This is a genomic window from Erythrobacter sp. YT30, assembly GCF_001542875.1.
Lineage (GTDB): Bacteria > Pseudomonadota > Alphaproteobacteria > Sphingomonadales > Sphingomonadaceae > Erythrobacter.
This window is the reverse complement of sequence record NZ_LMAF01000002.1, coordinates 915,344-969,734: the sequence shown is the minus strand read 5'-3', so window position 1 is coordinate 969,734 and position 54,391 is coordinate 915,344. Positions and strand designations below refer to the sequence as shown.

Sequence of the window (54,391 nt, the reverse complement as noted above, 5' to 3'; positions counted from 1 at the left end):
GGCTGCGGCCTGATGGCTGATCGGCAAGCTGCGCTGGTTTGGTGTCCATTCCCTGACCGCGACACTGCCAAGAAGATCGCAAGCGAATTGCTCGATCGAAAACTGATCGCATGTGCCAATCTGTTCGGCAACGTGGAGTCCTTGTTTTCGTGGGAAGGGGAAATTCAGTCAGACGTAGAGTGCGGTGCCCTCTTCAAGACTGACACCAGTAAAATGCCCTCAGTAATTACACAAATTGGTGAGCTACATCCTTATAAAACGCCAGCAATACTTGGCTGGAACTGCGATTCTGCTTATCCTGCGACGCTCGATTGGATCGAAGAGATTCTGAAAGACGACTGATACAGGCCGCGGAGGTGGGGGTGAAAGTCACAACACGGCGAGAAGCGATAAGTAGGATGGTCCTCGGCGGTATCACTATGGCCGGTTCGGCCATCGCCTTGTCCTCAGCCAAACCGCTTGCAGCATTGTCGCAGCTATCCGGCGGGCCTTTGGCGATACCAAGGCAGCCCATGCGGCTTTCAAGAGTGCTAACCCGGGATCTGCGCGGCACGGCTAAATTGCGCGTTTTGCGGGATTGGCAGGTCGAGTTTGCCGAACAAGAATTCGGGATATCTATTACCGGCGCCCAGATATCTGCAAGGGTAGAGGCACCATCAACGCTCGCTCAATTGGCTGAACTCGAGCAAAAACGGGACACGAGTGGCATGTTCCCCCTCGTGCTTTCCGAGACTGGTTTGATCGTCGCGTCGGGCTCGTCAATCCGCGACGTCGATCTTAATGAAGCCGTGCTTCGCGCTCAGTCAATGATTGCAAACCAGCCCATTCCGGAGGACGAAAAAGCCCAGCATCGCCTTTTCCTCGCGCAATTGCAGCGCAGCGGCGCGTCACTGCTCGATCAGATGCCGCCCGATCTGTTCTTTCCTGGGGGCGATCCTGTTCGATCAACACGGTCGATTGATCTCCCCGGTGGTCTCGGAGGTGAATTCGAGATGATATACGAGGCTTTCGCACATCCTGGGGCCCCGTGGCTTCATCGCGCAATCCGTGAAGTTGTGACCCGGATCGGAGCGGATGAGAGACGCTCGATAGAAGAGTGGAGCTTGGAAGCTTTGGGCGAGAAAAGCCGGTAGGAAATGAGTGTGCGGTATTATTTTACCTCCTCGGAACATCCCGGTTTTGCTTGACTAGACGGCGCAAAACGAACATTTGGCGCGTTCTTTCGGGTCTGAACCACTGTTCGGATGCGATTCGATTGCAGGAACACGCTCCCGGTCATGGTCGGACCTTGTTTCCAGCTAATCGCAACCAATCACTCGCTGTTTAAGGACATTTTGCCATGAAGGCGATCAGCAAGCAGACTAGGTCGATCAAACCGGCCGAGGTCGAAAAGAAATGGCACATTATTGATGCCGAAGGACTGGTCGTTGGCCGTCTCGCATCAATCATCGCCAACATTCTGCGCGGCAAGCACAAGCCGAGCTACACACCACATGTCGATTGCGGCGACCACGTTATCGTGATCAACGCTGACAAGGTGCGCTTCACCGGCAACAAGGCCGACAAGAAGGTTTATTACAAGCACACCGGTCACCCCGGCGGCATCAAGGAAACGACGCCTACCAAGGTACTTGAAGGTCGTTTTCCTGAGCGCGTGCTTGAGAAAGCGGTGTTTCGTATGATCCCGCGCGGTCCTCTTGGCCGAGACCAGATGCGCGCGCTGCATCTTTATTCAGGCACAGAACACCCCCATGACGGCCAATCGCCACAGGTGCTCGACGTTGCCTCCATGAACCGTAAGAACAAGGTGACCGTCTGATGGCTGACGAAAACAGCACCGTATCCGATCTGTCTGATCTCAAGGACATCGCAGGCGACGCTCCAGAAGCGAGTGCTGCAGACATCGCTGCAACGACAGCTGCCAATCCTCCTGCGCCGCTGCGCGAGCAGGAACTGGACGAACATGGCCGCGCTTATGCGACTGGTCGCCGCAAAGATGCCGTTGCGCGGGTCTGGATCAAGCCGGGCTCGGGCAAAGTGACGGTCAATGGCCGCGATCAGGAAGTGTATTTTGCACGTCCGACGCTTCGCCTGATCATCAATCAGCCTTTCGCCATCACCGATCGCGCTGGCCAGTATGATGTTGTCGCAACTGTCAGCGGCGGTGGACTTTCGGGCCAGGCAGGCGCTGTGAAGCACGGCATAAGCCAAGCTTTGACCAAGTACGAGCCTGAGCTTCGCGCAACCGTTAAATCAGCTGGCTTCCTCACCCGTGACAGCCGCGTTGTTGAGCGTAAGAAGTACGGCCGCGCGAAAGCACGTCGCAGCTTCCAGTTCTCGAAGCGCTAAAGCCCAACCTTACAATTACGCGAAAAGGGCGGCGTTCTCGATCAGAACGCCGCCCTTTTTGTATTTGGTAAGGCCGTACAGCGGCCAATCTAAATCAGCGCTGCAGTAGCATTAGCGCCCAAGCAATCCCCGTTCCGCCGAAAAAGACCGGCCAGGACCAGAATACCTTCAAGTCGCCCATCGCCATCTGATGGATCATCAGTTGCCCACCGCTTGACCCCTGCGATCCGATGACCACTGCGATTGTCCAGGCGAGCACAGCACCCAGGAATGCTGATTTGATTATCTCCATGGTACGACACTCCAAACACTTCAGGGCATTGAGAAGACACAGTTTTCAGATGGCCCAGCAAGACCAAACGCCGCGCCAATGCCAAATTGTCATCAAAATTTCCTTAATCCAAAGCTGAAGCGCAAGGTTAAGGAAGCGCTTAGGAGACTTACGTGCGGTGAGTTGAAAGCGTTCTTAACTCTGTCACGAGCGTGGGGCCTTCGCAGGTGATAACCTGATAGGACGGCGGTGCTCCGTACCTCAGCCGGGTCGACAGAGTGCCAGCACCGATCATTCGCATGGATCGCCTGCCAACCTGACGCAGACGGTCAAAAGGTACGTGGACATGTCCTGAGAGCACTGCATGCGCTCCTGCAGCGGCGAGCGCTGAAAAGGCGCGCTTTCCCGATATAGTCGGGTTGTCGGGCTTTGTTTCTGGTCCCAACAGGGGATGATGCCCTGCGACCAGTTTTTTGCGCGGGTCGTTTTTCAAGGCCTCCAACTGCTGCACCGTTTTTGAAATGGCAGATTTTGTGACCAGGCCGTCCACCCAGGGAAAGCGCGGCTGAAAGGGGACTGTGGTTCTAAGGGAAACGATGATGCAATCCTCCGATTCAAAGCCCTCTGTCGCGACAGATTTGTGGAGACGATTGTACCTACGGAACGGATCAAACACCCGCTCTGCCAGGTTGTAATAGGGCATGTCGTGATTGCCGGGATTGAGCAGGAGCGGAACGTCAATCTGCGAAAGCCACGCATCGGCAGCTTCATACTCGCTGTGTTTGGCGCGCTGAGTCAGATCACCGGTGCAAATGACAGCATCGGGTTTTTCCTCGGCAATGGCCGCCGAAACCGCGTCAAGCGCGCCGCGGTCTTCCACTCCAAAATGGAGATCGCTGATATGAAACAGGCGTGTTGGCATGATCGAGTGTGTGTGAAGCGGGATTAGGAACGAAGCGCAATGGCAAAAAAGCTGTAAAACCAGATTGCTGCGAGGAATTGGCTAGATGCGACCACTCAGAATAAGCCAGGCAGCGATAGCATTGAGCGCGCTGTAAGCAAGATAGGCGAACGCAAGACTGGTCCAGCCATTCGCTGCAAGCGCCATCGCCGCCAGCAAAACAAGAAACTCGGCAACCAATGTCAGCCGCTTACCAATCAACGAGGCAAATCCCGGCATCTGCCCAATCAGGGGGTGACCACTTTCAAGAACAGCTCGGTGCAAGGCGAAGTTACCAATGCCGAGAATAAAAATGAATCCAACCGCAATCCACATGGATCAGACTATGGCGCAAACGCCCGTCGGGCGAAATGGGCGATTTGTCGGCGTGATTGCGCACTCGGTCTCTGCGACGCCTCACCCATCGAAGGTTGGCGCAGGGTTTGTCGATGCTCGCGTGATTGGCCGAGTGATGCTCGGTAATTCTCTTTCCATCGAAGCGTTCGGCAACCCCGATTGAGATCCACGCTCAAACCGGCGCTTCGAACTGAGGAGAGTTTTTATGAAGATGTTCGTACTTGCCGCCACATCACTTGGCCTTGCCGTTTCAGCTGCTCCTGCAATGGCAGGACCTGATAAGGGCGAATCGCTGAAGATATCGACCAGCGGTCTCGATCTAGCCACGCCAGAGGGACAGAAAATGCTCGATCAGCGCATTGAACGTGCCGCCAAATCTGTTTGCAAGGTTGATCAAGTCCGCACCGGTACACGGACCAGATCGCACGCCTCCAAAGAATGCATGAAGCAGGCGCGCGCGAGCGCCAAAAGCCAGGTCGCTGCCATGGTCGAAGAACAGCGCCGCGGCGGATAAGCACCCTTGTACCCTCTTGCGCGCAAAGTATCTGCGATCCGATGCGCGCAGGATCTTTGGTCCGGACCCTTCTAGTCCCTGGGTCCGGGCCATTTTTTATCTTCAAGAATGCTGTTTTAACGCCCAGCCATTTTTTTGACTTTGGCGAGATAAGTCCGCCCGATCCGCAGGGCATCGCCATTCATCAATTCGGCTGACCAGACCCCAAGTCCATCGTGCCGAAGTCCGCGAATATTATCGCGACGAAGAATGGTCGACCGGTGGATACGGATGAATTTGTCCGGATCAAGCCGCGCTTCGAGGCCCGCAATCGTTTGCAACAGCAAGTAGGATCGGGATTCCTCTTCAGGATTTTCAGCATTTCCCACATGAAGGCGAACGTAGTCGCGCTCAGCATCGATGCGGTGCACCTCGCTTACGGCGATGCGCAACAATTCTGAACGATGCGGCACCCACAATTCATCAAGCCATTCGCTGCCCGCTTCCTTGCGCTCACCGCGCCTTGCGACCGCTCTTTCGATTGCACGAGCAAGCCGATCGGACGACACCGGCTTCAAAACGTAATCAATCGCTTCAAGATCAAATGCTTCGACAGCAAAATGATCGTGCGCCGTGACGAAGATCACCGCCGGCGGGTTTTCGCTATCGCCAAGTTTGGCAGCAACGCCAAGGCCATCTATCTCTGGCATGGTCATGTCGAGCAGGACGAGATCGGGCTGAAGCTTCTCAGCAAGACGCAGCGCTGCCGCTCCATCACTCGCCGTACCCACAACGTTGATCGCTGGGATCTCAGCGCAAATCACCTGCGTGCGCTCAACCGCCAATGGCTCGTCATCGACGATCAGCGTGCGAAGGACACTGTCAGAGGTTTCCTTATCAGCCATCGGCTCTCATTCTCCGTGACAAGGGAATCCGCATTTCGGTGACATAACCTCCGTCGACTGGCGCTGAGGTTAACACAATGTCCGAACCAAAGCGCGCCTCCAGCCGGTCACGCACATTGGCAAGGCCAATGCCAAATCCATGCGCCGTGCCATCAGGAACGCCCGGCCCATCATCGCTTACTGTGACAACCAGTCGATCGAACTCTTCCCGCGCGGCCAAAGTGATCGTGACAGGGCGATTGACCGTTGAAACCGCATATTTGACCGAATTTTCGACCAAAGGCTGCAAAATCATCCCAGGGATGCGAGCATTCTCCAGATCTTGAGGAAGATCGAATACGGCGATCAGCCGATCTGGGAAACGCACCGCTTCAATGTCGAGATATTCGCGCTGCAGTTCAAATTCATCGCCCAAGCAAACATCGGACGTAGGATCATCTGCTAGGCTGTGGCGATAGAAGCGGCTGATCGATTGGATCATTTCTTCTGCCCGATTTGCCTTTCCGGTCATCACCAAAGCGGACAATGAATTGAGCGTATTAAACAGGAAATGCGGGTTCACCTGATATCGCAAACTGCGCAATTCCGCCGCCTTGGCTGCCGATCGGAATTGCTGTTCCCGACGTTCAGCTGCGCGCGTCTGCGCAATGGCCAGCATCGCAATGTAGAGCGCTGCCCAGGTCAGGATGATGTAATAGCGGCTGAGCGCGGCATCGATGAGCTTTTGCCACTTCTCGGCTTTATCAGTTGCATCTTGCAGTGTGAAAGTGACCACTGGCGGATTGTCGGGATCCCAATTCTCGCTGTTCTCGGGCACCCATCCGCTTGGCTGTTCGATTTCTGCCAGCAAATTGCCTGAGGCATCGCGTCGTAGAGTGAAGCCGCGTTTTTCGGCAAACTCCTGAGCCATCTTCTCTTCAAGTGGCTTGAACAGCGATTGGTTCACCTGGGCCACAAGAACAGCGGCAGGAATAGCGGCCACGAGCGCGACTGCCATGATAATCCAACGCTTTCTCGCTTCAAACAGCCGAAGGATCGTCCACATGACCAATGTCGCCATCACACCGACGGCGCAGACGAGGCCGCGCCGCCAAAGGATGTCGACATCGAAACCCATGCCCACGACAAACCCTCGCGCTGTGAGCAAAGCGAAGTAGGCCGCCCACAGAACGCCGACTGACAAGACGATTGTCCTCACGGCAACGCTGGGTTGCGGCTCTTGGTATTTGGTCAAAGCCATAACTGCAGATGCGATCTAGGCCTTGATATGCAAACAGCAAAGGGGGGCGGCGTGCCGTGGTCGACCTGCGTGTCACCTTGGTCGAATGGTTTCATCTTAATGACAGTTGTTGGCGCTAGCGCGTCAATCTCGCGGCTTGATCATCTCTGATGGCACAATCCACTTGCCGAATTGCTCTTCTGTCAAAAGGCCTAGCTCCATTCCAGCTTCCTTCAAAGTGGTGCCGTCTGCATGAGCTTTTTTGGCAATCTTGGCCGCATTGTCATAGCCGATGTGCGGATTGAGCGCAGTCACCAACATCAGACTTTCATTCATGAGCTTGTCGATCCGCGCCGTGTTTGCCTCGATCCCGACAACGCAATTATCGGTAAAGCTCACGACACTATCGCTAAGCAGACGGATCGATTGGAGGACCGAATAGATCATCACGGGCTTAAAAACGTTGAGCTCTAGATGACCGTGCGATCCTGCAACGCTCACTGTTGTGTGATTGCCCATCACTTGTGCGCACACCATGGTCAGCGCTTCGCACTGCGTCGGATTGACTTTGCCCGGCATGATCGATGAGCCCGGCTCGTTTGCCGGAAGCGCTATCTCGCCAAGACCTGAGCGCGGACCTGAGCCGAGCAGCCGAATATCGTTGGCGACTTTCATCAGACTGACGGCGGTCGAATTGAGCGCGCCCGACAATTCAACGAGAGCATCATGAGCTGCTAGGGCCTCGAATTTGTTGGGAGCAGTCACAAATGCGTGGCCGGTTACATCGGCGACGTGGGCAGCAAACTTCTCGGCAAAGCCGGCCTTTGAATTGATGCCAGTCCCAACGGCAGTGCCGCCCTGCGCCAACTCAAGCACACGCGGCAGGGCATTTTCTAGGCGCGCGATCGAATACTCGACCTGTTTGGCGTAACCGGAAAATTCCTGCCCTAGTGTGAGCGGCGTCGCATCTTGCAAATGCGTGCGGCCAATTTTGACGATGTCGGCGAACGACTTAGCCTTTGCATCGAGTGCTTTATGAAGATGCTGCAAGGCGGGGATCAGCTGTTCAATCGTCTCGCTTGCGGCGGCGATGTGCATTGCTGTTGGGAAGGTATCGTTCGAGCTTTGCCCCATATTGCAATGGTCGTTGGGGTGAACAGGTTCTTTGCCGCCGTGCTTCCCGGTGAGGATTTCATTGGCACGGCTTGCGATCACTTCGTTGGCATTCATGTTTGACTGGGTGCCCGATCCAGTCTGCCAAACAGATAGCGGAAACTGAGCCGCCAGCGTGCCGTCGATCACTTCGCCAGCCGCCTGAACAATTGCATTACCAAGTTCACCAGCCATAACGCCCAATTCCATATTGGCCTTAGCTGCCGACATCTTTTGGATACCAAGCGCCCTCACCAGCGGGGCAGGCATGGTCTCGGTACCGATCGCGAAGTTGGCTAGGCTGCGCTGCGTTTGCGCCCCCCAATGCGCATCAACCGGTACAGCAACATCGCCGAGCGAATCGCTTTCGATCCGCACTTTTCCCGTTGCGCCAAAAATTGCCCCGTCGTTCACAACGTCGCTCATCGATATGTTCCTTATCCCGGTCGAAAGTCGGCTCCCATAAGCACCGCCAATGCCTCACGTCAAAGGCCTTGGCTGCAAACCTTTCCAAGTCTAGGGCGCACAATTAAATACGTTCTTGGATCAGATGACGGGCGGTGGCTTGAATGAGCCGCTCATATGGGAAGGGTTGACGAGCTGTATTGTGCGAGCAATACAGCATCCGTGGAGTAAAAATGACCGAAACATCCATCACACTTGATACGGCGACCGCGCGAAAGGCAATGATCGACAGCCAGCTGCGCACTAGCGGGGTGAACGAAGAATTTGTGCTTTCGCGCATGCAGGCGGTTGGCCGTGAGGATTATCTGCCTGCCGACAAGACTCCGCTCGCTTACATTGATCGCTCGATCGCGCTCGGCGATGGAAGCCATCTTGCATCGCCTTTATTCTACGGAAAACTGCTGATGGAAGCGGTGCCTGAAAAAGATGACCGCGTGCTTATCGTCGAGGGCGGCACGGGTTATCTGGCAGATCTGGTTCGCCCGCTCGTCTCCCAGGTTGAAACAGTCGACGCCAAGAGCGCTGCGACGGGTTCGGGTATTTCGGCTGGCGCATACTCACTTGTTCTTGTTGATGGTGCGATTGAAGATGTGCCCGAGGCCCTGACTGATGGCCTTTCGGACGACGGCAGGATCGTTAGCGGAATCCTGCTTCGCGGCGTTACACGGCTCGCATCAGGACGCAGGATCGCAGGACAAACCTCACTCAACACGATTGAGGATCTTGGCATTCCGGTCCTTCCCGCCTTCAACAAAGCCAAAAGCTGGTCATTCTCTTGATTGCCCGACGCAATTCAAAGCGCATTGCGCTGGTCGGCGCTGCGTCGATACTCGCCCTTGGGAGCGCACCTGCGCATGCGGACACGCTGCGCGAAGCCTTGGTCGCTGCCTATAACACGAACCCCACCTTGCTAAGTGAGCGAGCAACACTGCGCGCGACCGATGAAGAAGTACCGATCAATCGCGCACCTGGTCTTCCCAGCTTGAACGTTACTGCGACTCATATCGAGTTTTTGCGGCAATCGGCCAACCAGTTTACCGCGCCCGTGCGAAACCTAGGAGTCAACGCGCAGGCTCAGGTGCCGATCTACTCAGGCGGCGCCGTGAAAAACGGGATTCGCGCCGCGAAAGAGCGTGTGGCTGCGGGGCAGGCCAATTTGCGCGCCACAGAAAGCTCCGTCTTTAGCCAGACAGTTGCAGCCTATATGGACGTGCTTCGAACAGAAGCGCTCGCCGGATTGGCAGCCAACCAAGTCGAAGTCCTGCGAGTCAATCTTGAGGCGACACGGGATCGATTTGAAATTGGTGATCTAACGCTTACCGATGTCGCGCAATCGGAATCGCGGCTGGCGGTTGCCGAAGGTGACTTGCGAAACGCGACAAGTAATCTGATCGGTGCTCAGCAAACCTACATCCAACTGGTCGGCCAGGCACCCATAGCGCTTGAAGCTCCCCCGCCACTTCCCGGTCTGCCTGACAATGTAGGTCTTGCTGTGGACAGCGCGCTTAAAAACAATCCTGATCTTCTCGCCGCGAAAGAGCGCGCAGATGCCGCAGCGTTCGACACAAAGGTGGCTGGAGCGGGCCGGTTGCCGACAATTGGCCTGTTTGCCAATGGCGACTATTCTAACTTTTTTGGAACGCTTGGCGGGCCAATTGCAGCGGATTTGATCCAGGCCGAAACCACGGCGAATGCCGGTATCAGGGTAACAATCCCACTTTATCAAGGCGGCCTTCCAGCCGCCCGCCAACGCCAGGCAGGTGCGCGTGAAAGCGCCGCTCTGGAGAACGTAATCGCAACCGAACGCAACATTATCGCGCAGACCCGTTCAGCCTATGCAAGCTGGCAGGCATCCAATGCGGTGATTACAAGTTCGCAAGCCGCCGTCGAGGCCGCCGAGCTCAGCCTGGAAGGCGTTCGCGCGGAAAACTCGATCGGAAACCGCACCATTCTTGATGTGCTCAACGCAGAACAGGAATTGCTTTCCGCACGGGCGCAATTGGTCACCGCACGGCGCAATGCCTACGTTGCGGGCTTCACCCTCTTGGCGGCAATGGGCCGCGCTGAAGCGCGTGATCTCAACCTCGACACCGGCGGGCCATTGTACGATCCCGTGGTTAATTATGAGCGGGTCAGAGGCAAGTCGTGGGACTGGGATCGCGACCCCAAACCTGCACCACAATCAACGAGAACCGTTGACATTGAGCCGCCTGAGGCATCATTTGGTCCGCAACTCGCGCCGGGCGAGTGAGATTAACCATATGATTCGGAATTAACGGGGCACAACATGGCGCAGCAGCACGAATCGTCAGTCGAAGACATTCTCGATTCGATCAAAAAAGTCATCGCGCGCGATAATCGCGATATCGCCCTCAAAGCTCGGCAACGGCGCGAGGTATCGGAGGAGGGCGATATGGACAAACGGGATGACAGCGAGCTGGAGGCATTGGATCTTACCGAGCAGGCCGAAGCCGTGGAAGAAACAGGCGCGATAGACGAAAGCTCGGACGAAGTGCTCGACTTGGGCGCGATGGATTGCGTTGTTGACGATGAAGCTGGCGATGATTTCGCTTCGGAGCCGGAGACAGAAGAGACTGTGGCAACTGAGAATCATGAAGCGCCGCTGATCAACGATCAGGTTCGTGGCGCTATGCAGGAAAATCTTGCGGCGCTCGCCATGCTGGCAGAACCCGGTGCGAAACCACAAATCGTGCGGACGGGTGAAACGTCTCTCGAAGGTATGACGCGCGAATTGCTTCGGCCAATGCTGGCTGAATGGCTCGACAAAAACCTTCCGGGCATGGTTGAAAAGATGGTCCAAGCAGAAATTCAGCGGATCGCGGGCAAGCGCCGCTAGATCGGCAGAATTACGCAGACTTAATCGTCGTCTTTCCGCCCGAACAGCTCATCACTGCTCGGCAGGCGATTATCGACTGATTCGTCGTGCCCTGTTCCATTGGACAGGAATACAAGGCCCATCAAGCCTCCGCCAAGCAGCATGGTAAAGCTGATGCCCAGCGCCACAGCTATGTAAAAGTGTACGGAAATCATACCGTTAAAGGCATACAGCATCGTGAGCGCGATGATGACGATCAGCACGGTAACAGCCATCAGCACTTTCATGATCTGACGAAAACGCGCCCACGCATAGGCGGCGTTTTCAGGATCATCGAGCGGTGATTTGTTTGGCATGCGTCCTACATGGTGGGACGTGGTCTGCTTGGCAACAATGCGGATTCGCTTTTCTTGCAAAGGAGTGGCAGAATTGCGTCCAAGAGCAGGAGAGGTGCCTATGACAATCGCAAAAATCATCGCTAATCGCAGTGCCGAGGGCATCATTTCATGCGATGTCAAAACTTCTGTTTCAGAAGCTGTCGCGATGCTTGCTGGCAAACGCATTGGCGCTCTGCCGGTGATGAGCGATGGCAAGGTTGTCGGGATCATCTCTGAGCGCGACGTGATCTATCGTCTTGCGGATAAAGGACGCAATTGCCTCGATCTGCCCGTCGAAGAGATCATGACATCGCCTCCTGTCACAGTCTCGCCTGAAACCAAGATCGATGATGCACTGGCGCTCATGACAAAGCGGCGCTTCCGCCACTTCCCCGTGCTTGAAGGTGAAACACTGGTGGCTTTCATTTCCATTGGCGATCTTGTGAAACACAAGTTCGACGAAGTGGAACACGAAGCAGAAGCGATGCGCAGCTATATTCAGACAGTCTGACATCTATCACTTGTCGCCGCTTGAGCATTGGCTTTTCGTTTCCTAAATACTGCGTATGAGCACGACCCTAACTCTCACCTCTTCTGCGGCGAAACGCGTTGCTTGGATCGCGCAGAAACAGACAAAGCCTGCAATTCTGCGTCTTTCTGTCGAGGGTGGCGGGTGTTCAGGCTTTCAGTACAAATTTGAAATGGCCGATGCCCCTGAGGGCGACGACATTATCAGCGAAACCGATGGTGTTCGCCTAGTCGTCGATCCTGTCAGTTTGGATTTGGTCGGTGGAAGCGTAGTGGATTACGTCGAATCTCTTGGCGGCGCAGCGTTTCGCGTCGAGAACCCCAACGCCGCGGCCGGATGTGGCTGCGGTTCGAGCTTCGGAATCTAGCAACGCCCTCTATTCTGCCGTAGGCTCTGGGTATTCGAGTGTTCACCGATGGACGTGGTCGTCGCACTTCGTCATGGTCTCCTCATGAAAATCGCGACATTCAACATCAATGGGGTCAAAGCCCGTTTGCCTCGCCTCAAGGAATGGCTTGAAGAAACACGGCCTTCAGTGGCCTGCTTGCAGGAGATCAAAAGTCAGGACGAAGGCTTCCCGGCCTCAGAATTCGAGGAGCTTGGCTATGACGCAATCTGGAATGGTCAGAAGAGCTTTAACGGGGTCGCCATTCTTGCGGACAAAAAGGCAGGATATTCAGCCACCGAAGTTCAGCGGGGACTTGGCATAGATGGCCCGAAGGATGGCGAGGGTGAACAATCCCGCTATCTCGAAGTGGATATCGCCCACGAGGATCGCAAAACCGCACGGATCGTGTGCATTTACCTACCGAACGGAAACCCGCAGCCAGGGCCGAAGTTTGATTACAAGCTGGCTTGGATGGAGAAGCTGCGCGGGCGAATGGCAGAAATCTGGGCCGAAGAAGTTCCAGCCGCCGTTTTGGGAGATTACAACGTCATCCCGTTTGAAGATGACACATATTCAGTCAAAGCCATGGCCGATGATGCGTTGACCCAACCCGAAAGCCGCGCCGCTTATTCGCGAATGCTCGCTGACGGTTGGACGGATGCTGTGCGCACTCTCAATCCGCGCGGGGGTGTCTGGACGTATTGGGATTATCAGGCAGGCGCCTGGCAGCGCGACCATGGATTCCGGATTGACCACATTCTGCTCTCGCCAGAACTTGCCGATGCATTGCAGTCAGTCGGCGTCGATAAGGACCATCGAGGTCGCGAAAAAGCCAGCGATCACGCGCCCGTTTGGGCCACCATTGCGTAAAGGTGCGGGCTCCTGCATCAACAGGAACCCGCATCTAATCAACGATAGAAGATGTGCGTGTCGATCTGCGCGGTGCGGACTTTACGCCGGCTCCACGATGGGCTCACATATTTGGCGTGGAAGTAGACGGCATCACCCGCTTCGCAGTCCCACATGTCCTTATGGGCAATCTGCGCGATGGCTTTTGCGCGGCTCCAGGCCTTTGACCCGGTGCGAATGCGCGGCATGCGTCCATTCTTTACGAAAGAGAACTGCGCACGCTGATAGACGACGCCGCAATAACTTGCAGGAAACCGGCGGTCTTCAGAGCGGTTGATAACGACATTTGCCACAGCAAGCTGGCCCGCGAGCGGTTCTCCGCGCGCTTCAAAATAGACGGCGCCTGCAAGGCAGCGCATCTGTTCACTTAGCTCGGCATCGCCGCCAACTTGAGAAACCAGTTCACGCAGCGAGGAGGCACTGCTTTCGGTCAATTCAAGGCTAGCGTCTTTTTCAGGAAGGGGCTGAACCACTTCGCGAGACACGAACTCAATTTCTTGAGGAACGATTTCAACCGTTGCGTCGGTCGATTGCTCCTCTTCAGAAGGCATTACGGCTTCTGGATTTTGCGCTTCGACGGCAAAATCCTGTGCCCACGCCTGAACGCCATCTGCGCTCGAGAAGCTGAATGCGGCTATCGCTGCAATTGCGGCAGCACTCATAGAATAAGTCTTACGACTCATCAAATTTCACTTTTTGTGCGGTGAGCGAGCTCCGACGCAGGAGAGAACCTGTTGCGATTTTTCGCTATATTGTAGGTGGTTCAAATAGCCTGCCGGCTGCCCCCCGTCTGCGTGCCAACTCATCAACCGAATTGCTGAAGCGCTGGCCTGCGCACCTGGAAGCTGGGCAGTCAAATAGGGCGCTTGACGCAAGCGTCAAGTTATACGGGCAATTCTGCGACGAAGCGTTCCGGGTCGTCGATATCCACCTCCAAAACCCAGATATCGATATCCTGTCGGCGCCTGCGATCAAGATATTCTGAAAAATCATAAGGTTTTTCAATGTCTTGTGATTTCGTAGGAACAAAAGCACGCGAACCATCGAGCTGCGGCATTCTTTCGAATAGCTGGCCACCACTGCCGCGACTTATTGTTACAAGAAGGATGGTTCCAGCATCGCGCTCTCCCTTTGAAAGCACTGTAGCGATTCCCCCTTGGGCTTCTGCGAGCTTGATCATCGCACCAATCTCAAGGTGCGCCGGCAGTCTTGTGTCGCCCGTCATGGGGTATGAATGGCGCCTTTCACCGCTTCTGTTCCGTCGGCGCAGCAGCGTACCCGTCGAGGCTTGATAGGGGTATGCGGGAACGCATGAATGTGCCCGTCCCGCGGCCAATTTCATCGCCCTCTTCATCGATAAGGCGCGATTCGGCGACAAAAACTCGGCGTTTCCCGCTTACCCAGCGCCCTTCTGCCACCACTTTTCCGGCCTTCACCGGCTTGGTAAAATGAAGGTTGAAGCTGGTTGTGAGCAAAAACCGATCTGTCGCAAGGGTGTTCGCTGCATAAAAAGCCGCGTCATCGAGCATTTTGAAATAGATCGTCCCGTGCGCAGCGCCCGCCGCGTGATAAACGTCCTCTGTTATCTCGAAAACAAGACGCGACAATCCTTCGCCGGTGATTTCCAGTTTCGAGGCAAACTTCTCATTCACCGGCGCAGAGGCATACAGACGCTCGAGCGCTCTATAGTGTGTTTCAGCGCCTTTTGTCACAGCACCGTTATCCGGCAAATCAGGCGGCATCACGCAGGAACTGGTTGGTCAAAATCGCAAAAAGTGCGTCGCCATCGGGTGCGTCATGCATTTTTTGCAGCCGCGAATCGTCCCTGGTGATCCGCGATATGGCGGCAAGCGCGTGCAAATGGGTCGCCCCGGCATTCTCTGGCGAAACCAGCGCAAAGAACAGCGAGACAGGCATGGCATCAGCAGCGCCGAAATCGATCGGCTCCTCGAGCTTGAGCACAGCGAGCGTCGGGCGCCGGACATCGGCACTGCGGCAATGAGGAATCGCAATCCCTTTGCCAAAACCAGTGCTTCCCAGGGCCTCGCGCTGCTCAAGCCCTTCGCTGATTTCCTCAGCCTTGAGGTCATAAACCTCGGCCAGCAATTCAGCGAGCTTGTCGATCACTTGATGCTTATTGGCGAGGCGAGCGCTCGAAACGGCTTCCGCAACCAATGTGATATTGACGTCCATTTCTATCCCAAATTCGTTCAAAATCAGCCCCTTGGCAGGAGCCTTTAACTCACACAACGGCCAATTTCGTCAGAGTGCGGATGCGCTCTGCCTGAAGCTTATCTGTGTGAGCTGGATCTTTTTTGGCGCTATGCGGACCTACCGCAATGACGTTCCCAAGATCCTAACGTGGCTCAACCCAACCGATCGAACCGTCTGCGCGGCGATAAACCATATTATGCCTTTCAGTGCCAGCGTTTTTGAAAAACAAGGCGGGAGTATCGCGCAAATCGAGCATCATTACGGCATCGGCGACAGTTGCTGTGGGAACATCGACGCTGGTTTCAGCGATGACAGGTGGTGCATCGCTCACAACTTCCTCTTCGGGCTCATCAGCTGCCAGAATTGTATAAGCAGCTTCTTCTTCGGCACGGGCAAAAGCGGCGCGTTCGTGTCGGTCCGTTAAGCGCCGTTTGTAGCGCCGCAATTGTTTTTCGATTTTAGCAGCCGTTTGATCGAGTGCCTGATGCGCGTCATGCGCATGTCCTTGTGCTTTCAGGATCATACCCTGGTTCACATGGGTCACGATATCGCAGGAAAAACCGCCTGCTGGCCCTTTTCCGAACGTGACATGCGATGAAATTGCACGGTCAAAGTGCTTCTCGACAATCCCGCCTAGCCTTTCAGAAGCGTGTTCCTGCAATGCCGTTCCGGTTTCGACTTGATGTCCTGAAACTCTGATATCCATCTCTACCGGTCCTCCAAAAAACGGCCGTGCCTGTGGCCTTCGATCAAAATCCGATAATTAACGCACCCAGATCGCATCCTTCATTGTCTCGACAAAGGCTGCATGCCGGGAAAGCTCTTCGGCCGAAGCGGCGTGTGGGCGCGGTTCGCGCCTTGTTGCCGGGTCTGATTTGGGCAATCCGGTCGCATCAGAATGCCCTGCGGATGCATTGTCTGCGGAATCCATTTCGCCAGCCAATTCGAGGCCGATCTGACGCCCGCCGGTGAGCTCAACATAAACCTGCGCAAGAAGTTCAGCATCCAACAGTGCGCCGTGCTTCACCCGGTGACTGCGATCGATCCCGTAACGGGTGCACAGCGCATCAAGGGATGCCTTTGCTCCCGGGTGTTTCTTGCGCGCGATCGCGACCGTATCGACCATCCGATCCAGCGAAATCGGTTCGCGGCCAATTCGTTCCAGCTCAGCGTTCAAAAAGCCAAAATCAAAGCCGGCATTGTGCGCAACCAGCGGCGCATCGCCCAGAAATTCAAGCAAATCATCAGCGCCCTCTGAGAAAAGGGGCTTTGCCGACAGAAAATTTGACGACAAACCATGCACCGCTTCAGCAGCGGAAGGCATATCGCGTTCGGGATTGTAATAAGCGTGGAACGTTTTTCCGGTTTCCACTCTGCCGATCATCTCGACACAGCCAATTTCAACCATCCGATCACCCGTTTTAGGATCAAGGCCGGTTGTCTCAGTGTCAAATACCACTTCACGCATTAGCAGTGTTATTCACCCAAGCGATGCGCAGCGCAAGGGGGCCATCACCGATACGCTCGCTAAAAAACGCATCATATCCGATCCTTTGCGAGCAGTTGTTCGACCAAAGCCCCAACTTGAGCCTTTGTTTCGGCCAAGGTGGTTGAGGTATCGATGATGTGATCGCCTCGCTCCCGTTTTTCTGAATCGGGCACTTGAAGCGAGAGAATGTGCTCGAATTTCTCTGGCGTCATACCTGGTCGGGCCAAAACCCGCTCACGTTGAGTTTCAGGAGGGGCTGAAACGACAATCACTGCATCGAAGCCTTCTTCTCCGCCCCGTTCAAAGAGAAGCGGGATATCAAAGAGAAGCATTGCGGCATCAGCATTGCTATTCAAAAATTTGAGACGTTTAGCCGCAACGGCCGGATGAACGATCGCTTCAAGCGCGGCGAGCTTTTCCTTGTCACCAAAAACCAGAGCGCCCAGCTTTTCTCGATCGACGCCCATACTGTCTGTTGATCCGGGGAAAGCAGCTTCGATTGCAGGGATCAGTTCTCCATCAGGCCCCTGCATCGCGCGAACTTCTGCATCAGCGTCAAACACGGGCACGCCAGCTTTTTCAAACATGGCAGCGACGGTTGATTTACCCATGCCGATCGACCCGGTGAGGCCCAGCATCAGTGGCTTATGTGATTTGTGGTCAGAGCTCATGTTCGCAGCAAATCCAGTAATTGCTCATCACAGTCCCGCGGCGGCTGAACACCGAAGAACTTTTCAAACGCAATAGCTGCCTGCCCAACCAGCATGGCAAGACCTGATATTGTTTGGCAGCCTGCTTTGCTGGCAGCTTCCAAGAACTGCGTCTCGGCAGGGCTTGTTACAATATCGTAGACTATGCTGCCGGGTGGTGCGTGGCTCCAATCAAAAAGCAGGGGCGGATTGCCCTTCATCCCCAGCGGCGATGCGTTGACGATGAGATCGAGACATCCCTTTCGATCATCAAAGGGGAAGTCGGTTGCCTCGGCAAAATGAGCGAGCGGTGCTGTGTAGTGTTCACCATCAGGCGCCAGCTCTGCAAGCAGATTGCGGGCTTTCCCGACATTGCGTGCAGCAAGGACCAACGTGAAGCCGTTTTCTACGAGAGCTGCCACAATTGCGCGCGCTGCACCGCCATTGCCGATAATGCGGGCCATCCGAAAAAGGTGTTGCTTATCGAGAATGCCCAGAAGTGGTTCAAGAAATCCACCGGCATCGGTGTTGGTCCCGACAAGTTTGCCGTCAGCTTCTCGATACACAGTGTTCACCGCGCCAATAGCCTTCGCCACGGGATCCAAATCGTCAAGCAGAGGGATGACGGCTTCTTTCAATGGCATGGTGATATTGCAGCCCTGCCAATTGGCGTTTCCCCGCGAAGTCGCGATGTATTCCGGAAGGGTCTCGTTTGTTACCCGGCGTGCCCCATAACTGGCTTTCAATCCAAGGCGTTCGATCCAGAAGCCATGAATGACCGGCGATTTCGACTGGCTGATCGGATCACCAATCACCTCTGCATAAGGCACTTCATCGACGTCGCTCATCGCAGCAACACGCCATGTTCGCGCAACGCCTCGAGCAATGGCAAAAGAGGCATTCCAAGCACGGTGAACTGGTCGCCTTCGATTGTCTCGAACAGCTGGACGCCTCTCGCTTCGATCCGAAATACCCCGACGGTGTGGCCAACTTCGGGCCATTCCTTCTCAAGATAGTCTTCAATAAAGTCGTCAGATAACTCGCGAACATGCAGCAAAGCGCGCGATGCGTGGCTCCACTCGCACGTATTGCCGCGCACAAGCGCGGCAGCGCTGTGAAGCTCAATCGGCTTGCCCGAAAAGAAGCGCAAATGCTCCGCAGCATTTTCGCGTGAGTTGGGCTTGTCGAACCTCTTTCCATCAACAACGACCAGACTGTCGCTGCCCAAAACCAGCGCCTCTGGATGATCGGGCGCGCGAGCTGCAGCCTTGGCAACGCTCAAAGCCTCGGCGACGTCAGGCGGCGATGCTCCTTCAAGGCCGGCTTCCACCGCTCTTTCATCAATATCGGCTGGGATTGCTTCGTATGTGACGCCTGCTGCATCCAACATCGCTCGGCGTGATGCGGATTTTGAGGCGAGGATGAGATGGGGCGCGCTCATATCGGTTTTGCCACCCCGTCGACTGGCTTGTCGCGGCGTTTGCGCTCTTGCACCAAGCGAATGATGGCCGCGGCGCTCTCCTCAATCGATCGGCGCGTGACGTCGATCACCGGCCAGCCATTGTCGGCAAACATGCGCCGAGCAAATTGCAGCTCGCTCTTCACCCGCTCATTATCGACATAGGCGGTTTCGGTGCCCTCATTGAGTGACAAAAGACGATTGCGGCGGATCTGTACCAACCGCTCTGGCGCTGTTGTGAGCCCCACGACAAGCGGATTGCGCAATCCGAACAGTGCTTTGGGCGGAGGGCTTTCCACGACAAGCGGGATATTCGCCGTCTTGTACCCGCGATTGGCGAGATAGATCGACGTTGGCGTTTTGGAGCTTCTCGAAACGCCCGCGAGCACGATATCAGCCTCTTCCCAATCATCATGCCCTACGCCGTCATCGTGCGCGATCGTATATTGGATAGCATCCACCCGCTTGAAATATGCATCATCCATTGAGTGTTGGCGACCTGGGCGCCCATGCGCCTCTTGGCCCAATTGCGATTCCAGAACAGCGGTTACTTGATCGAGAACGGGAACAGCTGGCAGACCCAAGTGGCGGCAATGCTCTTCCAACCGTTTGCGGCTTTCGGGATTGACCAGCGTGTAAAGCACGAGCCCCGGATTATCGGCCAAGTCGGGCACGATCCGATCCAGATGCTGTTTTGAACGCACCATTGGCCAGAAATGGCGGCTGACATCAGGATCATCGAATTGCGCCAATGCCGCCTTCGCGATCATTTCCAGCGTTTCGCCGGTTGAATCCGAGACGAGATGAAGGTTGATACGGTTCATGAGAGGCGATCTGGCATATGAAGAGAAGACGAAGGCGAGGGGCTGTGGAAACCCCTAGGCATAAACCACGGGAGGAAACCGTCGACAAGCAGGGGAGGGGATTTCATACCCATTGTCAGGGCTTCTCTATTGGCGATTGTCGACATGACGGGAGCTTTTTCGACAGGCTGGGAACACTGGGGATAGGTCTCGCTTGACTCAGTTCGGTTGCGGATTCGCCAAGAGTCAATTTCCTTTGCACTTTCCCCGAAATCGGGCAGGGGGCTGGTAATTCCCGGTTTCCACAGGGCCAACAATCACCATCAAACTTATTAATATAATATTTATTGTTTATAGGAGGGACTATGCCGGGCCCATTGCTCGACACTTTAAAGGGAAAACGCCAAGCCGTACCGCCAGTTTGGCTTATGCGGCAGGCTGGTCGGTACCTTCCTGAATATCGTGAGCTTAGGGCAGAGAAAGGCGGGTTTCTTGAACTAGTTTACGATAGCGAAGCCGCGGCTGAGATTACTGTTCAGCCCATTCGCCGGTTCGGCTTTGATGGTGCAATCCTGTTCTCCGATATTCTGATTGTGCCCCATGCGATGGGTCAGGGTCTTGAGTTTTTGGCTGGCGAAGGACCGAAGTTAAGCCCTACATTGATGGAAGCAGAGCTTGCAGATTTTACCGCAGCTCCTGATCGTTTCGAACCGATTTATGAGACTTTGCGTCTTACTCGCGGCCTTATCAGCGATGACGTGACGCTGCTGGGTTTTGCGGGATCACCTTGGACAGTTGCGACCTATATGATCGCTGGAGAAGGCTCAAAAGATCAGGGGCCTGCCCGTTTGCTGGCCTACAAGGATCCTGAGCGTATGCAGGCAATCCTTGATGCGATTATCGATGTCACGATTGGCTATCTGCGCGGGCAAATCGATGCAGGCGCGGAAGCAGTTCAGTTGTTTGACAGTTGGGCAGGAAGCCTTGCTCCAGATGAATTTGAACGCTGGGTAGTGGCACCGAATGCCAAAATCACCGCAGCGTTAAAGCAATCTCATCCTGATACGCCGGTAATCGGTTTTCCAAAAGGCGCAGGCTCCAAATTGGCCGCCTATGCGCGTGAGACGGGTGTGGATGCAGTTGGGCTCGACGAAACACTTGATCCGGCCTCTGTGCATGCTTCCCTGCCTTCTGGGATGCCGGTTCAGGGCAATCTTGATCCATTGTTGGTTGAAGCTGGCGGTCCGATGCTGCCAAAGCGCGTGAAAACCATCATCGAGGCGTTTGAGGATCGTCCGCATGTCTTTAATCTTGGCCACGGTATCGGCCAATTCACGCCGATTGCCCATGTCGAGCAATTGCTTGCGACATTGAGAGGATAATCCTGCACCATGGATGCGATTTTTCCTTACGTTTATCCGTGGCTGAAAGTCGGCCACGTCGTTTTCATGGTCTTCTGGCTTGCGGGCCTGTTCATGCTGCCGCGCCAGTGCATCTACATGCTCGATCATGAGCCAGGCTCGGCGGGAGAGGCCAAATGGGCAGATCGCATGGGGAAACTGCGCAAGATCATTCTTACACCAAGCCTCATCATCGTGTGGGTCTTGGGCCTGATATTGGCTTTTGGCCTCAACGCTTTCACTGGAGCAGGGTGGCTTCATGCAAAGATCACCTTGGTGGTTATCTTAAGCGGCTATCACGGCTGGCTGGTAGCACAGACCAAGAAAATGGCGCGCGGTGAAAGGCCCTTGTCGGAAAAGACGCTTCGGATGATTGGCGAAGTGCCTGGGCTCTTATTGGTGCTGATTGTCTTGCTGGTTTACGTGCGTCCATTCTGATCTGCGGTTTTTTGCAAATTCTGGCATCCGCGCGCATTGACCTTGATCCTTGCGCACCGTACTTAGCGACCATCACTCCGGATTAGCTGTACAAGTCGTGCGGCTTCGTCTGCTTTCTCCAAGCCCAGCCCCAATTCTTTGATTAGATAAGGGCACCACTAATTCTCAACGGTGGCACTGACGGCCCGGCCAATTCTCGATTATCGGACTACAAATACAATGCACCTCAAAGACTTAAAGATTAAAGCACCGGCCGAACTGGTTGCCATGGCCGAAGAGCTGGGCGTCGAAGGCGCATCGACAATGCGCCGGCAGGACCTGCTGTTCAGCATCCTGCGCGAGCTGGCTGAAGATGAAGAATACGAAGAAAAGATCATGGGCATCGGCACGATTGAAGTGCTGCAAGATGGCTTTGGTTTTCTCCGCTCACCAGAGGCGAACTATCTGGCCGGGCCGGATGACATTTACGTCTCCCCCAATCAGATCCGCAAGTGGGGCCTGCGCACAGGCGACACTGTCGAAGGTGAGATCCGTGCACCCAAAGAAGGCGAGCGGTACTTTGCTCTCACGAGCCTCGCGACCGTCAACTTTGAAGATCCTTCCGCGGTTCGGATGCGTACAAATTTCGACAACCTTACGCCGCTTTATCCAGAGGAGAAACTCAATCTCGATACGCTTGACCCCACCGTAAAGGACAAGTCGGCGCGCGTGATTGATATCGTCTCACCGCAGGGCAAAGGCCAGCGCGCACTGATCGTGGCACCGCCGCGCACTGGTAAAACCGTGCTGCTGCAGAATATTGCCAAGGCAATCACCGACAACCATCCCGAAGTATTTCTGTTGGTTCTTCTCGTTGACGAACGTCCGGAAGAAGTGACCGATATGCAGCGCAGCGTTAAAGGTGAGGTGATCTCGTCAACCTTTGACGAGCCAGCCAATCGTCACGTTCAAGTGGCTGAAATGGTTATTGAAAAGGCTAAGCGCCTGGTCGAGCACAAGAATGATGTTGTAATCCTGCTCGATTCGATCACCCGTCTTGGCCGCGCCTACAACACCGTCGTGCCAAGCTCTGGTAAGGTTCTTACCGGCGGTGTCGATGCAAACGCTCTGCAGCGGCCAAAGCGCTTCTTTGGTGCAGCCCGTAATATCGAAGAGGGTGGATCGCTGTCCATCATCGCCACCGCGCTGATTGATACCGGTAGCCGCATGGATGAAGTGATCTTTGAAGAGTTCAAAGGCACCGGTAACTCAGAAATCGTGCTTGATCGCAAGGTCTCAGACAAGCGTATCTTCCCCGCTCTCGATGTTGGGAAATCAGGCACACGTAAAGAAGAGCTGCTGGTTGAGAAGGACAAGCTTTCTAAGATGTGGGTGTTGCGCCGCATCCTTATGCAGATGGGAACCGTAGATGCTATGGAATTCCTCCTCGACAAGATGAAGGACTCCAAGACCAACGAAGATTTCTTCGACACGATGAACCAGTGATGTAAGGAACCGAAAAACTCAGCTATAAGAGTTTCCGGGGGACGGACGACATCATGCTAAGTCAGTATCTATATATCAGCACCGCGCCGAGCCTTTCGCGTGAAGAGGTGGAGTCGATCCTCCAGACAAGCGCGCGCAACAATCCTGAGAAGGGTATTACCGGGCTGTTGCTCTACAATGGGCGCAATTTTCTCCAATTGCTGGAGGGGGAAGAGGCTGAGCTCATATCGCTGATGGTACGGATTACACACGATCCAAGGCATACCGGCATTTCGGTGCTAGATCGCCGTACCATAGATGATCGGGCGTGCCCCAATTGGGCAATGAAACGGGTCTTGATAGCGCAAAGCATTGAGGACCGGAAAAAAATGCTCGATCGTGATCTGCCAAAAGGGCTGGATAACGAAACGCGGCGCATCATTATGAATTTCGCCGTCCTCAATTGAATGCAAGGCGCATTCGATTGAAAGGAGATTAGTGTACCTGTCGATTAAGCATTCTTTATAAGCATAGCTCTATGCGGGTAAGGTATGAGACGATTGGTATACACCAGTGTTGCTACGGCGGATTTTGCCGAAGGCGATCTCTTTCGGATTGTCTCTCAGTCTGCTCGCAAGAATGGCGACATTGGTCTCAGTGGCTTCCTGCTATACTCGAACCGCCGCTTTCTGCAGCTCCTTGAAGGTCCAGCAGACCAAATCTCGGCTCTTTATGGCGTAATCCAGAGCGACAATCGGCACTGCGATTGCACGGTTGTACTCGATGAGCAGATCGCCCATTCGGCCTTCTCCAAATGGTCAATGCGCAGACTTCGATCGACTTCTAACGATGCCATCTTGGCTGAAATTGCTGAACAGGCAGGTCGCGATGTGCCTAGCGGCTTGGACAGTATTATTAGAGACTTCCTCAGTCAGCCTGCTGCATCGTAAACAGACTGAGATTCTCGCTTTCTCGCCACATGCGTGATTGTGACTTGTTGCACAAAGCGCCCCACAGCCCCAAATAGGCCTCGTATGCAACGAGAGGGGCCAGTCCCATGAAGATCAACGTAGAAATCGAATGCACTCCGGAAGAGGCGCGCACCTTTATGGGACTACCGGATGTGAGCCAGGCGAATTCGGTCTACGTCGATAATATTGCGAAGGCCATGAAGGGCGTGAGTAGCCCTGATCAATTGCAGGAATACGCTGAGCGTTTGGCACCTATGGGCCAAATGGGAATGAAGCTGTTTCAAAGTTTCGTCGAAGGGGGAATGCGGACCGCATCTGGATCGGGCTCTCCATCAAGTTCATCGCGAAAGTCAAAGACGGATAGCGAACCGGACGAATAAGCAACCTCGGGCATTCTCGCTGGGTCCAAGATCATATGAGCGCAGGCAATGCGACTATATTTGCGGTGTCCAGCGGATCACCCCCGGCTGCGATCGGCGTTATTCGCGTAAGTGGTCCGGCGGCGGCGCTTGCATTGCAAAAACTGACCAAAAAACAGTTTGAGCCACGCCGCTCTTCACTCGCCAAATTACGTGATGCAGGAGGTCAAATCTTGGATGAGGCGCTCGTTTTGTGGCTGCCGGGGCCTAGCAATGCAACCGGCGAGGATTGCGTTGAGCTCCATTGCCACGGGGGTAGGGCAGTGCTCGCATCCGTCGAAGCTGCCTTGTCGAAAATCGAAGGACTGCGCCCCGCAGAGCCCGGCGAGTTCACCCGAAGAGCTTTTGCCAATGGTCGGATTGATTTGGCCGAAGCGGAGGGGCTTGCCGATCTACTCGCTGCGGAAACCGAGCTGCAGCGTGCGGCTGCCATAGCCAATGCGAGCGGCAGCCTATCACGCCAAGTTGAAGAATGGCGCGACAGGGTCCTTAATGCTTCGGCCCAAATCGAAGCGGCGTTGGATTTTTCGGATGAGGATGATGTGGATGCTTTGCCCGATGGTTTCACGGGAAACATCGGCGAATTGGCTGCCGAGTTAGACCGATGGCTTGCGCGCCCGCGGTCAAGTCGCCTTGGTGCCGGGGTTCGTGTTGTTCTTGCAGGTCCACCCAATGCAGGCAAATCGACCCTATTTAATGCGCTTGTTGAGAGCGAAGCGGCGATTACGTCTCCCATTGCGGGCACAACCCGTGATGTGATTGAACGCGGCGTAGCAATATCCGGCGTCCCGTTTGTGTTTATCGACACGGCAGGCTTGCGTTCGGACAGTGCAGATGCCGTCGAAGTGATTGGGATAGAGCGTGCCAACGCGGAACTCATTAAAGCAGATATCGTGTTGTGGCTAGGCGACGAGGGTGAGGGGCCAGAATATGCTTGGGAGGTTGCACCGAGGCTTGATGCGCCAGAATATGAGCCAAAGTCAGGTTCTGTATACTCGCTATCAGCGAAGACCGGTGAGGGTATCACTGAGCTAAAGATAGCCTTGGTCAAGCAAGCACGAACCATCCTCCCCAAACCGGGAGAAGCTGCATTAAATGAGCGCCAGCATAACATCCTAGGTCGCGTGGCAGAGGTGCTCGGGGCCATACAGAATCAGAACGACCCACTACTGATTGCAGAGGAGCTGCGCAGAGCTCGTCTTGGTTTTGATCAAATAGTCGGACGGGCCACAACCGAAGACATGCTCGACGCGCTATTCGGACGCTTTTGCATCGGAAAGTAGCTTCCTCTCACTCTCTTTGATGTTTCACGTGAAACAGCTTTGACGTTCTCAAGCGAAGCTCCTATTTCGCCTCATATGCACGAATTCGATGTTTTGGTGATTGGCGGCGGTCATGCCGGAGTTGAAGCAGCTATGGCTGCTGCGCGCATGGGTGTGCGCACCGGATTGGTGAGTTTTGACCTTACTGCGATTGGCGCGATGAGCTGTAATCCAGCCATCGGAGGCCTTGGTAAGGGCCACTTGGTGCGAGAAGTTGACGCGCTTGACGGCGTCTTGGGTCGCGCGGCTGATGCAGGCGCCATCCACTACCGTATGCTCAACAGGTCGAAGGGAAGCGCTGTTTGGGGCCCCCGCATTCAAGCTGATCGGACCCGTTTCAAGGCGTATGTGCAGCGGGCAGTCCGCTCCCAGACCAATCTGACTTTGATAGAGGGCGAGGCTGCTGCGCTCACGCTTAAGTGTGGCTCGGTCGCTGGTCTTGAACTGGCAGATGGCACGTTACTTTCAGCACCTAAGATAGTCCTGTGTACGGGCACCTTTCTAGGAGGTGTGCTCTACCGCGGAGAGGAGCGCTTCGGAGGGGGGCGCATAGGCGAGAATGCTGCAACTCGTCTCGCTGAGCAATTGCGCGGTGCAGACTTGCCAATGGCGCGCCTTAAGACGGGAACACCGCCGCGTCTTGATGGTCGAACGATTGATTGGTCACAGCTCGATGAGCAGCAGTCAGATGACGAGTGTTGGACCATGTCGCCACTCACTGGAGGGCGCAAAAATCCGCAAGTCTTCTGCGCCATTACCCGCACAACGCAGGCAGCGCATGATATCATTCGCGCCAATCTGGATCGATCACCTCTCTTCTCGGGCGCAATTGGTGCTGCTGGGCCGCGCTATTGTCCGTCGATTGAGGACAAGATTCACCGTTTTGGTGATCGGGACGGCCATCAGGTTTTCCTTGAGCCTGAAGGTCTCACCACGCATATTGTCTATCCTAACGGGATCAGCACCAGCCTTCCGGTTGATGTTCAGGACGCAATGCTGCGGCTGATGCCAGGCCTTGCGACGGTCAAGATCGTCGAACCAGGATATGCGGTCGAGTACGACCATATTGATCCGCGCGCGCTCACTTCTGATTTACAGTTGCGCGCGATCCCGGGTTTGTATTGTGCGGGGCAAATTAACGGAACAACAGGGTATGAAGAGGCAGCTGCTCAGGGTCTCATTGCTGGTCTGGAGGCAGCGGCGGCAGTCACTGGTCGTCCCGCGCCCGCTCTCGATCGCGCAAATTCATATATCGCTGTGATGATTGACGATCTGACACTGCAAGGCGTAAGCGAGCCCTACAGAATGCTCACCGCGCGCGCTGAATACAGACTGCGCTTGCGTGCCAATAACGCGTCCACTCGCCTCACACCCATGGGGCTCGAAGCGGGTTGTGTTGGGCGAGAACGTGCTGATTGGTACGAAAAGCGTGAGGAAAACCGGGTTCATTTAAATGAAGTCCTGTCAAAGCAGGTCCAAGCAACCGAACTGGCCGATCACGGTTTGAATGTTCGCCGAGATGGGGGGAGCAAAGAGCTTTGCGATTGGCTGAGGCATGATGGCATTGGGCTTTCAGATCTTGACCCTTGGCTGGGAGATGTTGTCGCTCTTGACCCAATTCTCGCCGAAGAAATGGCGGAGGATGCAGCATATGCTCCCTATCTCGCACGTCAGGAAGCGGAGTTGCGCGATTTGCGAGCAAGCGAAGCGCTCCCTCTCGCGGCCAATTTTGGTTATGATCAAGTCCCGGGCTTGTCGCATGAGATGGTTGAGCGGCTTACCGCTGCAGCTCCGGCGAACTTGGCTGCTGCTGGTCGCGTAGCTGGGATAACCCCTGCGGCGCTCTCTGCCTTGCTAGTGCATGCGCGCCGGGTCCAAGCTGGATCAAAGGGCAAAGGCCAGCGCGCCGCGTGACCAGAGACAAATTGATCACGAACGAGAATGAGGCACGTGCGTACTGTGCTCAATGGACTGATGCGAAAGGTATGGAGCGGCTTGATCGTTTCGCCTCGCTCCTGCTGAGCGAGAACAGGCGTCAAAATCTGATAAGCAAGCCTTCAGAGTCGCAATTATGGCAGCGTCACTTTGCGGACAGCGCGCAATTGCTCGAATATGTTCCACGTGAAACACGCTGTTCTATTGAGAAGCCGTGGCTTGATTTAGGGACGGGCGCCGGCTTCCCCGGCCTCGTCATTGCGATCCTTAAACCTGAATCGCGGTTTCTTTTCGTCGAATCTCGTGCGAGGCGGGTTGAGTTTCTTGAACATTGCATCGGAGATCTTGGGTTAACCGTTTGCAGGGTGAGGGGAGAGCGTCTGGAGCGCATCGATCCATTTTCCGCCAGCGTCATATCTGCCCGTGCATTTGCTCCTCTGGAAAAGCTCCTCCGGTTATCCGCACCCTTCTCCACAAAGGCGACGCGCTACCTCTTGCCGAAGGGACGCTCCGCAGCGCACGAATTGGAGGAGCAGAAGAGATCGATTCGGACCATGTTTCACGTGAAACAATCATTGACCGATCCGGAAGCTGGAATCATTGTGAGCAAGTAGGGCGCGAAAAGCGAAAGAACCCGTCAAACCACTCCGATTGGAAGAGAGATTCATGCTAACCATCGCGATTGCGAACCAAAAGGGTGGTGTTGGAAAAACCACCACGGCGATAAATATCGCCACTGCGATGGCAGCAACGGGCTGGCGGACGTTGCTGATTGACCTTGATCCGCAAGGAAATGCTTCGACCGGTATGGGTGTAACTGCAGCCGATCGCGATATGTCGAGCTACGATTTGCTCGTTGACAGTGTGCCTTTGAAAGAGGCGATTGTTGGAACAAGCATCCCTGGGCTCGATATCGTCCCCGCAACTGTTGATTTGAGCGGTGCTGAAGTGGAGCTGGTTTCCGTTGAGGAACGCACAGCACGGCTGCGCAGTGCTTTGGCCAACCACACCGAACATGACATTTGTTTTGTCGATTGTCCCCCATCCCTGGGGCTTCTGACGCTCAATGCCCTGTGTGCCGCAGACACGCTCCTGGTGCCGCTCCAATGCGAATTCTTTGCGCTGGAGGGGCTAAGTCAACTTCTTCAGACGGTTGAGAAGGTGCGCCAGCTCTTCAATCCTTCGCTCGATATCATTGGTGTCGCATTGACCATGTATGATCGCCGCAATCGATTGACGGACCAAGTGTCTGACGATGTGCGTGATTGCCTGGGGCAGCTCGTTTTCGAGACGGTAATACCGCGCAATGTCCGCCTGTCAGAGGCGCCAAGTCACGGTCTTCCGGCTCTGGTCTATGATCATTCGTGTGTCGGCAGCAGGGCTTATATCGCATTGGCACGTGAATTAATCGGGCGTTTCCCGGATGAAAGGCAGGCAGCGTGAGCAAGAAGTCCACTCAAGACATTGAATTCTCTGTACCGCAACGAAGCGCTGCGGCCCGGAAGAAGAAGCTGGGCAAGGGGTTGGGCGCACTTCTGGGTGAAACCCAGCGCGAAGAGCCACTGGCGCGCGCAAACGTAGAGGCGACCACTACAGTATCTTCTGAAGCTTTGAGTGCGGCTGATGCTTCGAGCGATCAATCATCGCCGCTGAAAATGTTGAGCATCGCCTCAATCACGCCTCTGCCCGGCAACCCTCGCAAGCATTTTGACGAAACCGCTTTGGAAGAGTTGGCATCCTCGATTGCGACGCGCGGAGTTATTCAACCAATCATCGTCAGGCCTACAAAAAAAGGGTCTTTTCAACTGGTTGCCGGTGAAAGACGCTGGCGAGCAGCGCAAAAAGCGCGTCTTCATGAAATTCCTGCGCTTGTTCGCGAGCTAGACGATCGCGAAGTAATGGCGCTTGCTCTCATTGAGAACTTGCAGCGCGAAGACTTGAACCCCGTAGAAGAAGCGCGCGCGTATCAAAAGCTTGCTGACGATGAAGATATGACGCAGGCCGACATCGCTCGGATGGTGGAAAAATCGCGCAGCCACGTCGCGAATATTCAGCGCCTTCTAAACCTACCCGACGCGGTTTTGGACCTTGTCGAAGCAGGCCAGCTATCGATGGGCCATGCTCGAGCCTTGATTGGACATGATGCTGCAGCCGATCTCGCCAAGCGAGCGGTGAATGACAATCTCTCGGTCCGTGAGGTTGAGAAGCTCGTGCGCAAGCCGGCAAAACCGACCTCGAAGTCAGGCGGTGGTGAGCAGTTCGCCGCTGAATCAGGGCAAAATGCCGATATTGAAGCGGTCCAGAACCATCTCGAAGAGTTCCTGGGGCTGCCAGTGCTGATCAAGTCTGATGCTGATCCTCGAAGCGGATCGATCACAATCCGTTACACCACGCTAGATCAATTAGATCTGGTTTGTCAGCGACTTACGGGCGGCGATATCTGAGAAGGCGGCGCACTTTAGTGCCGTAATTCTCTCATTCTCGGACAGGTTTGGAGTTCGCAGGCACTTGCACCCGTTGTGGCGCTGGAATGATGCGCCTCCCCGCAAGACCCTCTTCGCGCACTGTTTCCCGCACGACGACGCGCTGTTGCTGTTCCACTTCGATTGGAACCCAAACAACTTGTGAGGGCTGCGGGTAGCCATATCCTTGATAAACCGGCGCTTGGTAGGGGTTATAGCTCTGAGGCGCATAGCTGATATAGGGTGAGCTAGCAGGAATGGTCCGCGCTGCAATCCGGCCGGCATGGGCTGAATATTGGGACAGGTAGTTTTCCAGCGCCGCTTCGCAATCGTAAGCGCGGTCCTCATCATCGCCATCAATAGTATTTCCAATCGCTGCGCCTGCAACACCTCCTGCGCCCGCACCGATCAGCGTTCCTGCAAGACGCTCTCCATTCGCGATCCTGTTGCCAGCAAGGCCGCCAACGGTAGCGCCAAGTAGGCCTCCGATAACTTGGTTGCGATCTTTATCTGATCGACCGGCAGTGCGGCGACGACATTCATTAATCCATTGTTCGCGCCCAACAACGACTGCTGCAGGTGATGGCGCGGGTGCGTAGCCTTGTGGAGGATACGCCTGGTAGCCTGCCCCGGGATATTGCGTATTCCTATACACTTGGGTCTGCTCTGTCCCGGCCCGTGCCGGGATGCGCCGAGTGCGAGTGATTGTTTCCACGCCATCTGGACCGGTGGTCGTTTCAACCGTTTCAGCTGGCAATTGTGCAGGCGGCTGCGTTGTTGCAGCTGGTCTTGGCGTGTTTACCGGTAGAGACTGTGCCACCGCTCCAGATGACAGGCTGGCCGCAAGAACTGCGCCCGAAACGCCCAAAATTCCCCGAAAAGACGCCAAATTCAGCATGGTTATACCCCTCTCCAATCCTGGCCGGAGCTGCGTGTATGTATGCGACTCGCACCTCATCGCTGCCGTGTTTAGTTAACTTGATGTTTACCATCACATAGTTGTGGCGCCTAATCCCTGATCGGGCTCTGTACCTTTTCGGGCCGTTGACACATTGTTACAAAACGGAAGCGCCGTTTCTAAGGATTGACTAGATCCGATTGATTAGAACCAAAGCCAATTGTTCAATACCTTCAGCATCGTGCGGGCCAAATCGGCCTTTTCTCGGGCTGTCGAGATCAATGACCGCTATTACTTCGCCATCGCGTAATACCGGTACGACGAGTTCGGACTGGCTTGCCGTGTCGCAGGCGATATGGCCGGGAAAGGTATGAACGTCTTCAACCCTTTGGCTTTCGCCGGTTTTTGCAGCAGCGCCGCACACGCCCTGGCCCAAAGGAATGCGAATGCATGCCGGGCGGCCGACAAACGGCCCAAGGATGAGCTCTTGGCCGCCTTTCAACGCAGTTCCAACACGGTAAAATCCCGCCCAGTTCAAATCGGGTACGAATTCCCAGATTAACGCTGCAACATTGGCCATGTTCGCAACGGGATCAGGTTCATCACGCGTCAGCGCATCCGCTGCTTCGGCTAGCTGCCGATACAGCTCTTCAGGCTTAAGAGCGGTGTCGGGTTGGAAATCATACATGGATCGAATGTGGCCCTTTCACGCGGATAGCCTGTCTTTCGTCGCTCATGCAGTCCTTCGCATATTGCCGCAAGTGGCAACGCTCTCTATCGCTCATGTCATGACAACACTTCGCAAAGTTTCAATCTCTCTCCTCGTCCTCGTCGCTTTGGCTGGGGTCGGACTGTATTTTCTAACCCGCGGCGACACAGCGGATTTATCGGTCGATGAAGTCGCAGGCACTGATCCGACATTGCAAGAGCCGGATGCAGAAGCCTTCCCGACCGTGCAGATTGCAAAGCCTGTTGGCTGGGAAGCTGGCGATGCGCCGAAGGCGGCAGAGGGTCTTGCCGTCAATCGCTTTGCAGAAGGATTGGACCACCCCCGCGTGCTCTACGCCCTTCCCAATGGCGATGTTCTGGTGACGCTCACCCGGGCGCCTGCTGCCGAAGACGATGGCGAAGGCGGGTTCATGGATACAATTCGTGGATGGGTCGCGAGTTACCTCTTTTCCGAAGCCGGCGCTGCAGGCGAATCCCCCAATGAACTTGTGCTCTTGCGCGATGCAGATGGGGATGGAACCGCAGAAATTCAGCAAGTTATCCTCACTGAAGGGCTGGATTCACCGTCCGGGATTAGTTGGGGTGACAACACCCTCTACATCGCCAACCACGATGCGGTGCTGGCTTTCGATTATGAGCTCGGCGCCGATGCGGTGACATCGAAGGCGCGCAAACTCATGGACCTGCCACCAGGCGGCGGCCACTGGATGCGCAACATGGAGATCCATCCAGACGGAGGCAGGCTCTACATTGCGGTCGGATCTGTCAGCAATATCGGCGAATCCGGCATGGCGATCGAAGACGGCCGCGCGATGATTTGGGAATACAACATCGAGACGGGAGAGCCGCGTCAATATGCAGCGGGTCTGCGCAATCCAAACGGTCTCGATTTCAGTCCTTGGAGTGGTGAGCTATGGACTACGGTGAATGAGCGCGACATGCTCGGCTCAGATCTCGTTCCCGATTACCTTACAAATGTTCCGGTCGGCGCTCAGTACGGCTGGCCTTGGCTCTATTACAAGGACAACATTGATCGCCGAGTTGAGGCACCAATGCCTCAATTCCTGATGGAGTACACACGCAACCCAGAGTTTGCGCTTGGTCCACATGTTGCCGCCCTAGGATTGGTCTTTTCGGCGGAAGGTCACACTATGGGTGAAAATCTGTCGAGCGGTGCATTCATTGCGCGGCACGGTTCGTGGAATCGCAAGCCTCCTTCTGGATATGATGTGGTTTATGTCGCCTTTGATGGACGTGGGAACCCCGAGGGAAAGCCGGTCCCGGTCCTCACAGGTTTTCTGAACGACGATGGCACGACCAAGGGGCGTCCGACATGGGTCGAATGGGCGGGAGATGGCTCACTGCTGGTGTCTGACGATACTGCTGGCATCATTTGGCGGACATATGCGCCGGAGGCTCAGCCTGCCGCCGCAATCGAACCCAACCAAGGCGAAAGTTTACCGCCGCAGCGGGAATTGAGCGATCCGCGGCGCGCATTTGAAGAGGATTATCTGCGCGAACAGGCGGCACAGGGCAATTTGCCCGGACTCTAAGCTTTTAACAGTCAGAGATCGAGAGCCACTCCCGCCCGGCTCGCGATCTCAACCGCGAATTGGTAGGCGGTTCGCCCGGATCGATTGCCGCGGGCAATGGCCCAGGCGAGCGCTTTCGCGCGATCGTATTCCAGATTTAGAGGTTTCAGGTAGCTTTCGACGATCTCCAAATAGGTTTCTTGATCGCATGGATGAAAACCAAGATTGAGGCCGAACCGATCGACTAGGGCGAGGAAGTTGTCGCGCTCGTCCCGTGCGTGCAGAGATATTGGCTCATCACTTTCTGACTGCTTCATCAATGCGCGACGGTTGGATGTCACCGCAAAGCGGATATGCGCGGGACGGGGAATGACACCGCCGTCCAGCAAGCTTCGTAATGCAAGATTTGCCCGGGTATCGCGCTCATCGAAGGTCAGATCATCGCAAAACAGGATAAACGCCCGAGGTTGATCGGCCAGATCGAGGATAAGGTCTGGAAGAGCCTCAATCGCGCCATTTGTTACCTGAATGAGCGAGATCGCTTCGGGATATTCGCACTGGACATCGGATACAACCGAGCGAACTAGCGCTGATTTTCCCATGCCCCGCGCGCCCCACAGCATCATGTCATGCGCCGCAGCGCCCTTAGCCATCGCCAGGCAATTGTCGCGCAGCGCAACTTTTTGAGCGCCAATCCCATGCAGCCGATTGAGGGGAAGGGCATTCAATTCATGAACTGAACGCCCCTTTTCGCCATCCCACAGATACGCTGGCGCGCTCAGCCAGTCGTTCTCCGGATCTCCAGTGCCAGCAATTTGGTAAAGCGCACCTGCTATCCGTTCCCAAACAGGTTCGTCCGGATTGCTCATCGGAACGCCGGTGTAGACCTAACCAGCGAGCTTTTCGGCAGGGAGGGCATACAGCAGATCAGATCCACCGACTGCACCCGCCTTAAGGCCCAGCGCTTCAGGCACAATCCGATCAAGGAAGAAGCGGACCGTGACTGGCTTGCTTTCGGAAAGCGATGGCGCAGCGCCATTCGCTACTGCCTCAGCCTGCTTCATCAGCTGCCAACCCGCAACAGCAATCGCTGCCATGGTGCAGAAGGGAACGCTGCCTGAAAGACGATCATCAAGACTCGCCTCATCGCGCATCCAACGCGCGATCCCGGCGCATTCACCCGCGAGAGTGAACAACGCAGGTTCTGCATCGCCTGCGTCACGCGCGATGTCTTCAAAGAGCGAGACCATCGCTTCACCACCGTCGAGACCCAGCTTGCGCGTCACAAGATCGGCAGCCTGAATACCATTGGTGCCCTCGTAAATTGGCGCAATCCGCGAATCGCGCCAGTGCTGCGCAGCACCGGTTTCTTCGACAAAGCCCATTCCGCCATGGATCTGAATTCCGATCCCAGCCACCTCGACGCCCGCGTCGGTGCCCCACGCTTTGACCAGTGGGACGAGAATATCCGCGCGCATCTGCGCTGCTTGATCGCCAATGGTGCCACGATCCACTTGGCCGGCGCAATAATAAAGAAGAGCGCGTACGCCTTCGGTGAGAGCTTTCATCCGCAGGATCATGCGGCGCACATCAGGATGATCGATGATCGCAATCGGCGAATTGTCAGGCGATCCCGCACGCGCGGACTGCACGCGGTCCATTGCGTAAGCAATTGCCTGCTGCGTTGCACGTTCGGCGATCTGATTGCCCTGGTTGCCGACATTAATCCGCGCATTGTTCATCATCGTGAACATAGCTGCGAGGCCTTTGTTTTCATGACCTACTAGCTCACCAATGCATTCACCGTTGTCGCCATAGCTCATAACGCAGGTGGGTGAAGCGTTGATACCGAGCTTGTGTTCGAGGCTCACGCAGCGCAGATCATTGCGATTGCCGAGCGACCCGTCGTCATTGACGTGGTATTTTGGCACGAGAAAGAGCGAGATACCGCGCGACCCTTCGGGCGCGCCGGGTAGGCGAGCCAATACGAGGTGGATGATATTGTCCGCCAGCTCATGCTCACCCCAGGTGATGTAGATCTTTTGACCCGTGATCCTGTATTTGCCCACATGTTCGCCGGTCTCAATTGGTTCGGCCGTGGAGCGCAACGCGCCCACATCTGATCCCGCGGCAGGCTCTGTCAGGTTCATGGTGCCAGACCATTTGCCGCTAACCAGCTCAGGAAGGTACTTCGCCTGTTGATCCTTGCTTCCGTGATTTTCGAGCGCATCAATCGCTCCGACGGAAAGCATGGGGAGCAAATTGAATGCCATGTTGGCAGCGCCCAGGTTCTCAAGCACATTGCATGAAAGTGTAAATGGCAACCCCTGTCCGCCAAAATCCTCTGGCGACGCGATCGCGTTCCAGCCCTGTTCGACATAGGAATCGTAAGCTTCTTTGAATCCATCGGGCAGCCGCACAACGCCGTTTTCGAGGCGAGCGCCCTCAAGATCACCCACTCGGTTTAGCGGAGCAAATTCACCGGCTGCAAATGCACCGACGCCTTCAACAATGGCTTCGACCAGATCGGCTTCGGCGTGAGCAAACTTCTCAGACTGAGCAAGCTCTTCGATCCCCGCATTGACGCGAATGGCTAGGAGTTGGTCTTGTGTCGGGGGCGTATAAGTGTTCACGGTAAAAGAGATCCCTCAAATTGTGTGGCAAAGGGTCGCGCAATTCGCGCCGCATCTTGGCATTGTCTGCCTTGGAATATAGCGATCAAAGCATGAGCGACAAGAACGCTACGGAAGTGGTCTTAGCAGACGAAGAAGGGATCGCGCGAGCGACGCGAATCCTTGAGGCTGGCGGTCTAGTCGCCGTTCCGACGGAAACAGTCTATGGCCTGGCTGCAAGGGCCGATTCTCCCGAGGCGGTTGCGAAGATTTTCGCTGCGAAAGGACGACCAGATTTCAATCCGCTGATCGTCCACGTGCGCGATACCGAACAGGCAGCGAGGTATGCCCGGTGGAGCGATCACGCTGATTTAGCGGTCACGAATTATTGGCCAGGCCCTTTGACGCTGGTTTTGCCAAAGAGAAATGATGCGGCCCTCGCACCCGCGGTCACAGCAGGACTTGATACCGTTGCTCTTCGTGCGCCCGCACATCCGGTGATGCGGGCACTGCTGAATCGCATCGAGTTTCCACTCGCTGCCCCTTCCGCCAATCGCAGCGGCTTTATCAGCCCGACGAGCGCGCAGCATGTGATGGCATCGCTTGATGGACGGATTGATCTCGTTCTTGATGGAGGCGCCAGCGATCAGGGGGTGGAATCGAGCATTCTTGCAATCAGAGAGAACGGTAGCTGGGAAGAACTGCGGGCTGGGCCTGTCGATCTTGATGCATTGCATCGGCACTACTTCGATGTCGGTTTGGATGATCAAGCCACTGTAGCGGAGGGTTCAGTGATCGAGGCTCCAGGGCAGCTGGTCAGTCACTACTCGCCCGGCAAGCCTTTGCGGCTTAACGCCCGCGAAGCATTTCCGGGTGAATTCTTTATCGGCTTTGGCGGCGGCGGCTCAGACTTCGACTTGTCACCGGATGCCCACGTAGCCGAGGCGGCGTCACGCCTTTATGACGCACTCCATCAAGCCGCGATCTCCGATCATGCGCGCATCGCGGTCGCGCCTATTCCAAATGAGGGGATTGGCCGCGCGATCAACGACCGGCTGCGGCGCGCGGCAGCCCCCTTAGATTAGTCTTCTTCGGGTTCCGCCGGGATCGTTGGAAGCAGTTCCTCGATCTCCGCGTAAGTCTCTCGCGCCTCTTCGCAGGCGCTGCGGTCGCCGTCCTCGCATTTCTCGCTCTGCTTGCGGTATTCGCGCTCCAGTTTGCCGAGCTTTTCCTCGCGCTTGCGGATTTCGCGCCCGCGCTTCTCGTCTGCTTCTGATTGGCTGGTTGTGGCGACATCGACTGCCTTGCTGGCCACCCGTACAGGGGCAGTTGCCACATTCGCGGCTGTGCGAACCAAACAGCCAGACAGGATGAGAGAGCCACAGATAAGGCTAACGAGGGGAAGCGCGCGCATCAGCAGCTTGTCGCGTGCGCAGCCTCGCAATGCAAGCCGGGATTAATCCGAGCAGTTCAGCCCGCCCTATTCTTCGGTCGCTTCGCTGGTGTCTTCTGCAGGGCTAGCGGTTTCGGCAGGCCTGCAATTGAGCGTCCCAGAACCAAAGCTGCTGAGGCTGCATTTCGCACTCCCAGTGACGTTTATATCGCCTGATCCACCTATGCTGGCTTCTACTGTTCCGTTCGACTGCAGGGCTACATCTCCCGAACCGCCAATGGATATCTCGACATCATCAGCCATGACCTCATCAAAGTTCACGGTTCCTGAGCCACCGATTGAGATTTCGAGCTTCTTGACCTTGCCAGAAGCGGTTATCTCACCGTTCCCGCCCATTGCAACTTCCAAGCTATCAGCATCGAGTTCGCCGATCTGGATTTTCCCTGAACCGCCAATGGTCGCCTCTGCATCTTTGGCCACTGCCGGCGTTTCTATCTCGCCGCTGCCGCCGATTACCAGCTCGCGCGGTGTCGCCATGGTGATGCGCACAGTTGCCGCACCTTTTGAGTTCCAACCATCCTCGCGCGTAACGCCAATCATATCGCCATCGCGTACAAACCGGAGGGCCGCCACAGAATCTTCGTCGCCTTCAACGGTGATATCGAGTGCGTCTCCTTCAGTGACGATCACTTTGTCTCCACCAGACACAACCAGTTCGTCAGGAGCAGAACCGCCCATATCGAGTTCGGAAAGGGGCACGCCATCCTGGCCATTAATGGTAACGTTGGCATTGCCGCTGCATCCTGACAGCAGTGCCCCCAAACCCAATGCAGCAATGGGTAAAGCGCGCTTCAAAATCCGGTCGACCATCAATTTCCTCCACCTGAACACAAACCGTATTGGTGATATAATACACCGCGTCAGCGAGTTCAAGCAATTGACGCAAAAAGGGCCGCCCATTTCGGGACAGCCCTTGCTGATGTTTCGAAGAGTAGCTTCAGATCAGCTGTCTTCGGTATTCTCGTAGTATTGTGGAGCGTGTTCGCGCAGCACTTCGAGGATTTTTTCAAGCGCTGCAGGTTCATCAGTCTCTTCCATGGCAGCAAGCTCGCGTGCCAGACGGCTTGATGCAGCCTCGAAAATTTGCCGTTCCGAATAGCTTTGTTCGGGCTGATCATCCGGGCGGAAAAGATCGCGTGTCACCTCGGCGATCGATACGAGATCACCGGAGTTGATTTTCGCTTCGTATTCCTGCGCACGGCGAGACCACATGGTGCGCTTTACCTTGGGCTTGCCCTTGAGCGTTTCCATTGCCTCTTTCAAAGTCTTGTCCGAAGACAGCTTGCGCATCCCGATCGATTCAATTTTATTCATCGGTACACGCAGCGTCATGCGCTCTTTTTCAAAGCGCAAGACATACAGCTCAAGCTGCATGCCGGCGATTTCTTCATTCTGAAGTTCGATTACACGGCCAACGCCGTGCTTTGGGTAAACAACATAGTCACCAACGGTGAAAGCAGGCTCATTGCTAGCCATGCGTGTTCCTTTCGTTGAGCCTCACCCGAATTTCGCCGAAAGAGAGGGTTATCCGGTGCGGTTGCTTTCAATGGGAGAAAACACCACCCGGTTCAAAACCGTCTTTTGGAGATATCGTAAGGGTGCCGGCCTTTCTGGTTTTCCTGCCGCTATCGAGACCCGAAACTAGCGGTTGGACCTTTACATAACACAATCGCAACAAAATTGCGAGTCGCTGTTGCAACCAGCATTAATGTGGGAGTGATTCAGGGACTGCACGCGCAATTTTGCGCCTCGCAATTAGTCGCCTTCGCCAGGTTCCGCGCTGAAATACTTTTCGAATTTGCCCTTTTCACCCTTGTGATCATCGGCGTCCGCTGGCGGCTCTTTCTGGCTCGTAATATTGGGCCATTCGGCCGAAAACTTGGTGTTCAGTTCAAGCCACTTTTCGAGACCGTCTTCGGTATCGGGCAGAATCGCTTCGGCTGGGCATTCAGGTTCGCACACGCCGCAATCGATGCATTCGCTGGGATTGATGACCAGCATATTCTCGCCTTCGTAGAAACAGTCCACTGGGCAGACTTCCACGCAATCGGTGTATTTGCATTTGATACAGTCATCGGTGACGACATAAGTCATTGCTTGGCTTTCATACTTAAGCTGTGTGCGTGCTACGCGCTTTACGGTCACTTTCGCCGCGGTCAAGCTCGCGATAATGACACTTGGCAAGTGTGGCTGATGTGCGGCGCTGTGGCAGAGCAAGGATTTCAATTATCCTAACTTCGCCGCCGATCATCAAGGTGAGGACATCGCCAATAGCGATCATCTCACTTGGGCGCTGCACATGTTTTCTATTCCTGCGTAAAGTGCGACGCGTGATCATGGCCTGCGCGATCGATCGGGTCCGGGCAAATCGAAGATAGACGAGCGCACGATCAATCCGCATGGATTGAGGGGCTTCATCAGGAGCCCTCTCTTTCATTCAGGCTCGCTCATTTGCGCAAGAGATCGGCCAATCCGTCGAATGCGCCGCTTGCCCTCGCCGGACCGGTGTCGGGTTTGCGCGTGGCTGGCCGCTGAGACTGCTTGCGACCACCATTGTGGCCTGGCTTGCTTGGTGCATTTGTTTTTGGCTTTTGACTTGGCCGTCCTTTTCCTTTGGCTTTTTGCGCGCTTCGCTGCCTTCGTCGATTATCGCCAGCACGGCGGGGCCGCCATGTCCAAAAGTCGGGTGCGAGGGGGCCATGCGCGCCTTCTGCCAAGGTCCTTGCACGGTGTAGTCTGAAGCCCGCGCTTCCCAGCAATCGGCGGGCGTTCTCCTCTTCCAGTCCGATTGAAACGGGCAGAGCAAGATCAAGCCGAAAGCGCGGGGACTTCTCCTTTCTGCCATCCGGCTGACCGTCTATTGCTTTGCCGCGCTCTTCGAAAGCCGCGCGCAGGATCTTCTCGGCCAGATCAACTCTGATCGCTTGTCCGCCGGCCGGTCGATATCCTGCTGGCAAACTTTTGCTCTCCGCCAAAACCGGCAACATCGATTTTTGTAGGGGACGTTTGTCGAGACCGAGTTTGTGAAGCAACTGGCGCGGCCCCGGTTTCAGAAGGTCGCGCGCAAAGATATCCAGCGCGCCGAAAGTCACGCCAAGCCTTCTCAAGAAAGGTCGCGTCTCCTTCGGTAAATGCTGAAGACCGGCCTTCTCCCGGCTGACAACTCCGCGAGCGTCAACGAGCGTAATCAGGAGCGCGCGCGCTTCGCTTCCCGCGTCAGGATCGCGAGCTGCCTCGGCGAGCTTTTTCAAAGGTTCCAACGGTCCGAGCTGTGCCGCTACCCATTCGCTCAACCCATTTTCAAGCGCTGTCCGTGGTCCATCGGGCAGCATCGCAATCTCGCGCGACAGGGCAATGCGAGGGGCTGCAAAGTCATCGCCAAAAGCAATGTCAGCCAGAGTTCGGCCCTGCCATTCAATCGAGCCATTTTTGAGCGTGAGCTCAGCAAGACCATCGGTGAGCAACCACTCTGCTCGCTTTGCCAATATGCCAGGAAGCGCTTTTTCGCCTGCGGCGAGCAGCATCTTACGATCGGCCAGGGTCGCATCAGGATCGACAGAAAAGCGGAATCCATCAAGCTTGCCGATGCTCTCGCCTTCGACGGTCATGCGGCCATCAGCTTCAAGTGTGACGGGCAATGCACTTGCATCCTGACCCAGGGATTTCATCAGTATTGTCGTCCTTCGATTCACAAATCTCTCAGTCAGCCTCGCGTGAAGCGCATCTGACAATTTGGCTTCAACGGCTCGAGCGCGGGCTGCCATTTCATCGCGAGCCAGAACCCAATCGGGTCGCTGGCAAATATAGGCCCATGATCGGATCGCTGCGATCCGGCCTTGCAGCGTATCAATGTCGCCCGATGTCTGGTCAAGCTCTGCAATTCTCGCTGCGACGAAATCCGCCCCGAGATAGCCCTGCGCCAAATCCTGCCATAGCCGAGCAACGAACCGGGCGTGTGGATCCACGCCCAGCTGTCGGAAATCGGGGAGCGAGCACGCCCCCCAAAATCGCCGCACAAGGCCCGAGCCTTTGATAGTTTGAGCAATCGGCTCGCCCGCAAGCCTTTTGAGCACAGCGAGATCGATCGCTTCCGGGGCCGCTCGCAGTGCCTGTTCCTGTGGTCGCCGCTCCAGATCACCGATCAGCACGGAAAGCGTGTCAAAGCGCGGCTCCGCCTCGCGCCAAAACAGTTTGGTAATGGGCTGGAATTGGTGTTCTTCGATGGCATAGACTTCTTCGTCCGTGAATTCGAGCGGTGCGCCGGAGCGATCGCCTCCTCCGGCAAGTGTCCCAAAGCTGCCATCGCGTTGGTGACGTCCGGCGCGTCCGGCAATTTGGGCCATTTCAGCAGGCGTCAGCCTGCGCTTGCGCTTACCATCGAATTTGCTGAGCGCTGCGAAGGCCACATGATGCAGGTCGAGATTAAGACCCATGCCAATCGCATCGGTTGCGACGATGTAGTCCACTTCACCATTTTGAAACAATTCTACCTGCTTGTTTCGCGTTTCTGGTGAAAGAGCCCCCATCACAACTGCGGCGCCGCCGCGAAACCGACGCAAAGCCTCGGCCATGGCGTAAACCTGCTCGACCGAGAAGGCGACCACGGCACTGCGCGGCGCAAGGCGGGAGAGTTTCGCGGGTGCCACATGGCTCAGCGTGGAAAATCGCGGGCGCTCCTCGCATGTCGCATCTGGGATTAGCGACTTGACCATCGGCTCGAGCGTTGCCGAACCCAAAATCATCGTCTCTTCACGGCCACGTGCATTCAAAAACCTGTCGGTAAAGATATGACCGCGTTCCGGGTCCGCTCCGATTTGCGCCTCATCGATGCCGACGAATGCATGCCCCCCGCCCAGGCGATCCATTGCTTCCATGGTGCAGCAAAAATATCGCGCATCTGGCGGTTCTATGCGTTGCTCGCCCGTGATAAGTGCAACCGCCTTGTCGCCCTTGATCGCTCGCACCCGATCATAAACCTCGCGCGCGAGCAGACGCAGCGGGAAGCCCATCATTCCCGAAGAATGTGCGCACATTCGTTCAATTGCGAGATGCGTCTTGCCCGTATTGGTTGGTCCAAGAACGGCGCGCACTTTGTGATCGGCAGAAGGGTTGTTGGGGGAGGGCACTGCAATCATATAAAACCGGTAACCTTACTGTCAGGTGAGGATCGACAGGGCAAGGCGGGCGAAGCGGTTTGCCCTCAACACACTCGAATCCAGACGAAAACCGAGCCGAGGAACTTGGTGAGATCTCAATTTCTCTTGATTGCATCTTATAAGGGAAACACCTTATCGCTTCGCATTGCCGCACAGGCTGTCCGTTAAGTTCACATTTACCTAGTTCAGGCACAGAATTCGGGACGTTCAGTGATTGAACCATGCTCCGGCACTTGAAGCAGGAGCGCAAAAGAAGGCTGGGGAAAGCTCGCATTGGATCACGCACGCGCCATTGATGACTGTATGTCAGCATATGGAGAAACTGCTTCAAGCTCGGATTTTCCCTCCGACGAAGGGCCATTTTCGCGTGCTGGGCATAGGGTATTTCGTATTACGCGAGAGCCCAAGCGATCCGGTTTTGCGGGACGCTTTGATAGGTATCGCAGCGCTTTGAGCGATCGCCTAGCACATATTGATCTAGCGCCCGACCTTGCTGAAAATATCGGCTCTCTCCATTGGTTCCGCGGAATGCTGACAATGCTTGGCCTTGGGGCGCTCGCTCTTGCGCTATGGCCCGACATGTCGACGGCGAGCGCGAGCGCAGCGATGCCCGACACACCCGATGTCCATGGCGAGCTGCGAAGTCAGATGATCATGCCGCTTGCCCTCGGCGGAGATAGCGGCCGGCGAATGGGTCCCACTGCTTTTGTGAAACCACTGAAAAGCGCTCCTGAACGTCCACAGATTGAATTGATGGCGACCTTGGCCGAAGACGATAGCTTTTCGCGCATGTTGCGCCGCGCGGGTGTATCAGCATCCGACATTGGCGATGTGAGTGCGCTTGTCGGCGGGGCGATGTCCCTTTCCGAAATCGAACCGGGCACGCAGATGGACTTAATCCTTGGGCGCCGTCCTGCACCCGGTGCTGCCCGGCCGCTCGATGTTCTCAAATTCCGCGCTCGTTTTGATCTTGAGCTTAAAGTTGCTCGAAACGGAGCCGATCCCGAGACCGGGCAGGGTGGAAGTCTCTCACTCGTTCGCAATTTCATCCGTGTCGATGATACTCCGCTCAGGGTGCGCGGCGAAGTTGGCTCTAGCCTATACCGTTCGATGCGAGCGGCCGGTGTGCCAGCAAGCGTGGTCCAGGAATATCTGCGCACGCTCGACAATCAAATCGACCTTGATCGCGAGGTCCGCGAAAGCGATACCTTTGACATTATACTTTCTTATCGCCGCGCGGAGACGGGCGAACGCCAAGCGGGTAAATTGCTCTATGCTGGCGTCGACAGGGATGGAAAACCGCGCACGCAATTGATGCGCTGGGGCGAGAAGGGGCAATTCTTTGAAGCATCTGGTGTGGGAGAACAGCGCCGCGGATTGATTCAACCAGTGAACGGGCCAATCTCATCCCGCTACGGCATGCGCCGCCACCCGATCCTTGGTTACCGCCGAATGCATGCCGGGCAAGATTACCGAGCGCGCAGCGGAACACCTATTGTCGCTGTAAGCGATGGCCGTGTCGTTGGCGCTGGCCGGATGGGTGGCTGCGGTATTGCGGTTCGGGTGAACCATGGAGGCGGCTTGGAGACGCGTTCGTGCCATATGAGCCGGATGGCTGTGCGCCGCGGGGAGCAGGTTCGGCGCGGACAAGTCATCGGATATGTCGGTTCGACCGGACTTTCCACCGGCCCCCACTTGCACTTTGAGATGTACCGGAATGGCCGTGCTGTGAACCCGGCGAGCGTTCGATATGTAACACGCGCCGCGCTTTCAGGGGTGGAATTGCTCAAGTTCAAAGAACAATTGACCACACTGAAACTGGTTGAGCCCGGCGCTGCGCTGGAAGATCTCACACCGAAGGTTGAGCAAGTCGAAGAGCCAGCGCGCGAGATTGAAAAGATCAACTCCACAAAGCGCGTGGATTGAACCGAGCGGCGACTTTGCCAAATACCGACTTCGATTGCGCATAACCTGTCAATTCGGTTAGACGTCGCCGCATGACAGGACGTTATCCCAACACTCGCATGCGCCGTGCGCGCGCCACTGGGTGGAGCCGTGCGCTCCACCGCGAAACGCAATTGACGCCTGCCGATCTGATCTGGCCGCTTTTCGTTACCGAGGGTGATGGAGTTGAAGAGCCCATTGCGTCCCTGCCCGGAGTCTCCCGCTGGTCGGTCGATGGGATCGTTGCGCGGGCAAAGGAAGCGGTTGATCTGGGCGTTCCGGTTGTTGCTCTCTTCCCCAACACCCAGCCAGATCGGCGCAGCGATGATGGTGCCGAAGCTCTCAATCCCGACAATCTGATGTGCCGAGCGATCCGCGCCATCAAAGAAGCTTGCGGCGATCGGATCGGAGTGCTCACCGATGTCGCACTCGATCCGTACACCGCCCATGGGCAGGATGGCCTATTGGACGATACGGGCTATGTTTTAAACGATGAGACTGTGGCGGTGCTGGTTGATCAGGCGCTCAATCAAGCAAAGGCAGGCGCTGATATTATCGCCCCTTCGGACATGATGGATGGCCGCATTCACGCGATCCGCATGGCCTTGGAAATGAACGGACATCCCAATGTCCAAATCATGAGCTATGCCGCAAAATATGCGAGCGCGTTTTACGGGCCTTTCCGCGATGCGGTTGGGTCGGGCGGTCTCCTTAAAGGCGACAAGAAGAGTTATCAGATGGACCCGGCCAACAGCGATGAGGCTTTGCGTGAAGTTGAGCTCGACATTGCCGAGGGTGCCGATAGCGTTATGGTCAAACCCGGCCTTGCCTATCTCGACATTATTTGTCGCGTTCGCCAGGAGTTCGGCGTTCCTGTTTTCGCATATCAAGTCAGCGGCGAATACGCGATGATCGAAGCAGCGCAATCGGTTGGCGCGGGCGATAGGGACGCGTTGCTGATGGAGAAACTGCTGGCGTTCAAGCGTGCCGGCGCAAGCGGCATTCTTACCTATCACGCGCCAGTTGCCGCCCGTCTGTTGAATGGCTGACTTTATTCACGAAACGGAGCGGCTCGTCCTGCGCGACTGGCACGAAGAGGATTGGCCGGTCTTCTGGCGGCACTGCAATACGCCTGCGGTAATGCAACATCTGGGCGGCCTCGCAGATCAGGCAGAAATGGACGCAGCGCGCGAGAGACTTGAAGGCTACCGCCGCGATCATGGTTTCACGTTTTGGGTGGTTGAGCGAAAGCCGGATGGCGGTCACCTGTCTGGCGAGCTCCTCGGCTTTTGCGGACTTAAGCGCTGCAACGAGGAGAATGGACCAACCGGCGATGTCGAAGCGGGTTGGCGCCTTCGCGAAGAAGCGTGGGGCAAAGGCTATGCCAAGGAAGCGGCCACCGCGACGCTCAAGCTTGGCTTCGAACAGTTCGGTGCGCCGCACATTATTGCGCTGACCGTGCAGGAGAACACACCGAGCTGGGGCTTGATGAAACGGCTCGGCATGGAGCGCCGCGAAGACCTGGACTTTGAAAGCAACACCTTCGGGCCCGAATCCGTCATCGTCTATTCGATCACCCGCGATCAATGGCGACAGGCCAATGCGTGAGATCATCCTCCAGACCAGGCGGCTCGATCTTTGCAAAATCGGCGAAGGTGATCTCGATGCGCATTTCGAAGGTCTCAACACGCCTGCCACCATGGAGCGGCTTGGCGGGGTGAAGACCCGCGAAGAACTGGCCGAAAAGCATGAGAAAACGCGGCAAGCGTGGGAGGCCGATGGCTTTGGGTTCATGCTTGGCTGGGAGCGCAGCACCGGCGAACTTGTCGCCAATTGCGGTGTGAAACGCGTCGACAATCCCAACGCCAGCAATCAGGGCGATCACGAAATCGGCTGGCTGGTGCGAGAGACCAAATGGCGTCAGGGCTTCGCCGAAGAGGCTATGCGCAGCGTTATTGACTGGGCGATTGACGAGATTGGCGCCCCGTATCTTGTCGCATTGACCAGCGAGCGCAATGTCGGCAGCTGGAAGCTGATGGAAAAGCTTGGCATGGAAAGGCGGCCTGATCTCGATTTTACCGATCCTGCTTTTGATCCAGAAGACAATCCGACGATCCAATATTCGCTAACCCCAAGTCAGTGGGAGCAACACAAATGACCAGCGATCCACGTTTTCCCGGCGTGCATATCATCCCGATCCACGGCAAGTCGCCCAAGATTGACGACACCGCTTTTATCGCGCCGGGCTGTTCGATCATTGGTGATGTCGAGATCGGGGCTGGCAGCTCGATCTGGTATAATTGCGTGGTGCGCGCCGATGTCTTCAAAATCCGCATTGGAGAGCGGACCAACGTGCAAGATGGCAGCGTCCTTCACTGCGATCCCCCACGCCCCAACGATCCTGATGGTTGCCCGCTGATTATCGGGGACGACGTGCTCATCGGACATATGGCGATGGTTCATGGCTGCACGATCCATGATCGAGGCTTTGTCGGCCTTGGTGCGATAGCGATGAACAAGTCGGTGATCGGTTCCGACGCGATGCTGGCCGCCGGCGCCATGCTTACAGAGCGCAAGGTGATGGGTGAGCGCGAACTGTGGGCGGGCCGTCCTGCCAAAAAGCTCAAAGACTTAAGCGATGCTGCGATTGCAGGCATGAAAATCGGTACCGCGCATTATGCAGAGAACGCCAAGCACCATGCTGAGGCGGTTTCCGAGGCCATGGGCTGACTTGCCGCTTGCGCTTTTAGGGTGACAAAGGTGACACCCTGTCACCTTAAGCTACTCATCACAAAGTTTTGAAAAACAATGATAAAGCTGCATTGTGAGCTGGGTGACGGACAGGGGGGCAGCAGCCTTTTCCAGCCCGCGTGATTGCGTTCTGCAAAAAGAACTGAGTTTTTTGCAACGTGTTTGAGGGCTAACGATCAGAAAGAGCCGCGCGAAGCATGGCGGCGGTTACAGAAGTAGGAAAGCGCCTCTTCAGCTAGCGGGCGCCCTGATGTATCGCATCATATACGGTACGAAATCTGCTTTGCCGACTTCGATGCCTTCTTTGCGCAGGATCGAATAGGCTGCCATCGTATGAAAGTAGAATTGCGGCACAGACCAGTCGCGCACATATTCCGCCGCCGTCATATCGAACGTCATCCCGTTGGGAATTGCGAGTTCAATAGCCGCATCATCGGCGACAAATTTGAAGTTTTCCCATTCCGCCAATTGCATGAGCGTTTCATCCACGCGGGCCTGCGCTGCGGCAATTGTTGCGGGGTCATCCTCGCTTGAAGTGAATTCGATCCCCGCAATGCGCGCCATCGCTTCGCCAACCATATTGCAGAGGAAGCGGACTTGAACACTGAGCGGGTGCATGTCTTCGGCAAGCCGCGCTGAGAGCAGGGCATCGCCGCGCGGATCGGCCGCAGCCTTGGCGAGCAAACCTTTCAGCGTGCCGAGCATTTGGCGCTGGGTTGGGACGAGTAGGTCTTTGGCATTCATGATTGGTTCTCCCGTTCGCTCAAGACATAACAGGAAAGTTTTGATTTGCAACTTATATGCGACACTCAGTCGGGGACCAGCGCTTTCAATGCGTCAATCCGATCCGCTTCGTGCACGGGTTTGTCCCAGCGAATGCGATGGATGCGCGGAAAGCGCATGGCGAGGCCTGACTTGTGACGTTTGGAAGTATGGACGCTGTCGAATGCCACTTCGAACACCAGAGTTCTCTCCACTTCGCGCACGGGTCCAAAGCGGTTGAGCGTTGTCTGGCGAACCAACCTATCAAGCTTTTTGAGCTCGGCATCGGTAAAGCCAGAATAGGCTTTTCCCACGGGGAGCAATTCCGCGCCCTGATCCGGGTCTCCAGCCCAGCAGCCAAAGGTGTAGTCGGAATAGAAGCTCGATCGCTTACCGCTGCCACGCTGCGCATACATCAGCACGCAATCGATCAGCAGCGGATCGCGTTTCCATTTGTACCAAAGGCCAACCTTGCGCCCAGCTATGTAAGGCGCATCGCGGCGCTTGAGCATCAGCCCCTCAATCGCTTCATCGCGGGCGGTCTCGCGGATCTCGGCAAGGTGATCGAAATCGCGCGCTTCAACCACAGCGGAAAGATCGAAATGGCTATCGGGGAGACGCTCTACCAGATTTTCCAGATGCCCGCGTCGTTTCTCCCATCCATGTTCGCGCAGGTCCTCGCTTTCGATAAGGAGCGCATCGTAGAGACGGACAAAGGCAGGCGCCTCGGCGAGCATTTTCTTGGAGACCGTCTTGCGGCCCAGCCTTTGTTGAAGAGCGTTGAAGCTCGCAGCCCCGCCCTGTTTATCTGACCCTGCTTCGCCGCCTTGGGTAGACCCTCGCACAAGCAGCTCGCCATCAAGAACTGCATCCATCGGCAGCACATCAAGAAGCTCGGGAAAGGTTGCAGAGATATCATCGCCCGATCGCGAATAGAGCCGTGTTTCCGCTTCGCCATTCGCATCCGTCACCCGGCACAATTGCACCCGGATGCCATCCCATTTCCATTCGGCTGCATAGTCGGAAAGGTCGACCCTGGTGTCTTCGAGAGGGTGCGCGAGCATGAAGGGACGGAACCTTGGACGCCCCTCAATATCGGGCGGGTCGCCTCCTTCGGCGGCCCATTGAAAGAGCTCTGCATAGGGCGGATCAATGGCGTGCCAATACTCCTCGACATCGTCGAGCGACACATCAAAGGCCTTCGCAAACGCGGTCTTGGCAAGTCGGGCTGAAACACCGATCCGCATCCCACCCGTGGCCAATTTGATAAGCGCAAATCGGCCATTGGCATCGAGCCTGTCAAGCAGCTTTGGCATTTCTTTGTGAGCGTTCACACGCGTGAGACTGGATAGCGTCTCCACGGTCTGCGTAAGTGTAAGAAAATCGTTATTTTCCAGATCAGTACTTGGCCAAAGCAGGCTAGCCGTCTCTGCCGTATCGCCAACGAAATCCCGGCTCAATGTCCACAAGACAGGGTCCACCCGACCCTTCATCAAATTGCGGATGGTAGAGCTCTTCACCGCGGGGAAATCGAGCTCTCCTGTGAGCGCTCCCAAGGCCCATCCACGATCAGGATCGGGCGCATTGCGGAGATACTCGGCAATAAGCGCGAGCTTGCGATTACGGCTGGTGGTGTAGACCAGCGTATCGAGCAAGGTTGCGAAGGCTTTCATCTATCCGTGCCTGCAGCCAGAGAACGCGTCACTCATCCTCATCCTCGCGTCCGACTAAGGCCAACGCGCGGGCCTTGCGCTGGCCAAGCTCGCACCACCGGAGCAGCGCCTCTTCGCGGCCATGGGTGATCCAAGTCTCGGCTGGATTCACTTCTTCGATTGTCTGCGTGAGTTCATTCCAGTCCGCATGGTCCGAGATGACCAGCGGCAATTCGACCCCGCGCTGGCGTGCGCGCCCGCGCACACGCATCCATCCGGAAGCCATGGCGGTGATCGGATCGGGCAGACGCCGCGACCAGCGATCATTCAGCGCAGATGGAGGAGCGATGATGATGGCCCCTCGCATATCGTCCTTAGTGTGATCGCTGACGAGACGCAGGTCGCCCAGATCAACTCCGTGCTCTTCATAGAGGCGGCACATCTTCTCCATTGCGCCATGCAGATATATCGGATCGTGATGACCGGCGAGCCGCAATTCAGCAATCACCCGCTGCGCTTTTCCGAGCGCATAAGCACCCACAAGAACGCATGCCTCAGGGTTGGTTGAGAGCGCCGCGAGCAATTTTCCCATCTCCTCCTCAATCGGAGGATGAGTGAACACGGGGAGGCCAAAGGTCGCCTCGGTGATAAAGATATCGCACGGCGTTACCTCAAACGGAGCGCATGTTGGATCGGCGCGCCGTTTGTAATCGCCCGTGATGACAACCCGCTCGCCAGCATGCTCCAGAAGGATTTGCGCTGAGCCTAAAACGTGGCCTGCCGGGATGTAGGTCGCATCGACGCCCCCGCCGAGCCGGATGGTTTCGCCATATGCAACCGGGATGGCCTTGTGCGGAATGTCGCCAGCGTCATCCTCGGCGCCGGTGCGGTATCTCAGCTCCATGATGGCAAGCGTTTCGGGCGTTGCCACCGTTTCGCCGTGCCCACCGCGCGCGTGATCGGCATGGCCATGCGTGACCAATGCCTTGTCCACCGCGCGGCCAGGATCAATCCAGACATCGGCAGGGACAATATGGACGCCCCACGGTTCGGGCCGGATCCAGGAAAAGGGCGCGCTCATCGGTTGTTCAACCGTTGGCCCCGCGCGCCCGTTCCCAAATCAATCCTCGGCGCTTGCCTCTTCGCCTTTGCGGTACCTGTCGAACCACGCAATCACGCTCGCCGTACGAGCGGCTTGCTGGCTGGGCGTTTGGCTAAGGTTGTTGTGGCTGGAATCAGGCGTCACGACGAGCGCCGTATCCACGCCCACCAGTTTCAGCGCGCCATAGAATTGCTCCGCCTCGCTGCGCGGTGTGCGGTAATCATCTGCGCCAACCAGAACCAGCGTTGGCGTGGTCACATTGTTGACGATCGAAAGCGGACCGCGCTCCCAGTAATGGTCTGGCCGTTCCCAAGGCTGACCGCCCATCCAATAGCGCCCGAAGAAGGGAACACCGTCCGCCATAAGCGCTTGGCTCACCCAGTTGATGACGGGCTTATGCGCGGCTGCGGCCTTGAACCGGGTCGTCTTTCCGACAACCCAAGCGGTAAGGATACCGCCGCCGGAGCCGCCAGTGACATAGAGGTCATCCTCTTTGGCATATCCTGCTGCGATGGCCGCATCGACTGCCGTCATCAGTTCATCATGATTGCTGATCGGGTAATTGTCCTCGATCCGGTCGGCAAACGCTTCGCCATACCCGGTCGAACCGCCCGGATTGGTGAACAGCACGGCGTATCCGGCGGCGTTGTACAGATGGTAGTCGGCCGAAAATTCCGGACCATAAGCAGCGTATGGACCGCCATGCATTTCGAGAATCATTGGAACGGTGTCGCCGTCTTTATATCCGTGCGGAAGCTGTATCCAGGCAGGGATAGTCGTTCCATCGGCTGCGGTCACAGAAAGCTCTCGCGTTTCGCCAAGGTCTTTCCCGCCAAGGCTCACTTCGTTGAGCGATGTGAGCGTCCGCGTGCGGCCACGCGAGGATACGCCAATGTCAGGCGGTCTCACAGAACTGGCGGTGGTGAACGCAATCGCACCGCCATCGCTGACGGACCATTGCCCGCCCGTATAGGGAAGCGCGTAATAGGGGCTGCCAATCCGCGGCGCGAGCGGGGAGACATTGCCATTGAGGCTAACCCGCGCGACGCGATGTTCGCCATCATCCTCATAGCTTGCGTAAAGGCCGCTATCGGTCCACTCGATCCCATCAATCCCACGGTCGAGATCGCTCGCAAGCTGGCGCGAACCAGAGCCATCGGCGTTCATAACGTAGAGATTGGTTTGGTCGAATGCATTGCCCACATCGTCAAAGCCAAGATAGGCGATCTGCCGTCCATCAGGGGAGACCTGCGCGCCGAAATCGGGCCCCACCCGATCGGTGATCTGGGCGATTGCGCCGCTTGCCACATCGAGCGAATAGATCTGCGCGCGCAGCGGCTCCAGCTCCCAATCCTCGCTGCGATTGGCGCTGTAATAGAGTTTCGAGCCATCAGGCGACCATTCGACCGCGCCGCCATTGCTGTATTCGCCAAAGGTCAACTGCCGCGGTGCGCCGCCTTTGGCGCTCACGACAAACAGCTGCACCGTGCCCGGCTTCACATAACTGCCTCCGTCACGGCGGTAGGTGACCTTGTCGATGACCTGAAGCGGCTTGCCCCATTCCGCGCCTTCAGGCTTTGCAGGCGTTGCGCCAAGGACAAGGCCTTTGCCCGGAACACGGGCTGTGAAAGCGAGTTGTGTGCCATCGGGCGACCAAGTGACACCGCTTGGTCCTTCGGGAAGCGCTGTGATGTTTGCGCTCGCACCCGACCGCATCCAACGCACATGCAGTTCCGGACCACCACCGCTCGCAGTCGAGATGTAGGCGAGTTTCGAACCATCGTCCGACCAGCGCGGGCTGGAATGCGATCCTTCGCCAGCGACCAGAGGGGTTTCCGTCCCGCTTGCCACATCAATCAGCCAGATGGTGCTTTTGACGCCATCGGTCATTATGTCATTGGCGCGCCGGACATAGGCGATTTGCCTGCCATCGGGGCTGATCTGCGGATCGGTGCCGACGGTCAGATCAAAAATGTCATCGCCGCTGAAAGTGCGCGCTTCGGCTGCGGGATCCTTTTCCTCATGATCGTCAGCCAATGCGGGCTGCGCGGCAAAGGTGAGCGAGAAGGCGGCAGCGGCGGACGCCAGAAAAGTGTGCTTCATGAAAACGGGCCCCAAGTTGAATAACCTGGGGCCCGATCAATCACATATGGTGGCAGAATGCCAGTGCCGCTTGTCGAATTAGCTGGCTTCTCCGCCTGTTGCGTTGCCTGACGCTTCAGGTTTGCTGTCCGGACCACCTTTGGGCTCAGACTTTTTGGCTGCGGGCTTCTTCTTGGCCGCCGTCTTGCGCTTGGCCGATGCCTTTGGTGGTGCTGGCGATAGCTCAAAGGCTGGCTTGCCATCCTTGATGCTGACATGCACCTCGCCGCCATCGGCGAGCTTGCCAAACAGCAGCTCTTCGGCGAGCGGTTGTTTGATCTTGTCCTGAATGAGCCGGCCCATCGGACGCGCGCCATAGAGCTTGTCATAGCCCTTATCGGCGAGCCAATCGCGGGCATCGCTGTCGAACTGGATGTGGACGTTCTGTTCAGCGAGCTGCAGCTCAAGCTCAAGGATGAACTTGTCGACGACGCGCGCAACGGTTGATTTGCCGAGATAGGCAAACGGCACAATCGCATCCAAACGGTTGCGGAATTCCGGCGTGAACATCTTCTTCACCGCTTCTGAACCCGCATCCTCCTTCGACACATCGCCAAAGCCGATGCCCTGGCGCGCCATGTCGGATGCGCCCGCATTGGTTGTCATGATCAGCACGACATTGCGGAAATCGACTGTCTTGCCGTGGTGGTCAGTCAAACGGCCATTATCCATGACCTGCAGCAGAATGTTAAACAGGTCCGGGTGGGCCTTCTCGATTTCATCAAGCAGCAGTACGCAATGCGGGTTTTGATCGATCGCATCGGTCAAAAGGCCGCCCTGATCGTAACCGACATAGCCCGGAGGCGCACCGATGAGGCGCGAAACGCTGTGACGTTCCATATATTCGGACATATCGAAGCGCTTCAATTCGATCCCCATGATCGAAGCAAGCTGACGCGCAACTTCGGTCTTACCGACACCGGTGGGGCCGGAGAACAGGAACGAGCCAATGGGCTTGTCCGGATCGCGCAGACCAGCGCGGGACAGTTTCATTGCGGTGGACAGGCGCGTGATTGCCTCATCCTGGCCGAAGACGACATGCTTCAGATCGCGCTCAAGATTTTCGAGTGCTTTCTTGTCATCTTTCGAAACGGATTTGGGCGGGATGCGCGCCATTGTTGCAATCACAGCTTCGATTTCCTTGGCGGTGATTTTCTTCTTCCGGCGGCTTGGTGGCACAAGCATCTGCATCGCGCCCACTTCGTCAATCACATCGATCGCCTTATCGGGCAGTTTGCGATCATTGATGTAGCGTGAGGATAGCTCGACCGCCGTTTTCAGCGCGTCAGGCGTGTATTTAACGCCGTGATGCTCTTCAAATGCGCTGCGCAAACCTTTGAGGATTTTGACGGTGTCCTCAATTGTCGGCTCATTCACGTCGATTTTCTGGAAGCGACGCAGCA

The 54,391-nt window shown here is 56.1% G+C and carries 63 protein-coding genes (2 of these 63 cut by a window edge); 31 read left to right on the top strand and 32 right to left on the bottom strand.

Translation table 11 applies throughout. The annotated features are described in order from the left end of the window. The 5 genes from AUC45_RS09295 to rpsI form a co-directional block, all read left to right on the top strand. On the top strand, positions 1-13 hold the end of the coding sequence (locus tag AUC45_RS09295; protein ID WP_082701067.1) for a COX15/CtaA family protein. The gene continues 1,100 nt to the left of window position 1, outside the view; the window shows 13 of its 1,113 coding nt (coding positions 1,101-1,113); its start codon lies off the left edge, out of view; it ends in the stop codon at positions 11-13. Beyond that, positions 13-342 carry a divalent-cation tolerance protein CutA gene (gene cutA / locus AUC45_RS09290; RefSeq protein ID WP_067601448.1) on the top strand — a complete coding sequence of 110 codons (330 nt, stop codon included), beginning with the start codon at positions 13-15 and terminating at the stop codon, positions 340-342. The genes AUC45_RS09295 and cutA overlap by 1 nt, the downstream gene beginning before the upstream one ends. A 20-nt stretch (positions 343-362) precedes the next feature. Then, positions 363-1,133: a hypothetical protein gene (locus tag AUC45_RS09285; protein ID WP_156423803.1), complete on the top strand. Its 771-nt coding sequence runs from the start codon at positions 363-365 to the stop codon at positions 1,131-1,133. Between the two features lie 206 nt (positions 1,134-1,339). After that, a complete protein-coding gene (gene rplM / locus AUC45_RS09280; protein WP_067601441.1) occupies positions 1,340-1,819 on the top strand; it encodes a 50S ribosomal protein L13 in 480 nt (159 codons plus the stop codon). Next, complete coding sequence (rpsI, locus tag AUC45_RS09275) at positions 1,819-2,349, top strand: 30S ribosomal protein S9 (protein WP_082701066.1); 531 nt, start codon at positions 1,819-1,821, stop codon at positions 2,347-2,349. The genes rplM and rpsI overlap by 1 nt, the downstream gene beginning before the upstream one ends. A gap of 94 nt (positions 2,350-2,443) precedes the next feature. Here rpsI and AUC45_RS09270 read toward each other — a convergent pair whose 3' ends face one another. The 3 genes from AUC45_RS09270 to AUC45_RS09260 form a co-directional block, all read right to left on the bottom strand. Next, positions 2,444-2,641 carry a hypothetical protein gene (locus tag AUC45_RS09270; protein ID WP_067601438.1) on the bottom strand — a complete coding sequence of 66 codons (198 nt, stop codon included), beginning with the start codon at positions 2,639-2,641 and terminating at the stop codon, positions 2,444-2,446. A 148-nt stretch (positions 2,642-2,789) separates the two neighbouring features. Beyond that, positions 2,790-3,542 carry a metallophosphoesterase gene (locus AUC45_RS09265; protein WP_067601435.1) on the bottom strand — a complete coding sequence of 251 codons (753 nt, stop codon included), beginning with the start codon at positions 3,540-3,542 and terminating at the stop codon, positions 2,790-2,792. 81 nt (positions 3,543-3,623) lie between these two features. Continuing rightward, positions 3,624-3,896, bottom strand: a complete 273-nt coding sequence (locus AUC45_RS09260; RefSeq protein WP_233998650.1) for a hypothetical protein — start codon at positions 3,894-3,896, stop codon at positions 3,624-3,626. 10 nt (positions 3,897-3,906) lie between these two features. Between AUC45_RS09260 and AUC45_RS09255 the strand changes: the two genes are divergently transcribed. Both AUC45_RS09255 and AUC45_RS09250 read left to right on the top strand, forming a co-directional pair. After that, positions 3,907-4,080 carry a hypothetical protein gene (locus AUC45_RS09255; RefSeq protein ID WP_156423802.1) on the top strand — a complete coding sequence of 58 codons (174 nt, stop codon included), beginning with the start codon at positions 3,907-3,909 and terminating at the stop codon, positions 4,078-4,080. 42 nt (positions 4,081-4,122) lie between these two features. Continuing rightward, positions 4,123-4,431 carry a UrcA family protein gene (locus AUC45_RS09250; RefSeq protein WP_067601429.1) on the top strand — a complete coding sequence of 103 codons (309 nt, stop codon included), beginning with the start codon at positions 4,123-4,125 and terminating at the stop codon, positions 4,429-4,431. Positions 4,432-4,547: 116 nt separating this feature from the next. On the opposite strand, the gene AUC45_RS09245 is transcribed toward AUC45_RS09250, so the two are convergent. The 3 genes from AUC45_RS09245 to fumC form a co-directional block, all read right to left on the bottom strand. Further along, complete coding sequence (locus tag AUC45_RS09245; protein ID WP_067601426.1) at positions 4,548-5,315, bottom strand: LytTR family DNA-binding domain-containing protein; 768 nt, start codon at positions 5,313-5,315, stop codon at positions 4,548-4,550. Next, positions 5,308-6,555: a sensor histidine kinase gene (locus AUC45_RS09240; RefSeq protein WP_067601423.1), complete on the bottom strand. Its 1,248-nt coding sequence runs from the start codon at positions 6,553-6,555 to the stop codon at positions 5,308-5,310. Before AUC45_RS09240 ends, AUC45_RS09245 begins: the two co-directional genes overlap by 8 nt. A gap of 123 nt (positions 6,556-6,678) precedes the next feature. Further along, positions 6,679-8,112, bottom strand: a complete 1,434-nt coding sequence (gene fumC / locus AUC45_RS09235) for a class II fumarate hydratase (protein WP_067601420.1) — start codon at positions 8,110-8,112, stop codon at positions 6,679-6,681. Positions 8,113-8,324: 212 nt separating this feature from the next. Between fumC and AUC45_RS09230 the strand changes: the two genes are divergently transcribed. The 3 genes from AUC45_RS09230 to AUC45_RS09220 are packed head-to-tail and all read left to right on the top strand — an operon-like array spanning position 8,325 to position 11,008. Then, positions 8,325-8,930 carry a protein-L-isoaspartate O-methyltransferase gene (locus AUC45_RS09230; RefSeq protein ID WP_067601417.1) on the top strand — a complete coding sequence of 202 codons (606 nt, stop codon included), beginning with the start codon at positions 8,325-8,327 and terminating at the stop codon, positions 8,928-8,930. Beyond that, positions 8,930-10,402 (top strand): TolC family outer membrane protein, encoded by a 1,473-nt coding sequence (locus AUC45_RS09225; RefSeq protein WP_067603727.1) that lies wholly within the window; start codon positions 8,930-8,932, stop codon positions 10,400-10,402. Before AUC45_RS09230 ends, AUC45_RS09225 begins: the two co-directional genes overlap by 1 nt. Positions 10,403-10,438: 36 nt before the next feature. Beyond that, complete coding sequence (locus AUC45_RS09220; RefSeq protein ID WP_067601414.1) at positions 10,439-11,008, top strand: DUF2497 domain-containing protein; 570 nt, start codon at positions 10,439-10,441, stop codon at positions 11,006-11,008. Positions 11,009-11,028: 20 nt separating this feature from the next. Here AUC45_RS09220 and AUC45_RS09215 read toward each other — a convergent pair whose 3' ends face one another. Next, positions 11,029-11,343 carry a hypothetical protein gene (locus tag AUC45_RS09215; RefSeq protein ID WP_067603725.1) on the bottom strand — a complete coding sequence of 105 codons (315 nt, stop codon included), beginning with the start codon at positions 11,341-11,343 and terminating at the stop codon, positions 11,029-11,031. A 100-nt stretch (positions 11,344-11,443) separates the two neighbouring features. On the opposite strand from AUC45_RS09215, the gene AUC45_RS09210 reads away from it, so the two are divergent. From AUC45_RS09210 to xth, 3 genes are all read left to right on the top strand, one after another. Next, complete coding sequence (locus tag AUC45_RS09210; protein ID WP_067601412.1) at positions 11,444-11,875, top strand: CBS domain-containing protein; 432 nt, start codon at positions 11,444-11,446, stop codon at positions 11,873-11,875. A gap of 55 nt (positions 11,876-11,930) precedes the next feature. Beyond that, positions 11,931-12,260, top strand: a complete 330-nt coding sequence (gene erpA / locus AUC45_RS09205) for an iron-sulfur cluster insertion protein ErpA (protein WP_067601410.1) — start codon at positions 11,931-11,933, stop codon at positions 12,258-12,260. A gap of 84 nt (positions 12,261-12,344) precedes the next feature. Continuing rightward, positions 12,345-13,151 carry an exodeoxyribonuclease III gene (gene xth, locus AUC45_RS09200; RefSeq protein ID WP_067603723.1) on the top strand — a complete coding sequence of 269 codons (807 nt, stop codon included), beginning with the start codon at positions 12,345-12,347 and terminating at the stop codon, positions 13,149-13,151. A gap of 38 nt (positions 13,152-13,189) precedes the next feature. Here the strand turns inward: xth and AUC45_RS09195 are convergent, their stop codons facing one another. The 10 genes from AUC45_RS09195 to AUC45_RS09150 all read right to left on the bottom strand — a co-directional run bounded on the left by AUC45_RS09195 (position 13,190) and on the right by AUC45_RS09150 (position 19,865). Then, the gene (locus AUC45_RS09195; protein ID WP_233998648.1) at positions 13,190-13,852 is read right to left on the bottom strand and encodes a cell wall hydrolase; all 663 of its coding nucleotides are present in this window, start codon (positions 13,850-13,852) and stop codon (positions 13,190-13,192) included. Between the two features lie 221 nt (positions 13,853-14,073). Further along, positions 14,074-14,415, bottom strand: coding sequence for a DUF1491 family protein (locus tag AUC45_RS09190; RefSeq protein ID WP_067601406.1), 342 nt, complete (start codon positions 14,413-14,415; stop codon positions 14,074-14,076). A gap of 19 nt (positions 14,416-14,434) precedes the next feature. Further along, positions 14,435-14,932 (bottom strand): PaaI family thioesterase, encoded by a 498-nt coding sequence (locus AUC45_RS09185; protein WP_067601401.1) that lies wholly within the window; start codon positions 14,930-14,932, stop codon positions 14,435-14,437. Continuing rightward, on the bottom strand, positions 14,922-15,404 hold the full coding sequence (locus tag AUC45_RS09180) for a PTS sugar transporter subunit IIA (RefSeq protein ID WP_233998644.1): 483 nt from the start codon (positions 15,402-15,404) through the stop codon (positions 14,922-14,924). The genes AUC45_RS09185 and AUC45_RS09180 overlap by 11 nt, the downstream gene beginning before the upstream one ends. Before the next feature lie 142 nt (positions 15,405-15,546). Next, positions 15,547-16,110: a ribosome hibernation-promoting factor, HPF/YfiA family gene (gene hpf / locus AUC45_RS09175; protein ID WP_067601395.1), complete on the bottom strand. Its 564-nt coding sequence runs from the start codon at positions 16,108-16,110 to the stop codon at positions 15,547-15,549. Between the two features lie 57 nt (positions 16,111-16,167). Beyond that, on the bottom strand, positions 16,168-16,872 hold the full coding sequence (dnaQ, locus tag AUC45_RS09170; protein WP_067601391.1) for a DNA polymerase III subunit epsilon: 705 nt from the start codon (positions 16,870-16,872) through the stop codon (positions 16,168-16,170). A gap of 71 nt (positions 16,873-16,943) precedes the next feature. Then, entirely contained in the window at positions 16,944-17,564 is a 621-nt protein-coding gene (gene coaE / locus AUC45_RS09165) for a dephospho-CoA kinase (RefSeq protein ID WP_067601388.1), read from the bottom strand. Then, positions 17,561-18,430 (bottom strand): shikimate dehydrogenase, encoded by an 870-nt coding sequence (aroE, locus tag AUC45_RS09160; protein ID WP_067601387.1) that lies wholly within the window; start codon positions 18,428-18,430, stop codon positions 17,561-17,563. Before aroE ends, coaE begins: the two co-directional genes overlap by 4 nt. After that, positions 18,427-19,023, bottom strand: a complete 597-nt coding sequence (locus AUC45_RS09155; RefSeq protein ID WP_067601386.1) for a nucleoside triphosphate pyrophosphatase — start codon at positions 19,021-19,023, stop codon at positions 18,427-18,429. The genes aroE and AUC45_RS09155 overlap by 4 nt, the downstream gene beginning before the upstream one ends. Beyond that, positions 19,020-19,865, bottom strand: a complete 846-nt coding sequence (locus AUC45_RS09150) for a pyruvate, water dikinase regulatory protein (protein WP_067601383.1) — start codon at positions 19,863-19,865, stop codon at positions 19,020-19,022. Before AUC45_RS09150 ends, AUC45_RS09155 begins: the two co-directional genes overlap by 4 nt. Positions 19,866-20,209: 344 nt before the next feature. On the opposite strand from AUC45_RS09150, the gene hemE reads away from it, so the two are divergent. The 11 genes from hemE (at position 20,210) to AUC45_RS09095 (ending at position 30,237) form a co-directional block, all read left to right on the top strand. Then, complete coding sequence (hemE, locus tag AUC45_RS09145) at positions 20,210-21,226, top strand: uroporphyrinogen decarboxylase (protein ID WP_067601381.1); 1,017 nt, start codon at positions 20,210-20,212, stop codon at positions 21,224-21,226. Positions 21,227-21,235: 9 nt separating this feature from the next. Continuing rightward, positions 21,236-21,682 carry a CopD family protein gene (locus tag AUC45_RS09140; protein WP_067601379.1) on the top strand — a complete coding sequence of 149 codons (447 nt, stop codon included), beginning with the start codon at positions 21,236-21,238 and terminating at the stop codon, positions 21,680-21,682. 219 nt (positions 21,683-21,901) lie between these two features. Next, positions 21,902-23,167 (top strand): transcription termination factor Rho, encoded by a 1,266-nt coding sequence (gene rho / locus AUC45_RS09135; RefSeq protein WP_067601376.1) that lies wholly within the window; start codon positions 21,902-21,904, stop codon positions 23,165-23,167. 53 nt (positions 23,168-23,220) lie between these two features. Next, positions 23,221-23,613 carry a BLUF domain-containing protein gene (locus AUC45_RS09130; protein ID WP_067601374.1) on the top strand — a complete coding sequence of 131 codons (393 nt, stop codon included), beginning with the start codon at positions 23,221-23,223 and terminating at the stop codon, positions 23,611-23,613. Positions 23,614-23,697: 84 nt separating this feature from the next. After that, positions 23,698-24,096 (top strand): BLUF domain-containing protein, encoded by a 399-nt coding sequence (locus AUC45_RS09125; protein ID WP_067601372.1) that lies wholly within the window; start codon positions 23,698-23,700, stop codon positions 24,094-24,096. A 107-nt stretch (positions 24,097-24,203) separates the two neighbouring features. Then, complete coding sequence (locus tag AUC45_RS09120; RefSeq protein ID WP_067601369.1) at positions 24,204-24,497, top strand: DUF6489 family protein; 294 nt, start codon at positions 24,204-24,206, stop codon at positions 24,495-24,497. A gap of 35 nt (positions 24,498-24,532) precedes the next feature. Continuing rightward, the gene (mnmE, locus tag AUC45_RS09115; protein ID WP_067601367.1) at positions 24,533-25,819 is read left to right on the top strand and encodes a tRNA uridine-5-carboxymethylaminomethyl(34) synthesis GTPase MnmE; all 1,287 of its coding nucleotides are present in this window, start codon (positions 24,533-24,535) and stop codon (positions 25,817-25,819) included. A gap of 75 nt (positions 25,820-25,894) precedes the next feature. Then, a complete protein-coding gene (gene mnmG, locus AUC45_RS09110; RefSeq protein ID WP_067601364.1) occupies positions 25,895-27,772 on the top strand; it encodes a tRNA uridine-5-carboxymethylaminomethyl(34) synthesis enzyme MnmG in 1,878 nt (625 codons plus the stop codon). Between the two features lie 71 nt (positions 27,773-27,843). Further along, positions 27,844-28,407 (top strand): 16S rRNA (guanine(527)-N(7))-methyltransferase RsmG, encoded by a 564-nt coding sequence (gene rsmG, locus AUC45_RS09105; protein ID WP_156423801.1) that lies wholly within the window; start codon positions 27,844-27,846, stop codon positions 28,405-28,407. Between the two features lie 52 nt (positions 28,408-28,459). Next, complete coding sequence (locus AUC45_RS09100) at positions 28,460-29,236, top strand: ParA family protein (protein ID WP_067601362.1); 777 nt, start codon at positions 28,460-28,462, stop codon at positions 29,234-29,236. Beyond that, on the top strand, positions 29,233-30,237 hold the full coding sequence (locus tag AUC45_RS09095) for a ParB/RepB/Spo0J family partition protein (protein WP_082701065.1): 1,005 nt from the start codon (positions 29,233-29,235) through the stop codon (positions 30,235-30,237). Before AUC45_RS09100 ends, AUC45_RS09095 begins: the two co-directional genes overlap by 4 nt. Positions 30,238-30,268: 31 nt before the next feature. Here the strand turns inward: AUC45_RS09095 and AUC45_RS09090 are convergent, their stop codons facing one another. Together AUC45_RS09090 and AUC45_RS09085 are read right to left on the bottom strand one after the other, a co-directional pair. Beyond that, complete coding sequence (locus tag AUC45_RS09090) at positions 30,269-31,153, bottom strand: glycine zipper 2TM domain-containing protein (protein ID WP_067601360.1); 885 nt, start codon at positions 31,151-31,153, stop codon at positions 30,269-30,271. 190 nt (positions 31,154-31,343) lie between these two features. Then, on the bottom strand, positions 31,344-31,841 hold the full coding sequence (locus AUC45_RS09085) for a GAF domain-containing protein (RefSeq protein WP_067601358.1): 498 nt from the start codon (positions 31,839-31,841) through the stop codon (positions 31,344-31,346). Here AUC45_RS09085 and AUC45_RS09080 point away from each other — a divergent pair. Beyond that, positions 31,840-33,435 (top strand): sorbosone dehydrogenase family protein, encoded by a 1,596-nt coding sequence (locus AUC45_RS09080; protein WP_233998642.1) that lies wholly within the window; start codon positions 31,840-31,842, stop codon positions 33,433-33,435. The genes AUC45_RS09085 and AUC45_RS09080 overlap by 2 nt on opposite strands. A gap of 11 nt (positions 33,436-33,446) precedes the next feature. On the opposite strand, the gene AUC45_RS09075 is transcribed toward AUC45_RS09080, so the two are convergent. Then, positions 33,447-34,283, bottom strand: coding sequence for a DUF815 domain-containing protein (locus AUC45_RS09075; RefSeq protein WP_067601354.1), 837 nt, complete (start codon positions 34,281-34,283; stop codon positions 33,447-33,449). 18 nt (positions 34,284-34,301) lie between these two features. After that, on the bottom strand, positions 34,302-36,047 hold the full coding sequence (locus AUC45_RS09070) for an acyl-CoA dehydrogenase (protein ID WP_067601353.1): 1,746 nt from the start codon (positions 36,045-36,047) through the stop codon (positions 34,302-34,304). Positions 36,048-36,139: 92 nt separating this feature from the next. Here AUC45_RS09070 and AUC45_RS09065 point away from each other — a divergent pair, with 92 nt between their 5' ends. Next, positions 36,140-37,111 (top strand): L-threonylcarbamoyladenylate synthase, encoded by a 972-nt coding sequence (locus tag AUC45_RS09065; RefSeq protein WP_067603717.1) that lies wholly within the window; start codon positions 36,140-36,142, stop codon positions 37,109-37,111. Here AUC45_RS09065 and AUC45_RS09060 read toward each other — a convergent pair. The 6 genes from AUC45_RS09060 to AUC45_RS09035 form a co-directional block, all read right to left on the bottom strand. Then, positions 37,108-37,440, bottom strand: coding sequence for a hypothetical protein (locus AUC45_RS09060; protein WP_067601350.1), 333 nt, complete (start codon positions 37,438-37,440; stop codon positions 37,108-37,110). The two genes, AUC45_RS09065 and AUC45_RS09060, sit on opposite strands and share 4 nt — an antisense overlap. Positions 37,441-37,506: 66 nt before the next feature. Continuing rightward, positions 37,507-38,289, bottom strand: coding sequence for a head GIN domain-containing protein (locus AUC45_RS09055; RefSeq protein ID WP_067601348.1), 783 nt, complete (start codon positions 38,287-38,289; stop codon positions 37,507-37,509). Positions 38,290-38,421: 132 nt separating this feature from the next. Next, complete coding sequence (locus AUC45_RS09050) at positions 38,422-38,955, bottom strand: CarD family transcriptional regulator (RefSeq protein WP_067601339.1); 534 nt, start codon at positions 38,953-38,955, stop codon at positions 38,422-38,424. Positions 38,956-39,234: 279 nt separating this feature from the next. Continuing rightward, complete coding sequence (fdxA, locus tag AUC45_RS09045; RefSeq protein ID WP_067601331.1) at positions 39,235-39,573, bottom strand: ferredoxin FdxA; 339 nt, start codon at positions 39,571-39,573, stop codon at positions 39,235-39,237. A 16-nt stretch (positions 39,574-39,589) separates the two neighbouring features. Then, entirely contained in the window at positions 39,590-39,916 is a 327-nt protein-coding gene (locus tag AUC45_RS09040) for a S4 domain-containing protein (protein ID WP_233998634.1), read from the bottom strand. Between the two features lie 10 nt (positions 39,917-39,926). After that, positions 39,927-42,614 (bottom strand): helicase-related protein, encoded by a 2,688-nt coding sequence (locus AUC45_RS09035; RefSeq protein WP_067601329.1) that lies wholly within the window; start codon positions 42,612-42,614, stop codon positions 39,927-39,929. 324 nt (positions 42,615-42,938) lie between these two features. On the opposite strand from AUC45_RS09035, the gene AUC45_RS09030 reads away from it, so the two are divergent. The 5 genes from AUC45_RS09030 to AUC45_RS09010 all read left to right on the top strand — a co-directional run bounded on the left by AUC45_RS09030 (position 42,939) and on the right by AUC45_RS09010 (position 47,309). After that, positions 42,939-44,561 (top strand): M23 family metallopeptidase, encoded by a 1,623-nt coding sequence (locus AUC45_RS09030; RefSeq protein ID WP_082701063.1) that lies wholly within the window; start codon positions 42,939-42,941, stop codon positions 44,559-44,561. Between the two features lie 71 nt (positions 44,562-44,632). Then, a complete protein-coding gene (hemB, locus tag AUC45_RS09025; RefSeq protein ID WP_067601323.1) occupies positions 44,633-45,628 on the top strand; it encodes a porphobilinogen synthase in 996 nt (331 codons plus the stop codon). Beyond that, positions 45,621-46,187: a GNAT family N-acetyltransferase gene (locus AUC45_RS09020; protein ID WP_067601320.1), complete on the top strand. Its 567-nt coding sequence runs from the start codon at positions 45,621-45,623 to the stop codon at positions 46,185-46,187. The genes hemB and AUC45_RS09020 overlap by 8 nt, the downstream gene beginning before the upstream one ends. Further along, entirely contained in the window at positions 46,180-46,737 is a 558-nt protein-coding gene (locus AUC45_RS09015; RefSeq protein ID WP_067601317.1) for a GNAT family N-acetyltransferase, read from the top strand. Before AUC45_RS09020 ends, AUC45_RS09015 begins: the two co-directional genes overlap by 8 nt. Next, positions 46,734-47,309: a gamma carbonic anhydrase family protein gene (locus tag AUC45_RS09010; protein ID WP_067601314.1), complete on the top strand. Its 576-nt coding sequence runs from the start codon at positions 46,734-46,736 to the stop codon at positions 47,307-47,309. Before AUC45_RS09015 ends, AUC45_RS09010 begins: the two co-directional genes overlap by 4 nt. A gap of 252 nt (positions 47,310-47,561) precedes the next feature. Here AUC45_RS09010 and AUC45_RS09005 read toward each other — a convergent pair whose 3' ends face one another. From AUC45_RS09005 to clpA, 5 genes are all read right to left on the bottom strand, one after another. Then, positions 47,562-48,074, bottom strand: coding sequence for a DUF1993 domain-containing protein (locus AUC45_RS09005; protein ID WP_067601311.1), 513 nt, complete (start codon positions 48,072-48,074; stop codon positions 47,562-47,564). Between the two features lie 65 nt (positions 48,075-48,139). Next, positions 48,140-49,765 carry a cisplatin damage response ATP-dependent DNA ligase gene (locus AUC45_RS09000; protein ID WP_067601308.1) on the bottom strand — a complete coding sequence of 542 codons (1,626 nt, stop codon included), beginning with the start codon at positions 49,763-49,765 and terminating at the stop codon, positions 48,140-48,142. A 28-nt stretch (positions 49,766-49,793) separates the two neighbouring features. Further along, complete coding sequence (locus AUC45_RS08995; RefSeq protein ID WP_067601305.1) at positions 49,794-50,825, bottom strand: ligase-associated DNA damage response exonuclease; 1,032 nt, start codon at positions 50,823-50,825, stop codon at positions 49,794-49,796. Between the two features lie 39 nt (positions 50,826-50,864). Then, positions 50,865-52,949 (bottom strand): S9 family peptidase, encoded by a 2,085-nt coding sequence (locus tag AUC45_RS08990; protein ID WP_067601302.1) that lies wholly within the window; start codon positions 52,947-52,949, stop codon positions 50,865-50,867. Between the two features lie 78 nt (positions 52,950-53,027). Continuing rightward, on the bottom strand, positions 53,028-54,391 hold the 3' portion of the coding sequence (gene clpA, locus AUC45_RS08985) for an ATP-dependent Clp protease ATP-binding subunit ClpA (protein WP_067601298.1). The gene runs 1,039 nt beyond the window's last position; the window shows 1,364 of its 2,403 coding nt (coding positions 1,040-2,403); its start codon lies off the right edge, out of view; it ends in the stop codon at positions 53,028-53,030.

Bases quoted from the DNA above. Each gene is read 5' to 3' on its own strand.
- cutA (WP_067601448.1), top strand. From the start codon at position 13: ATGGCTGATCGGCAAGCTGCGCTGGTTTGGTGTCCATTCCCTGACCGC.
- rplM (WP_067601441.1), top strand. From the start codon at position 1,340: ATGAAGGCGATCAGCAAGCAGACTAGGTCGATCAAACCGGCCGAGGTC.
- rpsI (WP_082701066.1), top strand. From the start codon at position 1,819: ATGGCTGACGAAAACAGCACCGTATCCGATCTGTCTGATCTCAAGGAC.
- AUC45_RS09270 (WP_067601438.1), bottom strand. From the start codon at position 2,641: ATGGAGATAATCAAATCAGCATTCCTGGGTGCTGTGCTCGCCTGGACA.
- AUC45_RS09265 (WP_067601435.1), bottom strand. From the start codon at position 3,542: ATGCCAACACGCCTGTTTCATATCAGCGATCTCCATTTTGGAGTGGAA.
- AUC45_RS09260 (WP_233998650.1), bottom strand. From the start codon at position 3,896: ATGTGGATTGCGGTTGGATTCATTTTTATTCTCGGCATTGGTAACTTC.
- AUC45_RS09255 (WP_156423802.1), top strand. From the start codon at position 3,907: ATGGCGCAAACGCCCGTCGGGCGAAATGGGCGATTTGTCGGCGTGATT.
- AUC45_RS09250 (WP_067601429.1), top strand. From the start codon at position 4,123: ATGAAGATGTTCGTACTTGCCGCCACATCACTTGGCCTTGCCGTTTCA.
- AUC45_RS09245 (WP_067601426.1), bottom strand. From the start codon at position 5,315: ATGGCTGATAAGGAAACCTCTGACAGTGTCCTTCGCACGCTGATCGTC.
- AUC45_RS09240 (WP_067601423.1), bottom strand. From the start codon at position 6,555: ATGGCTTTGACCAAATACCAAGAGCCGCAACCCAGCGTTGCCGTGAGG.
- fumC (WP_067601420.1), bottom strand. From the start codon at position 8,112: ATGAGCGACGTTGTGAACGACGGGGCAATTTTTGGCGCAACGGGAAAA.
- AUC45_RS09230 (WP_067601417.1), top strand. From the start codon at position 8,325: ATGACCGAAACATCCATCACACTTGATACGGCGACCGCGCGAAAGGCA.
- AUC45_RS09220 (WP_067601414.1), top strand. From the start codon at position 10,439: ATGGCGCAGCAGCACGAATCGTCAGTCGAAGACATTCTCGATTCGATC.
- AUC45_RS09215 (WP_067603725.1), bottom strand. From the start codon at position 11,343: ATGCCAAACAAATCACCGCTCGATGATCCTGAAAACGCCGCCTATGCG.
- AUC45_RS09210 (WP_067601412.1), top strand. From the start codon at position 11,444: ATGACAATCGCAAAAATCATCGCTAATCGCAGTGCCGAGGGCATCATT.
- erpA (WP_067601410.1), top strand. From the start codon at position 11,931: ATGAGCACGACCCTAACTCTCACCTCTTCTGCGGCGAAACGCGTTGCT.
- xth (WP_067603723.1), top strand. From the start codon at position 12,345: ATGAAAATCGCGACATTCAACATCAATGGGGTCAAAGCCCGTTTGCCT.
- AUC45_RS09195 (WP_233998648.1), bottom strand. From the start codon at position 13,852: ATGAGTGCTGCCGCAATTGCAGCGATAGCCGCATTCAGCTTCTCGAGC.
- AUC45_RS09190 (WP_067601406.1), bottom strand. From the start codon at position 14,415: ATGACGGGCGACACAAGACTGCCGGCGCACCTTGAGATTGGTGCGATG.
- AUC45_RS09185 (WP_067601401.1), bottom strand. From the start codon at position 14,932: ATGCCGCCTGATTTGCCGGATAACGGTGCTGTGACAAAAGGCGCTGAA.
- hpf (WP_067601395.1), bottom strand. From the start codon at position 16,110: ATGGATATCAGAGTTTCAGGACATCAAGTCGAAACCGGAACGGCATTG.
- dnaQ (WP_067601391.1), bottom strand. From the start codon at position 16,872: ATGCGTGAAGTGGTATTTGACACTGAGACAACCGGCCTTGATCCTAAA.
- coaE (WP_067601388.1), bottom strand. From the start codon at position 17,564: ATGAGCTCTGACCACAAATCACATAAGCCACTGATGCTGGGCCTCACC.
- aroE (WP_067601387.1), bottom strand. From the start codon at position 18,430: ATGAGCGACGTCGATGAAGTGCCTTATGCAGAGGTGATTGGTGATCCG.
- AUC45_RS09155 (WP_067601386.1), bottom strand. From the start codon at position 19,023: ATGAGCGCGCCCCATCTCATCCTCGCCTCAAAATCCGCATCACGCCGA.
- AUC45_RS09150 (WP_067601383.1), bottom strand. From the start codon at position 19,865: ATGAACCGTATCAACCTTCATCTCGTCTCGGATTCAACCGGCGAAACG.
- hemE (WP_067601381.1), top strand. From the start codon at position 20,210: ATGCCGGGCCCATTGCTCGACACTTTAAAGGGAAAACGCCAAGCCGTA.
- AUC45_RS09140 (WP_067601379.1), top strand. From the start codon at position 21,236: ATGGATGCGATTTTTCCTTACGTTTATCCGTGGCTGAAAGTCGGCCAC.
- rho (WP_067601376.1), top strand. From the start codon at position 21,902: ATGCACCTCAAAGACTTAAAGATTAAAGCACCGGCCGAACTGGTTGCC.
- AUC45_RS09130 (WP_067601374.1), top strand. From the start codon at position 23,221: ATGCTAAGTCAGTATCTATATATCAGCACCGCGCCGAGCCTTTCGCGT.
- AUC45_RS09125 (WP_067601372.1), top strand. From the start codon at position 23,698: ATGAGACGATTGGTATACACCAGTGTTGCTACGGCGGATTTTGCCGAA.
- AUC45_RS09120 (WP_067601369.1), top strand. From the start codon at position 24,204: ATGAAGATCAACGTAGAAATCGAATGCACTCCGGAAGAGGCGCGCACC.
- mnmE (WP_067601367.1), top strand. From the start codon at position 24,533: ATGAGCGCAGGCAATGCGACTATATTTGCGGTGTCCAGCGGATCACCC.
- mnmG (WP_067601364.1), top strand. From the start codon at position 25,895: ATGCACGAATTCGATGTTTTGGTGATTGGCGGCGGTCATGCCGGAGTT.
- rsmG (WP_156423801.1), top strand. From the start codon at position 27,844: ATGGAGCGGCTTGATCGTTTCGCCTCGCTCCTGCTGAGCGAGAACAGG.
- AUC45_RS09100 (WP_067601362.1), top strand. From the start codon at position 28,460: ATGCTAACCATCGCGATTGCGAACCAAAAGGGTGGTGTTGGAAAAACC.
- AUC45_RS09090 (WP_067601360.1), bottom strand. From the start codon at position 31,153: ATGCTGAATTTGGCGTCTTTTCGGGGAATTTTGGGCGTTTCGGGCGCA.
- AUC45_RS09080 (WP_233998642.1), top strand. From the start codon at position 31,840: ATGGATCGAATGTGGCCCTTTCACGCGGATAGCCTGTCTTTCGTCGCT.
- AUC45_RS09085 (WP_067601358.1), bottom strand. From the start codon at position 31,841: ATGTATGATTTCCAACCCGACACCGCTCTTAAGCCTGAAGAGCTGTAT.
- AUC45_RS09075 (WP_067601354.1), bottom strand. From the start codon at position 34,283: ATGAGCAATCCGGACGAACCTGTTTGGGAACGGATAGCAGGTGCGCTT.
- AUC45_RS09065 (WP_067603717.1), top strand. From the start codon at position 36,140: ATGAGCGACAAGAACGCTACGGAAGTGGTCTTAGCAGACGAAGAAGGG.
- AUC45_RS09060 (WP_067601350.1), bottom strand. From the start codon at position 37,440: ATGCGCGCGCTTCCCCTCGTTAGCCTTATCTGTGGCTCTCTCATCCTG.
- AUC45_RS09055 (WP_067601348.1), bottom strand. From the start codon at position 38,289: ATGGTCGACCGGATTTTGAAGCGCGCTTTACCCATTGCTGCATTGGGT.
- AUC45_RS09050 (WP_067601339.1), bottom strand. From the start codon at position 38,955: ATGGCTAGCAATGAGCCTGCTTTCACCGTTGGTGACTATGTTGTTTAC.
- fdxA (WP_067601331.1), bottom strand. From the start codon at position 39,573: ATGACTTATGTCGTCACCGATGACTGTATCAAATGCAAATACACCGAT.
- AUC45_RS09040 (WP_233998634.1), bottom strand. From the start codon at position 39,916: ATGAAAGAGAGGGCTCCTGATGAAGCCCCTCAATCCATGCGGATTGAT.
- AUC45_RS09035 (WP_067601329.1), bottom strand. From the start codon at position 42,614: ATGATTGCAGTGCCCTCCCCCAACAACCCTTCTGCCGATCACAAAGTG.
- AUC45_RS09030 (WP_082701063.1), top strand. From the start codon at position 42,939: ATGTCAGCATATGGAGAAACTGCTTCAAGCTCGGATTTTCCCTCCGAC.
- hemB (WP_067601323.1), top strand. From the start codon at position 44,633: ATGACAGGACGTTATCCCAACACTCGCATGCGCCGTGCGCGCGCCACT.
- AUC45_RS09020 (WP_067601320.1), top strand. From the start codon at position 45,621: ATGGCTGACTTTATTCACGAAACGGAGCGGCTCGTCCTGCGCGACTGG.
- AUC45_RS09015 (WP_067601317.1), top strand. From the start codon at position 46,180: ATGCGTGAGATCATCCTCCAGACCAGGCGGCTCGATCTTTGCAAAATC.
- AUC45_RS09010 (WP_067601314.1), top strand. From the start codon at position 46,734: ATGACCAGCGATCCACGTTTTCCCGGCGTGCATATCATCCCGATCCAC.
- AUC45_RS09005 (WP_067601311.1), bottom strand. From the start codon at position 48,074: ATGAATGCCAAAGACCTACTCGTCCCAACCCAGCGCCAAATGCTCGGC.
- AUC45_RS09000 (WP_067601308.1), bottom strand. From the start codon at position 49,765: ATGAAAGCCTTCGCAACCTTGCTCGATACGCTGGTCTACACCACCAGC.
- AUC45_RS08995 (WP_067601305.1), bottom strand. From the start codon at position 50,825: ATGAGCGCGCCCTTTTCCTGGATCCGGCCCGAACCGTGGGGCGTCCAT.
- AUC45_RS08990 (WP_067601302.1), bottom strand. From the start codon at position 52,949: ATGAAGCACACTTTTCTGGCGTCCGCCGCTGCCGCCTTCTCGCTCACC.